Source organism: Pseudoduganella sp. GW821-FHT12E03 (genome assembly GCF_058807115.1).
In genome coordinates this window covers 1-57,671 of sequence record NZ_JBXAQJ010000012.1, presented here as the reverse complement: position 1 = coordinate 57,671, position 57,671 = coordinate 1, and the positions used below count along the sequence as shown (strand labels likewise).

Here is a 57,671-nt window from a genome sequence, read left to right as displayed (position 1 = left end):
ACGGGCGCAGGCCGTCTTCGTTGAATTCGGAACGGCGCACCACCTGCGCTGCGGCCGGGCTTGGGGTGCGCGGCGGCGCGGATTTGACTTCGGCGCCACGGTATGGCGCGTGGGCTGCCGCGTCGCGGTTAAAGCGCTCGGTACGGAATGGCGCATCGTCGCCGCTGCGCGGGCTACGCTCGGCGCTGAATGGCGGCTTGCCTGCCGCGTCGTCATTGCGGGGGCCACGCTCGCTGCGGAACGCCGGCTTGCCGCCGGCATCATCGCTGCGCGGACCACGTTCGCCACGGAAGGCTGGTTTGCCGCCCGCATCGTCGCTGCGGGGACCGCGCTCGCCACGGAAAGGCGCGCCACCGGCGGCATCGGCGCGGGCCGGACGCTCGGCACGATAGGGCGCCGGACGGTTGTCCTGGCTGCCGCGTTCCGCACGGAACGGGGCATCGCCCTGGCCATCGCGGCTGCGCGGTGGACGCTCCGGATTAAACGGCGCCCCGCCTGGCTGGCCTGGACGGCCCGCCCCGGCACGGAACGGTTTGCCGCCCTCACCACGCGGCGCGCCGGCGGCGCCTTCTTTCGGCTTGCCACCCTGGTATGGCGTCCCTTTGCCAGCCGGCGGACGGGCGCCTTTGGGCGGCGCCGGCGGCGTGGCTGGCTTGTTCAGTTTGAGGACAGGACGCTGTTTGTTCGACATATTGGAATTCCAGAGAGGGGCGGCGCCCGCCTCCGGTGCAGTCCGGTGCCGGGAACAGCCACATGCGGCTGCCGATCGCGCGTAATACTATATAAAGGCAGCATTGTAACCCGCCTTTGGCCCAATTCTTGCTGGGAACGCGGAATTTGGCGACACCGCTCCACTCCGCCACTCGTTTACACTGGTGGCAAAACAGTATAATGTCGGCTGTTTGACCCCGCGCAAAACCGGGTCACCGCTTAATCAGATTACTTACGCGGCCCCGCCGCCCCAACGAACATGCTCGCCCAACAAAAACAGGAAATCATCGCCCTCTTCAACGCCGCCCTGGCGCCCATCCTCGACGGCTCTGGCGTCAGCGCCAACGTCGTGCTGGAGCGCCCGCGCGATGCGGCGCACGGCGATGTCGCCTGCAATATCGCCATGCAACTGGCGAAGCAGCTGAAAATGAACCCGCGCGAACTGGCCACCAAAGTGGTTAGCGCGCTGCTGGACAACCCTGCCGGCAAAGCGCTGGTGGAGTCGGCCGACATCGCCGGTCCGGGCTTCATCAACCTGCGCGTCACCGCCGCGTCGAAACAGGCGGTCGTCAAGGCCGTGCTGGCGCAGGGCGCGCAGTACGGCAATGCCACGGCCGGCGCCGGCCAGCACGTGATCATTGAATTCGTGTCCGCCAACCCGACCGGTCCGCTGCACGTCGGCCACGGCCGCCAGGCCGCGCTGGGCGATGCGCTGTCGTCGCTGTTCGCGGCGCAAGGCTTTGACGTGACGCGCGAGTTCTATTACAACGACGCCGGCGTCCAGATCCAGACCCTGGCCACGTCAGTGCAGGCGCGCGCGCGCGGCTTCAAGCCGGGCGACGCCGAATGGCCGGAGTCAAGCTATAACGGCGACTATATCCAGGATATCGCCAACGACTTCCTGGCCAGGAAAACCGTCTCGGCTTCCGACGGCGCACCGGCCACGGCCTCGGGCGACGTGGAAGATTTCGAATCGATCCGCGCCTTTGCCGTGACGTACCTGCGTAACGAGCAGGACATCGACTTGCAGGCGTTCGGCGTCAAGTTCGACAACTATTACCTGGAATCGTCGCTGTACAAGGACGGCAAGGTGAACGCCACCGTCGATGCACTGATTGGCTCCGGCAAGACGTTCGAAGAAGAAGGCGCGCTGTGGCTGCGCACCACCGACTATGGCGACGACAAGGACCGCGTGATGCGCAAGTCCGACGGCACCTATACCTACTTCCTGCCGGACGTCGCTTACCACATCCAGAAATTCAAGCGCGGCTTCACCCAGGCCATCAACGTGCAGGGTTCCGACCACCACGGCACCATTGCCCGCGTGCGCGCCGGCCTGCAGGCGGTGGACATCGGCATCCCGCAAGGCTATCCGGACTACGTGCTGCACAAGATGGTCACCGTGATGAAAGATGGCGCCGAAGTGAAAATCTCCAAGCGCGCCGGTTCCTACGTGACGGTGCGCGACCTGATCGAATGGTCGGGCGGCGGCGACATCACCAAGGGCCGCGACGCCGTGCGCTTCTTCCTGATTTCCCGTAAAGCGGACACCGAGTTCGTGTTCGACGTCGACGTCGCACTGAAAACGTCGGATGAAAACCCGGTGTATTACGTGCAGTACGCGCACGCCCGTATCTGCCGCATGCTGGAACAGTGGACCGGCAACGAAGCGGACCTGGCCAGTGTCGACCTGTCGCCACTGACCGCGCCGACCGAAGCCACCCTGCTGGCCACTTTGGCCGCGTATCCGGAAGTGCTGGCGCGCGCGCAAGCGGAACTGGGCCCGCACCAGATCGCGTTCTACCTGCGCGACCTGGCCGCCGCGCTGCACAGCTTCTATTTCGCCGAGCGCGTGCTGGTGGACGATGAAGCCGTCAAGATGGCCCGTATCGCACTGATGGTGGCAACCCGCCAGGTGCTGCGCAACGGCCTGGCGCTGATCGGCGTTTCAGCGCCAAACAAGATGTAATCGAGGACTAATCGAGGAATTATCGTACCTATGCATTTCCGTTTCCGTCTGGCCCCGCAGCGCGCGCAGCAGGGCAACACCCTGGTTGGTATCGTCATCGGCCTGGTCATCGGCCTGGTGATCGCCGTCATCGTCGCGCTGGTGATCAGCAAGGGTTCATCGCCCTTCACCGACAAGTCGGGCAAGGTGGGGAAACCCGCCGAGCCGACCGCCGGCCAGATTTCGGATCCAAACAAGCCTATGTACGGCAACAAGGATGCCGTGCGCGAAGCTGCGCGCGAATTCTCCAAGGAAGCGGGCCAGCCTGCCGAAGGCGTACCGCCACCAGCGGCGCCGCCCGCGCATGCACCGGCGCAGCCGCCGAAGGATGAATTGCAGCAGGTGGTGGAGCGCATCGAGGCCGCCGCCAAGAACAAGCCTGCTGCGCCGGCCGCAGCCCCGGCCGCGCCGGCGGCCGCTCCTGCCACTGCGGCGGCGCCTGCCGCGGCCGCCGGCGACGACAAGTATGTGTATTACCTGCAGGCCGGCGCGTTCCGCGAAATGGCCGATGCGGAAAACCAGCGCGCCAAGCTGGCGCTGATGGGCTTTGAAGCCGCCATCTCGGACCGCAGCACGGACGCCGGCGTGCTGCACCGCGTGCGCACGGGCCCCTACACGCAAGTGGAAGCCATGAACAAGGCGCGCAGCAAGCTGTCTGAAAACGGCGTCGACGTATCCGTCGTACGCAACCAACGCTGATTTTGTCCTGATCGGGAGCGAGCATGCGGTTCTTCAAGCAATTGCGGAGTGTGGCTGCATTGGCCGTGTTATCCGTGGCGGCGTTCGGCGCCGCCGCATCGCCACAGAGTCCGGCCAGCGGTATGGAATATGCGGTCCTGCCCGTGGCGCAGCCGGTCGCCGCCGGCAAGAAAATCGAAGTGCTGGAATTCTTCGCATACTGGTGCCCGCACTGCAATGCGTTTGAACCATTGCTGGCCGACTGGGTGAAAAAACAGGGCGACAACATCGTCCTCAAACGCATCCACGTGCCCAAGGGCGACCTCACCTTGCCGCAGCAAAAACTGTACTTCACGCTGGAAGTCATGGGCTTGGCCGAACAACACCAGGCCAAGGTGTTTCACGCCATGCACGTGCAGCGCGAAAAATTCACCAAGGACGAGCAGGTGTTCGACTGGGTGGCAAAGAATGGTTTCGACCGCAAGAAATTCATCGACACCTACCGCTCGCTGCCGGTGCAAAACCGCGTCAAGCAGGCCGACAAGGCGATGGCCGAGTACGGCATCGATTCCTGGCCTGCCATCGTCATCAACGGCCACTACCGGACCTCGCCACAGCAGGCCGGCGCGTCGCTGCCGGCTTCCGAACCTGAAATCGAATACTACAAGGCCGCGTTGACGGTGACGGAGCACCTGGTGGCCAAGGCCAGGGCGGAAAAGAAATAGGCATGGCGGAAACACCTGCGCTGCGGCGCGTCTTTATCACGGGTGCGTCGAGCGGCCTGGGCGCCGCGCTGGCGCTGCGCTATGCGCAACTGGGCGCCACCCTTGGCTTGCTGGCGCGCCGTGGCGATGCGCTGCAAGCGCTGATCGCCACCCTGCCCCATCCTGAAAAACACCGCGCCTATGCGGTCGACGTCAACGACCATGAAGGCATTCGCAATGCCGCCCTCGATTACATCGAACATGCGGGCGGCATCGATGTCGTGATCGCCAGCGCCGGCATTTCGCACGGCACGCTGACGGAATACGGGCAGGAAGATTTGCCGGTGTTCGCGTCACTCCTGGCCACCAACGTCACCGCCACCTTTGCCACCTTCGCGCCGTTTATCGGCCCGATGAAAGCGCAGCGCACGCCGGCGCGGCTGGTCGGCATCGGCAGCGTGGCCGGCATCCGCGGCTTGCCGGGCGGCGGGGGCTACAGCGCGTCGAAGTCGGCCGTGATTACCTATTGCGAATCGCTGCGCGTGGAAATGGCGCCGCACGGCATCGATGTCGTCACCATTTGCCCCGGCTACATCGACACCCCGATGACGCAACACAACGCGTATGCGATGCCGTTCTTGATGGCGCCGGACAAGTTCGCGGCGGCGGCCGTGCGCGCCATTGAACGCGGCGCCAGCTATACCGTGATTCCGTGGCAAATGGGCGTGGTGGCCAAGCTGCTGCGCGCACTCCCCAACCCGGTCTATGACTGGGCCTTTTCGAAAGCGCCGCACAAGGCGCGCCAATGACCAGCATGGATTTAAACGCGGCCGCCATCGCCAAGCATTGCGCCGAATGCGCGTCGCACGTGGCGGTGTCCGTGGTACGGGAAACCGGCTCCACCAATGCCGACTTGCTGGCGCAAGTCCACGATGGACGCCTGGCTGGCCCGGCGCTGCTGGTGGCGCACAGCCAGACGGCGGGACGCGGCCGCGCGGGACGCAGCTGGCTGTCCGCCCCTGGCGCGACCTTGATGTTTTCGCTGGCGTGGCGCTTTAAGGCGCCGCTGCAACACCTGGTTGGCTTGCCGCTGGCAGCCGGCGTGGCGCTGGCCGAAGCGATCGGGGCGCTGGGCGTGCCGGTGCAATTGAAGTGGCCTAATGACTTATTGAAAGATGGCGCAAAGCTGGCCGGCATCCTGGTGGAAACCCAGACCGGCCCGGATGGCGCGGTGTGGGCCGTGGTGGGCGCGGGCATCAACTTGCTGATGCCCGATGAACTGGAAGCCGATATCGGCCGCGACGTGGCGTGCGCGCCATGGCTGGCCAACATGGACCGCAATGCGCTGATGGGCGCGTTGCTGAACCGCCTGGCGGCCACGCTGGCGGAATTCGATGACACCGGCTTTGCCGCCTTTACAGACCGCTGGAACCGGCTGCAGGCATGGCGCGGCGAAGCGGTGCGCATCCTGGACCAGGGCCGCGTGCTGCATGAGGGCCGCATGGCCGGTGTCGATGACAGCGGACGGCTGCTGTTGCAGACCGATGGCGGGCAAGTGCCCGTGATGTCGGGTGACGTATCGCTGAGGCGCGCACCATGAACACGTTTTTGATCGACGCGGGCAATACCCGCATTAAATGGGCGCTGGCCGCCAGCGATGCGCCATTGGGCGAATGGCTGGCGTATGGCGCCGTGATGCACGCGGAGGCGGCGCAATTGCCGCAAGCCTGGCGCGGCGCGCTGGCGGCGCATGGCGCGGTGGGTAAAGTCATTGCCGCCAATGTCGCGGGCGCCGCGATGCGCGCGTCGCTGGAAAGCATGCTGGCGGAAACCGGCGTGGCCGAACCTGGCGCCATCGACTGGTTCGCCTCGGTGGCGCAACGGGGGGGCGTGCGCAATGGCTACCGCACCCACGGCCAGTTGGGCTGCGACCGCTTTGCTGCCGCGATCGGCGCACATGCGTTAATGCCGGGCCAGGCGCTGATCGTCGCCAATTGCGGCACGGCCACCACCATCGATGCGGTGACGGCCGATGGCGCTTTCCTGGGTGGCATGATCTTGCCGGGACTGGGTTTGATGGCCACTTCGCTGGCGCGCAACACGGCGCAGTTGCCGCAGATAGCGCAAGGCGGTAAGCTGCCATCCGGATTTGCCGACAATACCGACGACGCCATCCTCAGCGGCCTGCTGGCCGCACAGGCGGGCGCCATCGAACGGGCTTGCGCGCTGCATGGCGCACAAGCCTGCCTGGTGTCAGGCGGCGCCGCACAATACATCGTTCCGGCGCTGGGTGTGCAAGTGCCCTATCGCCTGGTGGACAATATCGTACTGACGGGTTTACATGCTGCCGCGCGCAGCGAATAACGTGGATTGCCTGTGCTGAAATTTATCTTCTGGTCCCTGCTTGCCGCAAATGCCGGCCTGTATGCATACGGGCAGGGCTACCTCGGCCACTTCAGCGGCAGCGAACGCGAACCTGCGCGCCTGCAAAACCAGCTCAATGGCGACAAGCTGGCCGTGATTTCAGCATCGAAGGCCGAGGCGGCGGTGGCGGCGCTGAAAGCGCCCGCACCGGAGCCGGAAAGCGAAGCGGTCAAACCTGCAGCGGAAGATCCGGCGAAGAAAGCCCTGGAAAAGAAAGAAGAAAAAATCGCGTGCGTCGAAATCGGCAATTTCGTGCTGGCGGACGCGCGCCGCTTCGAGGAAAAACTCGCGCCATTGTCGCTGGGCGACCACCAGGCCCGCATCAATTTGCCGGGCACCGAAGTCTCGAGCTATATCGTCTTCATCCCGCCGCAGGGCAACAAGGAAGGCGCTGAAAAGAAAGCCGCGGAGTTGCGCGCGCTGGGCGTGACCAATTACTTCGTCATGTCGGACAGCCAGACCATGCGCTGGGCCATTTCGCTGGGCGTCTTCAAGAGCGAAGCGGGGGCGCAAACCCTGCTGGCCGAGCTGCAAAAACAGGGCGTGCACAGCGCCCGCGTCGCGCCGCGCATGAGCGCCAGCAAATTGCTGGCGTTCCAGTTCCGTGGCATCACGGCCGACACCAAATCCCGCCTGGACAAGTTGCGCGCAGGGTTCGCGGACAAGGAAAGCCGCAGCTGCAAGTAACCACGGTTTACCCGCAGCGGCATTGCAACCAAGAATTTTGGTGCCTGGCCCCTTTAGCACTATCGTTCGGCGCGGGTGCGATAGGGTTTAGCGCTGGATCACCAGCGGCTTCAGGCCCAGCGCCGCCGGCAGCGCCTGCATGGCCTGCTCGGCTTCCTGCCGCGTATTGAATGGGCCGCTGTACAGGCGCAGCACGCTGCCGGATGGCACCACTTCCAGGCCGGACAAGCCGCTTTCCATGGCAACCCTGGCGCGCGCCGCTTCCGCATTTTCCGGTTTCCCGTAAGCGCCCAGTTGCAGGTAGAAATTGACCTTGGCTGGCATGGCGGCGACTGCCGGCACGATCGCGCCGCCCGCCGGCGCATTGGCCCCACCAGCGAGCATCACGCCGCCAGCCGCAGGCAATGGCGCAGCCGCCGTTGCAGCGGTCTTTCCAGCCATGGCGGCAGGCATGGGCGTCGCTGACGCCGCACTGGTCGGCGCAGCCGCTGTAGCAGCCGAGATGGCAACCGGTGACAACGCCTGCGCAGCAACCGGCGGCATCGAGGCAGTCATCGCCGGCGTAGCCGGAGTTGCCTGTGCAGTATTTGCCTGCCCCGCATTTCCCCCCGGTGGCGGCGGATACAGCAGCGCCGCCGTCTGCGCCGGTTCGCGTTGCGGCATCGGCGCTTGAGGGCGCAGCACCGTGGCCGGCACCGGCTTGGCGCCGCCTTTGCCGGCAACCGCCAGCTTTTCCGCCTCGGCCGGCAAAATGCGCACCACTTCCAGCATGTGGCTGCCCTTGCCCAGCAAGCCCAGTTTCAGGGCCGCCGTGTACGACACATCGATAATCCGCGTCGAGTGGAACGGGCCCCGGTCGTTGATACGCACCACCACCTGGTTGCCGTTATCGAGATTGGTCACACGCGCATACGATGGAATCGGCAAGGTCGGGTGCGCGGCCGTCATCTTGTACATGTCGTACAGTTCACCCGACGACGTGCGCTGGCCGTGGAATTTCTTGCCGTACCACGTGCCCAGCCCCTTTTGCACAAAGGGCTGGTCCGAATCCGTGATCGGGCGGTAAGTCTTGCCGAACACGACATATTCCTTGTTCGCGCGTGGCAGCGGCGGATCGTTGCGCACTTCCGCATCCGGCGTCGCCATCAGGTTGGGCGGCGGATTGTCGCCCGGCCCGTCATCCTGGTAATAACCGCCCTTGCCGGAGCCGGCCGGCGGCAGCACCGGCACACCCGGTTCACGCGGCTGCGGCCTGGCCGCGGGCTTGGCCGGCACGGCAGCCGGTACGGCAGGCTCTTGCTGCGGCGCCGTGCCACACCCCACCAGCGCCAGGGCCGGCGCCAATGCGGCGGCCAGCGCCGCCAGCCGCATCGATGGCAAGCAGCGCGCCATCATGTCTGCACCAGCTTGCGGTGGCGCTGGATACTCATCAGGATGCCCGACGCCAGTCCCAGCGTCAGCAGCGCGGTGCCGCCATAGCTCATGAACGGCAGCGGCACGCCCACCACCGGCAAAATACCGCTCACCATGCCCATGTTAACGAAGGCGTAAGTGAAGAAAATCATGGTCACGGCGCCCGCCAGCAGGCGCGTAAAGAAATTCGGTGCGCCGGCGGCAATCATCAGGCCACGGCCAATTAACAGCAGGTACATAAACATCAGGAACAGGTTGCCCATGAGGCCAAATTCCTCAGAATACACGGCAAAGATAAAGTCTGTCGTACGTTCCGGAATGAATTCCAGGTGCGCCTGCGTGCCCTCTTTCCAGCCTTTGCCCATCAAGCCGCCGGAACCGACGGCAATGGTGGCCTGGATGATGTGGAAGCCTTTGCCCAGCGGGTCCGTGGTCGGATCGATCAGGGTCATGATGCGTTCGCGCTGGTAATCGTGCATCATCGACCAGGCCACCGGCATCGATGCGGCAGCCGCCACCACCAGTCCGGCAATGGCTTTCCACGGCAGGCCGGCCAGGAAGATCACGCAAAAACCCGCCATCACCACCAGCAGCGCCGTCCCCAGGTCAGGCTGGCGCGCGATCAGGAACACCGGCACCAGCAGCAGCAAAGCGCCCACGGCATAGGAATCCCAGCGCAGCATGCCCTGGCGCTGCTGGAAGAACCAGGCCAGCATCAGCGGCACGGCAATCTTGGCAAATTCCGATGGCTGGATATCGACCACGCCGATGTGCAGCCAGCGCCGCGCGCCCAGCTTGATGGTGCCGACCAGCGCCACCGCGATCAGCAGCGACACCGTCACCACATAGGCCGGCAAGGCAATGCGCATCATGTTTTGCGGCGAGATGTTCGCCACGATCCACATCGTCAGGAACGACATCACGATATTGCGGACCTGGTCTTCGATCTTGCCGGGAATCCCCATGCTGGCCGATACCAAGGTCACCAGGCTGGTACTGAGCAGCACGACGACGATCGTCATCAGGGTTGGATCGAAGACAGCCAGGTAAGGCTTCACGCGGCGCCATAACGAGCGCCTTTCATTGATCGGCATGCAGCCTCCTCATTCTTTATTGCGCGCCGCCGGCGGCGTGGCTGGCGGCAAGCCCGGTGCGGGCTGTTGCGGCGCAGGCGCCGGCGCTTTCGCCACCGGCTGCGCCGCAGGTTTCGCGCCCTGCCCCGCTGGCGCCGCCTGTTGTGGTGCAACGGCGGCAGGCTTGGCACTCTGCCCCGCTGGCGCGGCCGGTTGTGGTGCAACGGCGGCAGGCCTGGCGCTCTGCCCGGCTGGCGCCGCCTGCTGCGGTGTGGCGGCGGGTTTCGCGCCCTGGCCTGCCTGACCATGCTGGTGCGGCGGCGCCGCCCCCGGTTTCACGCCGGGGCGCTGGGCCGGCGGCTGGATCAGCGGCGGCTGTTCCAGTTTGGCCGGCGCGCCCGGTTTCGCCGTGGCTGGCGCAGTCCGCTGTTCATTGGCAATCGCCGCCGCTTCCTCATCGGCCGGCTCTTCCACCGGCACGAATTCCGCCGCATCTTCCTTCGGCACCGGCGTCGTATCCTTCTCGGTCGGGCGTTTGCCCAGCAGGTAGTAGTCGAGCACCTTGCGCGTGATCGGCGCCGCCACCTGGCCGCCGAAACCGGCGTTTTCCACGATCATGGCAATCACGATGCGCGGCTTGTCGGCCGGAGCAAAGGCGGTGAACCATGCATTGTCGCGCAAGCGTTCATCGAGCTTGGCGGCGTTGTACTTTTCATTGGCCTTGATCGCGATCACCTGCGCGGTGCCGGTCTTGCCGCCCACCGTATAACCGGCATTGGTGAACGCGCGGTACGCGGTGCCGCCCGGTTCGGACGTCACGCCCACCATCGCTTCCTTGATGAAGTCGACGTTTTGCTGCTTCAGCGGAATGCGGTAGCTTTCCTTCGGCACGGTCAAGGTGCGCGCCTTGCTGACGCCGTCTTCCACGCTCTTGACCAGGTGCGGCTTCATCACCACGCCGTTGTTGGCCAAAATCGATACCGCGTGCGCCACCTGCAGCGGCGTGTACGAGTTATAGCCGGAACCGTTGGAGACGGAAATCGTGTCGCCGCCCACCCACTTGCCGGCCTGCGGATTTTTCTTGTAGCGCGCGCGCTTCCATTCCTGCGACGGCAGGATGCCGCTCTTTTCATTGTCGAGGTCAATTCCGGTCGGCTGGCCGAAACCAAACGGCTTCATGAACTTGTAGATTTCATCGATCCCCATGTCGCGGCCCAGCACGTAGTAATACGTGTTGCACGACACGACAATCGACTTGCGCATGTCCACCGAGCCATGGCCGCCCACCACGTCATCGCGGAATTTGTGGGTGCCCAGGTAGAAGTAGCCGGGGTCGCCGATCGCCTGGCTGGTGGTGCGCTTGCCGGTTTCCAGCGCGGCCAGCGCCATGAAGGGCTTGAAGGTGGAACCGGGCGCATAGGTGCCGGACAGCGGACGGTTCACCATCGGCTTGTCCAGCGAGGTATTCAATTCATTCCAGCTTTGCGTGTCGATCCCGTCCACGAACAGGTTGGGGTCATAGCCGGGCCGCGACACATAGGCCAGGATGTCGCCAGTCGACGGTTCGATCGCCACCAGCGCGCCGCGCCATTCGCCAAACGCTTCCTCGGCCACTTTTTGCAGCTCGATATCGATCGACAGCACCAGATTGTTGCCCGGTGTGGCGGGTGTGCGCGACAAGGTGCGCACCGCGCGCCCGCCCGCCGACACTTCCACTTCCTCGTAGCCGGTCACCCCGTGCAACTGCTTTTCGTAACTCTTTTCCAGGCCTTCCTTGCCGATGTGTTCGGTGCCCTTGTAATTGCGCGCATCGTCGCCGGCTTCGATGACTTTCGCTTCACTCTGGCTGATGCGGCCGATAAAGCCGATCACGTGCGACGCGGTTTCACCGAGCGGATACTGGCGGAACAAACGGGCCTGGATTTCCACGCCGGGGAAACGGAAACGCTGCGCGGTAAAGCGCGCCACTTCCTCGTCGGTCAAGCGGGTGCGCAGCGGCACGCCTTCGAAGCCCTTGGTTTCTTCCAGCAGACGCTTGAAGCGCTTGCGGTCTTTCGCTTCCACCGACACCAGCTTGGCCAGTTCATCGATGATGCTGTCGAGCGGCGCCCGCAATTTCGACGGCGTGATTTCCAGCGTATAGGCGGAATAATTCCGCGCCAGCACCACGCCGTTGCGGTCAACGATCAGGCCACGGTTCGGCACCACCGGCACAAACGCAATGCGGTTTTCTTCCGCCTGCGTCATGTACTTGTCGTGATGGACCACCTGCAGCCACACAAAGCGCGCCAGCAACAGCGCAAAGCAGACAAACACCAGCAAGCCCAGCACCGACAGGCGCAGGCGGAACAAGTGCAGTTCGCGTTCGGTATTCTTGAACTCGGTCATCGGGACAGCTTGGTGAGCAGCTTAAGTTGACAGCTTAGATTGGACGCGTGTGGTCTTTATCGATGGCGCGGCGCTGCGGCGCCAGCAAGATCATCGTGATGAACGGCCACAGTGCCACGGCGACCACGCTTTCGATGAAATACCACCAGCCGGGGAATTTGCCCGACACGATAAAACGCACCATCAATTGCACCGATTGCGCCATCAGCAACAGCGGGAACACGTGCATGGCCTGGGTCAGCAGCGGGAACCATAACACCCGGCGGTGGATCATGATGGCGCAGTACGACAGCAAGGTATAGGCCAACGCATTTTCACCGAGCAGGGTCGCATCATGCACGTCCATCAGCAAGCCCAGGAAAAACGCGGTGCCGATGCCGACTTTGCGGGGCTGGTGCACGCCCCAGAAAACCAGGGTCAGCGCCACGAAATCCGGCGCGCCGATAAACTGGCCCCACGGCAACAGGTTCAGCAGGAACGCACAAAACAGGCTGAACGCAATGAACACCGGACTCACCGGCAGCAAGATGTAATGTGGACGATTCATGGCAAGGCTTTCAACGCGACTGCGTATCGGTGGCGGCGCCCGGGCGGGCTGCGGCCGGACCGGCCGGCGCTGCCGCACGCTGCTGCGGCGCGGCCGGGACTGCCGCCGGTGGTGCCGGGGATGGCGCGGCGCCGGACGTTGCGGCCGCAGGTGTTCCATGGGCGGCTTGCCGCGCCGGTGCGGCAAGCGCCGCCCCCCCGGCAGCGCCAGGCTGCGCGGCGGCGGTGGCGGCGGCCTCCTTCGCCAGGTCTTTGGCTTTCTTCTTGCCAGGCTTGAACGGTTCTTCTTCGGGCGGACGGGCCGGCAATTCCGGCGGCGACATCAGGATCAGCAACTGGCTGTGGCTCTGGATGCCCGACAGCGGCTGGCATACCACGCGGCCAAACACGCCGTTGGCATTGTTTTCCACTTGCGTGACGCGCGCCACGGCCAAGCCGGCCGGATACACGCCGTCAATCCCGGAGGTGATCAAGATATCGCCGACCACCACGTTGTCGGTCTGCTGCGCCGCGACAAAGCGCAATTCCAGCTGGCCCGACTGGCCACGGCCATACGCCACGCTGCGCAAGCCACTGCGCAGCACTTGCACGGGAATCGCCTGTTCCTTGTCCGTCAACAGCGTGACTTCGGCCGTAAACGGGAAGACGCGCGTGACCTGTCCCACCACGCCCTGGTTGTCAATCACGGGCAAGCCCAGTTGAACGCCCTGCTGGACACCGCGGTCCAGCACGATCTTGCGGCTGGAACTGTCGCGGGCGTCATACAGGATTTCCGCCAGCAGCGATTTGCCGGGCACCCGTTCGCGGGCGTCCAGCAACTTGCGCAACTGCGCATTTTCCGCGTTATACAGTTGGGCTTGCTGCAAGGCCTGGGCCGAGGCGATTTGTTGCTGTTTCAAATCGCGCACCTGCTTTTCCAGCGCGGACAGCGATGAAAAATAATCGCCGACACCGAATATGGCGTCGCGCGGCAGCAACGCCGCCATTTGCAGGGGGTAAAGGACGGTGCCGACCACCTGGCGCACGGTCTTGAGCGCGTTCATGCGCGCATCGGCCAGTAGCAAGGCAATGGAAATGCACGCAAACAGCGTCATCTTGACGCGGGCAGGCGCGCCTTGTTTGAAGAGTGGCGGAGGACTGTATTCCATGGCTTCCGAAATTCCGGCGCTCGCGCGCCACCGATAGGCCTGCGCACCCAGCCAGTATAAGCCGGTCTGAGTGCAGCGTCAGCCTGTACGCATGCCACTGCGGGGAACGCGCCACGGCATTCCCCACAAAAATTGCATCACTCGTACGAGAAGATCGAGCCCAGCTGATCCATGCGCTCCAGCGCCATGCCGGAACCACGCACCACGCACGTCAGCGGATCTTCCGCGACCAGCACCGGCAAGCCGGTCTCTTCCATCAGCAGACGGTCCAGGTCGCGCAGCAGTGCGCCGCCGCCGGTCAGCATCATGCCTTTTTCAGCGATGTCCGCGCCCAGTTCCGGCGGGGTTTGTTCCAGCGCGTTTTTCACGGCGGAGACGATATTGTTCAGCGGGTCGGTCAGCGCTTCCAGGATTTCGTTGGACGAAATCGTGAACGAGCGCGGGATACCTTCCGACAGGTTGCGGCCCTTGACTTCCATTTCCTTGACTTCGGAGCCAGGGAAGGCGGAGCCGATGGCTTTCTTGATGGCTTCCGCCGTCTGTTCGCCGATCAGCATGCCGTAGTTGCGGCGGATGTAATTGACGATGGCTTCATCGAACTTGTCGCCACCGACGCGCACGGAACCTTTGTAGACCATGCCGCCCAGCGAAATGATGCCCACTTCCGTGGTGCCGCCGCCGATATCGACCACCATCGAACCGGTCGCGTCGGACACTGGCAGGCCGGCGCCGATCGCCGCCGCCATCGGCTCTTCGATCAGGTACACCTGCGATGCGCCGGCGCCCAGCGCCGATTCACGGATCGCGCGGCGTTCCACCTGGGTCGAGCCGCAAGGCACGCAAATGATGATGCGCGGCGATGGACGGAAGAATTTGGAATCGTGCACCATGCGGATGAATTGCTTCAGCATTTGCTCGGTGACGGTAAAGTCGGCGATCACGCCGTCTTTCATCGGGCGGATCGCCTCGATGTTGCCAGGTACTTTACCCAGCATCTGTTTTGCTTCCTTGCCGACGGCCTGGATCGTTTTCTTGCCGTTCGGGCCGCCTTCCTGGCGGATCGCAACGACAGACGGCTCGTCCAGCACAATGCCGGAACCGCGTACATAAATCAGCGTGTTGGCAGTGCCCAAGTCAATTGCCAAATCGGAGGAAATATACCTGCGTAAAAAACCAAACATGAGTATCCTGTGGCGCGGCGCATGCGCGTATAAACAGTTATAGGGAGTATCCGTGGATGCGGCGGCCGCCGGTCGTCGGCGCCAGCCACGCATCAACCCGGCATTCTACCTTATAATCCAGATGTTATTTACCAAAAATCCATTCTAATGTGCACCCACCCCAACGGTGAATTGCACAACAATTACTGGATTTTCCCTGCCAGATAGCAGGAATTGTAAGTTCTTTATCAATATCACAATGGCGCGCCCCAACGCGCATTCCCGCATATGTCCCTGACACTATCCGACGTAAAACGTATTGCCAACCTGGCGCAACTGGAAATGAGCGACAACCACGCTGCCACCGCCCTGGAAGAGCTGAACGGCATCTTCGCGCTGGCCGAGCAGATGCAGGCTGTGGACACCAGTGGCGTAGCCCCTTTGAGCCATCCGCTGGCCGCGCACATGCAAGTCGCGCTGCGCTTGCGTGACGATGCCGCAACGGAGCCGAATTTGCGCGAAGACTATCAAAAAGTCGCGCCAAAAACCGAAGACGGCCTGTATCTGGTGCCTAAAGTAATCGACTAAGGTAATCGACTAAGGTAATCGACTAAGTTGATCACTTGGCGCCCCGCTCGCTGACGGCATCCGTACTGAACATCCTGATTAAATCCCATGCATAACAAAACCATTAAAGAGCTGTCGCAGCTCCTGCAGAAGAAAGAAGTGAGCGCCGTACAACTGGCGACGCATTTCCTGGACCGTATCGAACAAAGCGATCTGAATGCCTTCCTGCACGTCGACCGCGCCCTGACCCTGGCGGAAGCGGCCGAAGCCGATGCGCGCATCGCCGCCGGCACCGCCACGCCGCTGACCGGTGTGCCGATTGCCCATAAAGATATTTTCGTGACGAAGAACTGGCGCTCGACGGCCGGGTCGAAAATGCTGGCCAATTACGTCAGCCCGTTCGACGCGACGGTCGTGGCGAAATTCAAGGCGGCCGGCATGGTCTCGCTGGGCAAACTCAATTGCGATGAATTCGCGATGGGTTCCGCCAATGAAAACTCGGCCTTTGGCGCGGTGAAAAACCCATGGGACCACAAGGCCGTTCCCGGCGGTTCGTCGGGTGGTTCCGCCGCCGCCGTGGCGGCGCGTCTGGCGCCCGGCGTCACCGGCACCGATACCGGCGGTTCGATCCGCCAGCCGGCCTCGTTCTGCGGCATCACCGGTATCAAGCCAACCTATGGCCGCGTGTCCCGCTTCGGCATGATCGCGTTTGCCTCGTCGCTGGACCAGGGCGGTCCGATGGCGCAAACGGCGGAAGATTGCGCCCTGCTGCTGTCGGCCATGACTGGTTTCGACGAGCGTGATTCCACCAGCCTGACGCCGGAACAGGGCGGCGTGGACGAGGATTTCACCCGCGACCTGGATAAGCCGCTGACCGGCCTGCGCATTGGCGTGCCAAAAGAATACTTCGGTGAAGGCCTGGCGGCCGACGTCGAAGCCGCGGTGCGCGGCGCCCTGGCGCAATACGAGACACTGGGCGCGACCCTGGTTGATATCTCGCTGCCAAACACCAAGCTGTCGATCCCGGCCTACTACATGATCGCCCCGGCGGAAGCTTCGTCGAACCTGTCGCGCTTTGACGGCGTCCGCTTCGGCCACCGCGCCGACGGCTATAAAGACTTGCAGGACATGTACAAAAAGACCCGCGCCGAAGGTTTTGGCCCGGAAGTCCAGCGCCGCATCATGGTCGGCACCTATGTGTTGTGCCACGGCTACTACGACGCGTATTACCTGAAGGCGCAGCGCATCCGCCGCCTGATCCAGCAAGATTTCGAAACCGTGCTGAGCGGCCCGAACGCCGTGTGCGACGTGATCATGGGCCCGGTGGCCCCGACCGTGGCCTGGGACCTGGGGTCCAAGTCCGATCCGGTCGCCAACTACCTGGCCGACATTTACACGCTGTCGACCAGCCTGGCCGGTTTGCCGGGCATGTCGGTGCCGTGCGGCTTTGGCAATAACAACCGTCCAGTTGGGCTGCAAATCATCGGCAATTACTTTGCCGAAGCCAAGCTGCTGAACGTTGCCCACCAGTACCAGCTGGCCACGGAATGGCACAAGCAATCCCCTGCCGGTGTGGGCGCGTAAACCTTAATAGCGAGAAACAAATATGGAATGGGAAGTCGTCATCGGTATTGAGAACCACGTTCAGCTCACTACCGAATCCAAAATTTTCAGCGGTTCGCCAACCGCTTTCGGCGCCGAAGCCAACACGCAAGCGAGCCCGGTTGACTTGGCGCTGCCGGGCGTGTTGCCGGTCATGAACAGGAAAGCCGTGGACCGCGCGATCCGCTTCGGCCTGGCGGTCGGCGCAAAAATCGCCCCGCAATCGATCTTTGCACGCAAGAACTACTTCTACCCGGATTTGCCAAAAGGCTATCAGATCAGCCAGTTTGAAGACCCGGTGGTGCAAGGCGGCACGCTGACGTTTGGCTATGAAAAGGATGGCAAGTTCGTTACCAAGACCGTCAACCTGACCCGCGCGCATTTGGAAGAGGATGCCGGTAAATCGCTGCACGAGGATTATCACGGCATGTCCGGCATTGATTTGAATCGTGCCGGTACGCCATTGCTGGAAATCGTTTCCGAGCCGGAAATGAGCAGCGCGGCGGAAGCTGTCGCTTATTGCAAGGCATTGCACGGCCTCGTTATGTGGCTGGGTATTTGCGATGGCAATATGCAGGAAGGTTCGTTCCGCTGCGATATTAACGTTTCCGTGCGTCCGAAAGGCCAAAAGGAATTCGGCACCCGCTGCGAGATCAAAAACCTGAACTCGTTCCGGTTTATTGAAGAAGCCGTCCATGTCGAAGTGCGCCGCCAGATTGAATTGATTGAAGATGGCGGCCAGGTGGTGCAGGCGACCCGTCTGTATGACCCGGATAAAAAAGAAACGCGTCAAATGCGCTCGAAGGAAGATGCGCAGGATTACCGCTATTTCCCGGATCCGGATTTGCCGCCACTGATGGTTTCCGATCAATGGATTGCCGACGTCAAAGCCGATATGCCGGAATTGCCGGCCGTGATGCGCGACCGCTTTATCAATGAATATGCATTGCCGGAATATGATGCGCTGATCCTGACGTCGTCGAAAGGCATGGCCTTGTATTTCGAAGCCGTGGTAGCGAAAGCCGGCAAGGAAAATGCCAAGGCTGGCGCCAACTGGCTGATGGGTGATGTGTCGTCCACCTTGAACCGCGAAAATACGGAAATTGGTTCGTCGCCGGTGAAACCGGGTCAGTTGGCCAATATGCTGAAGCGTATTGCCGATGGCACGATTTCCAACAAGATTGCCAAGGAAATCTTCGGCGATATGTGGGCGGAAAACTCGGACGATGAAAACCTGGTCGACGTGATTATCGACAAGAAGGGTTTGAAGCAAATCTCCGATACCGGCGCACTGGAAGCCATCGTCATGGAAGTGCTGGCGAATAACGCGAAATCCGTTGAGCAATACCGTGCCGGCAAGGAAGCCGCCATTAATGCATTGATTGGCCAGGCCATGAAAGCATCGAAAGGCAAAGCCAATCCAGCCCAATTGACGGAACTGCTGAAACAGAAATTGGCCGAAGGCTGATTTTCAATTTCCGGTTGCAAATGAACGGCGCCTGCGGGCGCCGTTTTTTTTCGCGGTTTGCATCAAGAACTGGCGTGATCGCGCCAATTATTAGCATAAAACCCGCAAAATTCGGCTCTTTATGGCCCATGCATGCGTTTCGGCGAAATAAAAAAGGCGGCTTTGTAAAAGCCGCCCTACGCGTTTGAATGAAGGTTTTTTAAGCTGCGATGCGGGGTTGCATCCAGCCGAGGATATCGCCAAAGATATCCGCACGATTGGTTTCGTTGAAATTCTCGTGGTAATTCTTCGCTTCGAACCGATAGTGCAACAAATCGCCGCCTATCGTCTTCAGCATGGTTTCCGCAGCGGCGCTATCGGCCAGTTTATCGTCACCCGCCACCACCGCATATAACGGCATGCGCCATGTTGGAATTTGCGACGCCAGGCCTTTTTGCGCCTCGCTGAGCGCATGGCCAAAGCGGACTGTTAATTCCGATGCCCGAACTGCATCTTGTTCATCGACATGGTGACGCGCGGTAATCGCCGCATCATGCGTCAACACATCGGTAAATGAGGCCACCGGTACTTTCATGGTCGGCACCAGCTTTGCCAGCACACCCGACATTTTCTGCAATACCGGCGAAATCTTCACGGCATTCACATAATATGGCGACGACAAGATAAAACCTTTAACGTCATCCTCGCTGCGTTTTAATCGCTCGAGACCGAATTTGGTGGCAATCAAGCCACCCATCGAATGCCCCATGATAAAGATAGGCAAACCGGGGTAATTCTTTTTTACCCATTGCAGGAATAATTCCGCATCATCCAGGAAGATATCGAAGTCGGGAATATCCGCACGGCGTTTACCATCATGACCGCACTGGTCATAACCAACCACCGCAATATCATGACCACGGAAATATAAACCCGCCATCACATAATCGCCGGCATGGGCCAGGGCGCCATGAAACGCCATAATGACCGCGCGGGGTTGGGAAGGTTCCCAAATGTGTATTGTGCGCTCGGCGCCATCGCGCCCTTTAAAGCGGGCCAGCCTGTCTTCGGAAAATCGCATACTGCTCATGATGTAATACTGAGGGTAATCCCCATTTCAATCAGCAGATTCAATTCAGCCAAAGAAAAGTCAAGGGAAGGAATGCCGGCGGCGGCTGCGCCAGCGGTGTAGGCAATACGCAATTCAGCGGCAATCGGGGCGGCATTGAAATCAATCCCGCGCGCCTGGCATTCCGTCAAAAAGCCATGGACTTGATTGACCATGACGGCCGGGTCGGATTCCGCCGCCAGGTTGACATAAAAACCGGAATCAATACGGACGCGGCCATCAGGCCGGACATCGCCTTTTTTCCAGTCACTGTCCGGCTCGACCGGTAAGCCGTCCCGGACATCGGCCAGCGCATCATCGTCACCATACACTTTAAGCGTTGCAATGTTCATTGTTGCTCCAATTCCAATATTTCAGAAAAGCAAAACAAGTCTACACCAGCCGGCCGCCAGCGGCGCGCCTCCGAGGTGACCCGGGAGCGCACCGTGGGATTTACGCTACGCCATACTGACTACGGTAAGCCGCGACCTTTTCTTTATATTCTTGCAAAGAAGGATCGGCGGCGGCGCCCGACAGGTACGTAAACAAGTCGTCCAGGTTACCGATGGAAATCACGGGAATGCCGTAATTTTTCGTGACTTCCTGCACGGCCGACAATGCCGACATGACGCCATCCTTGGCGCCGCGCTCCTTGCGGTCCAGCGCGATCAGCACGGCGCACGGTTCGGCGCCGGCGGCGCGGATCATTTCCACCGATTCACGTACCGAGGTGCCGGCGGAAATCACGTCATCAATGATGACAACCTTGCCCTGCAGCTTGGCGCCCACGATGGTGCCGCCTTCGCCGTGGTCTTTGGCTTCCTTGCGGTTGAACGCAAACGACGTGTTGCGGCCTTTGCCGGACAGCGCCACGGCTGTGGCGGATGCCAGGGTGATGCCTTTGTAGGCCGGTCCGAACAGCATGTCGAACTCGATGCCGGAATCAAGCAGCGTCTGGGCATAGAACTGCGCCAGCTGCGCCAGGGTGGCGCCGTCATGGAACAGGCCCGCATTGAAGAAGTACGGGGATGGGCGGCCCGCCTTGGTGGTGAATTCACCGAAACGCAACACTCCCGTCGCCACTGAAAACGCGATAAACTCTTGCCGTAAATTTTTCACAGTTGCCTCTTAATATGTAAGTGCCTGTATTTTAATCCGCAGGCGCGGCCTGTGTCCCCTTCCCTTTTTGAATCTTCACCATGCCAAAAATCATTTCCGCCAACTTGAACGGGATCCGTTCCGCATCCAAAAAAGGCTTTTTCACGTGGATGGCGGCCCAGGACGCCGACTTTGTCTGTGTACAGGAACTCAAGGCGCAAGCCGATGACATGACGGAAGAATTCCGCAACCCGGGCGGCTACCATGGTCACTTCCACTATGCGGAAAAGAAGGGCTATTCGGGCACGGGCGTCTACAGCAAGATCGCGCCCGATGCCGTGATGATCGGCTTTGGCAATGAGGAATTCGATGCGGAAGGCCGCTATGTGCGCTGCGACTTCGGCCCCTTGACGATTATTTCCGTGTATTGCCCGTCCGGCTCGTCCGGCCCCGAGCGCCAGGAAGCCAAATTCCGCTTTATGGCGGCGTTCATCGTGCATTTGCAGCAATTGCACGCCGAAGGCCGTGAAGTCGTGATTTGCGGCGACTGGAACATTGCCCACAAGGAAATCGACCTGAAGAACTGGAAGGGCAACAAAAAGAATTCCGGTTTCCTGCCGGAAGAGCGCGAATGGCTGACGCGCGTGTTCGATGAAGTCGGCTTTGTCGACGTGCACCGCGGCCTCGACCCGCGCGAAGAACAATATACGTGGTGGAGCAACCGTGGCCAGGCTTATGCCAAGAACGTGGGCTGGCGTATCGATTACCACGTTGCCACCCCGGGCATCGCCGGCAAGGCGCACCAGGTCGCCATTTATAAAGAGGAACGCTTTTCCGACCATGCGCCCCTGATCATTGAGTATCACCCCTTGATTGCCGCATAAAACGCATTGCCTTGCCGCCCCTTTTGGGGCGGTATTTGTTTGCGCATGTTTGCCAGTAGTTAAGAAATTGAAATATTGGTTTCCCTTACGCAAACATTCGCGCTTCTTTGATACTATACGGTACCGCTTTTGTCCCTTCCGAGTTGACCATGCCCGCATCGACCGCGCTGTCCCCGATTTCCGCCACGCATTTGAACAGTTCCAGCTCGGCCAGCGCCCAGCTTGTCCTCACCTTCAATGGCAACATCCTGGCCGGCACCGGCTCGATTACGATTAGTGATGGTTCGACACAAACCTATATCGGCAAGGATGGGACCCTACGCACCCGCCTGATCGGCGCGACCGATACGCGCACCATCGATATCACGGATACGTCAAAAGTCTCGATTTCCGGCGACACGATCACGATCAGCCTGGATTCGAACTTATCCACCGGTAAAAACTACAGTGTGCAGATGGCCAAGGGCGTGCTGTTCGATGAGAGCGGCAGTGCCTTTGCGGGCCTGTCCGACACGTCGAAGCTGCAATTCACGACGTCCACCGTCCCGGCGCCAGCCGCCACGGTCGACAGCGGCTATGCGTTCAAATATGACACCGGCAGCAGCGCCAACGATTTCATCACCAAGACCGCGCTGCAAGGCGTCGGCGGCACATACACCGGCGTCCTGGCGGCGGGCGACTTCATTGAAGTCTCGCTGGACAATGGCGGCACCTGGCTGTTGGCCACGGTGGCCAACGACACCTGGAGCGTGGAAGGCACGCTGACCGGCAGCAGCACCATCATTGCCCGCGTCAGCAATGCGGCCGGCGGCCATTCCAGCGCGGTACGCCAGGCGTACGTCTTCGACAACGAAGCCGCCACCGTGGAATCGATCGTCCTGTCGGACGCCGACCTGGTCGCCGGCGAAACCGCTGTCGTCACCGTCACGTTCAATGAAGCCGTCACGGGACTCGACACCAGCGACTTCGCTGTGACCGGCGGCGTCCTGTCGAACCTGGCCACCAACGACAATGGCAAAACCTGGACTGCCACCCTGACGCCGACCATCAATGTTCCCGACGGTGTTGGCCAGATCTCGCTGCTTGCCGGCGGGGTGAGCGACGTGGCAGGCAACAGTGGTCCGGCCAGCGCGATCCACGCGTCATTCGACTACAGCACGGTGCCGAATCAGCCGGCCGCCATCGTGACCTCCGCCAGCATGACCGATACCGGCTCCAGCAGCAGCGATTTCCTGACCAATTCCACCGCGCAAACGGTGACGGGCAAGTATTCCGGCACCTTGGCCTCCGATGAATATATCGAAGTGTCGCTGGACGGCGGGACCACGTATACCAAGGCCACGGCGACTGCCGGCAACTGGTCCATCCCTGCCACCACGATCAGCGCCGGCGGTACGCTGAAAGCGCGCGTGACCAACGGCTATACGTACAGCAACCCGCTGGTCGAAGAATACACGCTGGACCAGGCCGCGCCCACCGTGGGCGTGACGCTGGCCGACAGCACGGTCGGCATCGGTGAAACGTCGCTGGTGACGTTCACGTTCAACGAAGCGGTGGTGAATTTTTCCAACGACGACATCACCGTGTCCGGCGGCAACTTGTCCGCCGTCAGCTCGGCCGATGGCGGCATCACGTGGAGCGCCACCTTCACGCCAACCGCTTCGACGCTGGCCTTATCCAACGCGATTACCGTCAACAAAGCCGGGCTGACGGATCTTGCCGGCAATGCCGGCGCCGGCAGCACCAGCTCGGCTAATTATGCGGTCGATACCGTGCGCCCCACCGTCAACAGCATCAGTGTGGCGGACGCCACGCTGACCGCCGGCGAATCCACCACCGTGACGTTCACGTTCAGCGAAGTGGTAACGGGTTTGGGCATCGCCGACATCACAGTCGCCAATGGCACCTTGTCGGGCCTCACGCCGTCCGATGCCGGCCTGACCTGGACCGCGACGCTGACACCAACGGCTTCCATCGATGACAGCACCAACGTCATCACGCTGGACAACAGCGGCATCGCCGATACCGCCGGCAACGCCGGCAGCGGCGCCACGTCGTCCGGCAATTACACGGTCGCCACCGTGCGCCCGACCGCGACCGTCAGCGTGGCCGACGCCAAGCTGACAGCCGGTGAAACCACCACCGTGACCATCACGTTCAGCGAAGCGGTGACCGGCCTGACCAGCGCCGACTTCACGGTCGGCAACGGCACGCTGTCGGAACTCACGACGTCCGACAACGGCCTGACCTGGACGGCGACCCTGACGCCGTCGGCGTCCGTCGATGCCTCGTCCAACGTCATCGTCTTGAACAATACCGGCGTCACGGATGCATCGGGCAATACCGGCACCGGCACCAGCTCGACCGGCAATTACGCTGTCGCCACCAAGCGTCCAGAAGTCGACGCCATTAGCGTATCGAAAACCGTCCTGAAAGTGGGCGACACGGCCACCGTCACCATTACGTTCAAGGAAGCGGTGACGGACCTGGATGCGGCAGATTTTGCCGTCGATAACGGCACCCTGTCGGAACCAGTATCGACCGACAACGGCCTGACCTGGACCGCCACGCTGACGCCGACGTCCGCCATCGACGACACGACCAACACCATCAAGCTCACCAATACGGGCTTTAAAGACAGCGATGAAAATACCGGCAGCGGCACCACCAGCTCCGGCAACTACACGGTTGACACCAACGTGCCAACCGCCACCATTACACTGTCCGACAGTACGCTGAGCGCTGATCAAACCAGCACGGTGACGTTCGCCTTCAGCGAAGCGGTTACCGGCTTGACGGCAGCCGACATCACGGTTGCCAACGGCACATTGTCGACGCCGGCAACATCCGACGGCGGCCTGACTTGGACCGCGACGCTGACACCAACGGCTTCCATCGATGACAGCACCAACGTCATCACGCTGGACAACACCGGCATCGCCGATACCGCCGGCAACGCCGGCAGCGGCGCCACGTCGTCCGGCAATTACACGGTCGCCACCGTGCGCCCGACCGCGACCGTCAGCGTGGCCGACGCCAAGCTGACAGCCGGTGAAACCACCACCGTGACCATCACGTTCAGCGAAGCGGTGACCGGCCTGACCAGCGCCGACTTCACGGTCGGCAACGGCACGCTGTCGGAACTTACGACGTCCGACAACGGCTTGACCTGGACGGCGACCCTGACGCCCTCGGCGTCCGTCGATGCCTCGTCCAACGTCATCGTCTTGAACAATACCGGCGTCACGGATGCATCGGGCAATACCGGCACCGGCACCAGCTCGACCGGCAATTACACGGTCGCCACCTTGCGCCCGACCGCCTCCATCGCAGTCTCCGATACCGCGCTGAAGGCAGGCGAAACCGCCACCGTCACCATCGCGTTCCAGGAAGCGGTCAGCGGCCTCACGGCGGCCGATTTCACCATCGGCAACGGTGCCTTGTCCGAACCCGTCACCACCGACAATGGCCTGACCTGGACCGCCACGCTGACGCCGACGTCCACCATCGAAGACGCGACCAACAGCATTACGCTCGATAACGCGGGCGTCACCGACAACGACGGCAATACCGGTTCCGGCAACACCAGCTCCGCCAACTACACGGTCGACACCAAGGCGCCCACCGCAGAAATCACGTTGTCCAATGACGACCTGGGCACGGGTCAGACGGCCACCGTCACCATCACATTCAACGAAGCCGTCAGTGACTTTTCCAACGCCGACCTGACCGTCACCGGGGGCACGCTCGGTACGCTGACCACTTCCGACAGCATCACCTGGACCGCCACCCTGACGCCGCTGACCACCGGCAGCGGCAGCGGCGCCATCGCACTGGCAACGTCCAGCGTGATCGATGCCGCCGGCAACAGCGGTCCGGCGTCGGCATCGAGCGCCAGCTTTGAATACGCCGTGCCGCCAACCGTGACCATTGCCAGTGTCGCCCTGTCGGCCGATACCGGCACCAGCGGCGACTTCATTACCAATACCGCGTCGCAAACGATCAGCGGCACGATTTCCGCCGCGCTCTCCGCCAGTGAATTTGTCGAAGTATCGCTCGATGGCGGTGACAGCTGGACCGCGCTGCCGTCCTTCACCGGCACCAGCTGGGCCCTGTCCGGCCAGACCCTCGGTGGCAGCGATACGCTGATGGCACGCGTGTCGAACAGCGGCGCAACCGGCGCCGAATTCAGCCAGGCATACCAGCTCGACCAGAGCGCGCCCACGGCCACAATTACGCTCAGCGAGTCGGCTCTGCTGACGGGCGAGACGGCCACCGTCACCATCACGTTCAGCGAAGCGGTGACCGGCCTGACCTTGGCGGACTTTAAATACAGCGGCACGATGAGCGGCCTCACCAGCAACAGCGATGGCACCGTGTGGACCGCCACGCTGAGCGCCACCAGCAGCGGCGAAGTCCGGCTCGATCCGTCCTCCGTGACAGACATCGCCGGCAATAGCGGCCCCGCCACATCGGTCTCCGCCAACTTCACGTATAACGCCGCGCCGACCGCCACCATTGCCACGGTCAGCATGACGGACCCTTATAACAGCGGCGACTTCATCACCAGCTCCACGTCGCAGGTCATCAGTGGCACCTTGTCGGCGGCCCTGGGCCGTGGTCAATATGTCGAAGTATCGCTGAACAATGGCACTACCTGGACCCAGGCCAGCACGACCGGCACCAGCTGGGAACTGGCCGGCCAGACCATCAGCGCCAGCAACACGCTGAAAGTGCGCACGTCGAATGGCACGGCAACCGGCGCCGAATATAGCCACGAATACGTGCTGGACCAGGCCGCACCGGCCCTGACGTCCATCAGCCTTGACAAGTCTTCGCTGCTGAGCGGCCAGACCGCCACCGTCACGGTGGTCTTCAATGAAGCGGTGTCCGGCCTGATTGCCGAGGACTTTGCCATCAGCGGCGCCAGCCTGGGCTCGTTCAGCACTTCCGACAACCGCACCTGGACCGCCACCCTGACGCCGACCGCATCGGGCAGCGTTTCCCTGTCGTCGTCCACCGTGAACGATACGGCAGGCAATTCCGGCCCTGTGGCCAATTCGGAAACCAAGAGCTTTACGTTCACGGTCGATAACACGGCCCCGTCCGCGACGCTGACCCTGAGCGACATCACGCTGGTCAAGAGCCAGACCGCGACCCTGACGGTGACGTTCACCGAAGCCGTGACGGACACGCCGACCGCCTCGGACTTCACGGTCTCGGGCGGCTCGCTGGGCACGTTCACCAGCGCCGATGACGGCACCACGTGGACCACCACCCTGACGCCAACCGAAGGCGCCTGTGGCCAGGGCCACGTGGCCCTGAACACCGGGACGATCACGGATCCATCCAACAATGCCGGTCCATCGTCGGAAGTGTCGCTGCCATTCAACTACGACACGCAAACCTTGACCCTGTCGTCCACCATCGCTTTTTCAACGGACATTGGCAGCTCCACCAGCGACCTGATCACCAATACGGGAACGCAAACCATTTCCGGCTCGTTCAGCGGCGGCGCCATCTACGCCCTCATGGGCGCGAAGATCCAAGTGTCCACCGATAACGGCGAAACGTGGAACGACGCCACCATCGACAATGACGCGCATACGTGGTCCATCAGTGCAACCCTGTCCGGCAACAATTACGTCAAGGTCAAGCTGACCGACGGATCGGGCGTCACGGGCACCCCAGAAGTTCACGCCTACACGATCGACACCACCGCCCCCGGCTCGCTGTCCAGCAAGACACCTGACCTGGCGTACGACAGCGACTCATCCAACTCGGATGCGGGCGGCTCCCGCTACGACAACATCACCAACGATGACACGCCGACCATCCAGTTCAACTTGTCCGGCACCAGCCTGACGGTGGGCGATTATGTCGAAGTGCTGGATACGTCCAACAACAATGACGTCGTGGCCACCTATACTGTCCAGAGTTCGGACCTGGGTGCCTATGGTGGCACCATCAGTGTGACGCTCGATGACGAAAATGTATTGAGCGAAGGAACGCATACGCTGGTGCTGCGCGCGCGCGATACCGCCGGCAACACGGGAACGCAAAGTTCGGCGCTGTCCATCACCATCGATAAGACCGTTGCGTCGATGGCGGACAAAACCCTGGACCTGGATGCGGCCAGCGACAGCGGCAGCAGCAGCACCGACAACATCACCAGCGACAATACGCCGGACGTCACCTTCAACATCGCCAATACCAGCGGCCTGGCGGCGGGCGACAAACTGGAAATCATCGACACCGCCAACGGCAATGACGTGGTGTATACCTACACGGTACAGGCGGCCGACTTCAGTTCGTCCGGCGCCAACATTTCCGTCACCTTGAATCAATTGTCGGACGGCGTCCACACGCTGGCATTACGGGCGCAGGACAAGGCCGACAACACCGACGCCAACAGCACCACGACCCTGGACATCACTGTCGATACGGCGGCGCCGACGCTGGCGTCGAGCACACCATCGTCCAACGCCAGCAGCGTCGATATCGGCACCAGTACCATTTCGCTGGTATTCGATGAAGCGCTGGTCGCCGGCGCTTCAACCGGCTTCAGTATCAGCAACAGCGGCAATGTGTCGGATATCCGTACAATCGTGTTTGAAGCACTCAGCGGCAATACCGGCAGCTATAACAGCACCACGCATACGGTGACCTTGTCGCTGTCGGGCGCCCTGCAATACGGTGACAGTTACGGCGTTGCCGTGTACAACGCGCCGCTGATGGACCTGGCCGGCAACAGCGTCTCGATTGGCACCTCGCTGCTGACCTTTGCCACGGGAACCCCGGCCGTGCCGTCGGCAGTGACCCTGTCGTTGACGGAATCGACCTACGCCAGCCACAGCGGCACTGACAACGACCACATCACGAACAACCAGACACTGACGATTTCCGGCATCACGGCGCCATACCTGCAATACCGGCTGAGCACCACCGGCGACTGGACCACCGTGGAAACCAACGACTCCACCCACGAGATCACATTGGACGACGGCGACTATGCCGCCGGCGACATCCAGGTCCGGCAATACACGGTGGCGGGTTATGCAAGTACGTCCGCGGTACTGGCCGATGACTGGACCATCGATACCGAAGTCCCGATCGGCTACGTGGACCTGGACGAATTCCCGTTCTTCTTCGGCCTGGGCCTCGGCACCCTGATCACCTCCATCGTCGGTGACCTGGAGGGCGAATTCAACGCGGATGAAGAATTCATTGAATACACCACGAACGGCACCACGTGGAAAAAAGCGGATAGCACCACGGCCGGCTCGTGGGAAATCAACAGCGTCGCCCTTGCCGAGGGCGGCGAGATCGGCTTGCGCGCCTCGGATTATGCCGGCAACCTCGGTTCCCGTGACGACGAGCCAGCCTATACGGTCTACCTGGGCGACGGCTATGGCGGTAACCACACGGCCACCGGCAGCAAGCTGCTGTACACGCTGTATGGCAATGACACGATCGACATCAGCGGCACGGACAACAAGGTGTATGCCGGTGACGGCAACGACGCGGTCAACATCCAGAGCGGTAGCACGGGCAACGACGTGTATGGCGGCGACGGCAGCGACACCATCAACGTCAACGGCGCCAGCAACCTGGTCAATGCAGGCAGTTACGACGACATCATCACGATTTCCGGCGCCCACAATACCGTGTCCGGCAGCTATGGCGCCGACATCATCACCATCACCGGCTCCGTCAACGACGTCGATGGCGGCAGCGGCGGCAACGACATCACGATCGATGGCGACAGCAATGAAGTGACTGCCGGCGAGGATGCCGACACAATTGAAGTTAACGGCGACGCCAATGACATCGACATGGGCGACGGCAACGATATCGTGACCATTACCGGCACGGACAATGACGTGGAAATCGGCTCAGGCTCCAACACCGTGACGATTACCGGCACCAATAACACCGTGACGTCTGGCGGCGATGGCAACACCATTACGATCAGCGCCGCGGGCAGTGCCGTCTATTCCGGCGGCGGCGCCGACACCATCACGATCAGCGTCAGCAGCGCCAATGTGTGGGGCGAGGACGGCAGCGACGAATTCAGGATCGGCACGCTGGGCAGCACGATCTCCGGCGGCAATGGCAGCGACACCTTCGAGTTCAATACCAGCCTGGCCGGCACCTTGAGCGGCACGTACGACGGCGGCACGGATGGCACCGACGAGGTGGTCTTCAATGTGTCCGGCCAGACGCTGATCCTGGCAAACCTGACGTCGAACCTGACCCACATGGAAAGAATCGACCTCGGCGCCAACAATAAACTGACCATCACCAGCGCGGCGATCCAGACCATGTCGGACACGGATTCGATCCGCTTCGAAGGCAACAGCTCCGACACGATCTATGCGGATGCTTCGCTATGGGAATCGGCGACGTGGCTGCAAATCCTGGGCTACAACAAGTACCAGCTGAAGTCCGACCACAGTGTCACGTTTATTGTCGACTCCGACATCGTGATCGACTGGAGCAACTTGTCCAGCTAAGTGCATTACAAGGTACGGCGGCTTTCAAAGCGCCGTATCTCGTCCGTCAGCGGGTCGGCGAAACTGATGGCGCGCGCCAGCAGTTTTAGCGGCGACGAGACGTCATCCTGCTTGCATGGCAGGGCGACCGGATAAAACGCATCATTGACGATGGGGATGCCCAGCGACGCCAGGTGCAGCCGCAACTGGTGCTGGCGTCCCGTGTGCGGCCACAGGCGGTACAGCGTATGGCCATCGGGCCGGTGTTCAATCACGTCGATGACGGTTTCCGAATTCGGCTCGCCCGGCGCTTCCTTCATGACAAAGAATTTGTCGCCATCGACCATCCGGCTGCGATAGGTGAACGGGAATTCGACACCGTGCAACCGGGGCGCCAGCGCTTCATATTCCTTTTGCACCACGCGTTGCTGGAACATCGACTGGTAGCGCCCCCGGCTGGCGATATTCGACGAGAAAATCACCACGCCGGCGGTTTCCCGGTCGAGCCGGTGGATCGGCGTCAAGTCGTCGATGCCCAGCTTTTTGCGCAACCGCACCAGCAAGGTTTCGTGCAAAAAACGCCCGGACGGGATCGTGGGCAGGAAGTGGGGTTTGTCGACCACCACCAGGTGCTCATCCTGGAACAGGATTTCTTCCTCGAACGGGATCGGCGTTTCCGCTTGTTCCAGTTCGCGGTAATAAAAGATGCGCATGCCGCGCCGGTAGCGCGACTGCGGCGTCAACGGCGCGCCGTCGCTGTCGACCACTTCGCCCTTGGCCATGCGCTCGCGCCACGCGGCTTCCGAGACGGCCGGATAATACGCGACCAGGAAGGCCAGCATGTCCGGCCACTGCCCTTCCGGCAGCCACAGGTAGCTGGGAGCAACGCCGTCGCGGATCGGCAGCGGCGTCTGTTCCCGCGCGCGCGGGCGGGGCATGTTATTTGACAGCTTGGTTTGCGCCCGGCACCGGCAACGTACGGTATGCCGGCAACTGGCTTTCCGCCACGCCCTTGGTGCGGGCAAACACCGGCAACACCAGCGGCAGCGCCTTTTCCATGCGCTCGATACGCTCCTTGCCGGCCGGGTGGGTCGACAGGAAGGCCGGTGGCGCGCCCTTGCTTTGCGTGCCCATCTTTTCCCACAGCACGCGGCCGGCGCGCGGATCGTAGCCGGCGCGGGCGGCGATATCCATGCCCACCAGGTCGGCGTCGCGCTCATCGTCGCGCGAGAATTTCAGCGAGGCGGCTTTCGTGGCGAGATTGCCACCCAGCTCCCCCAGGCGGGGATCAACGCCGAAATAGGCGGCGGCGCCAGCGCCGACCAGGCGTCCAAAGATGCCGGTGGCCGTGGTTTTACCCGCCTGTTCGCGCGCATGCTCTCGCAGCGCATGGGCGATTTCATGGCCCATCACCATCGCCACTTCATCGTCCGTCAAATTCAGCTTGGACAGGATGCCCGAATAAAACGCGATGCGGCCGCCCGGCATGCAAAACGCATTGACAGTGGGCGCATTGAGCAAATTGACTTGCCAGTTCCATTTGGCCGCTTCCGGGTTCCAGCGCGGGGCAAACGGCACGATGCGGCGCGCGATATTGCGCAGGCGCTGCACTTGCGGATCGGAATCCGGCATCAGCGCGCCTTTTTGCTGCGCTTCGCTCATCAACTGCAAATACTGCTGCTTCGATTGCGCGTCAAAGGCGGCGGCGTCGCCGGCAATGCCGCGGAATTTCGACAGGCTATCGACAGGGATGCCATCCGGTTCGCCATTTTGAGGCGAGGCAACGGTGGTGGCGCTGACCGCCAGCGCCAGTGCGGCCAGGGTCAGTTTCAGCGGTTTCATTTGTTTGAATTCCATGGTGCAATTTTGGGCAACATCATCATGGCGGGGAATGCCAGGATGAAGCAAATAATAAAGAAGTTAAACCAGCCGGTTTCCGTCACGATATAGCCGACTGACGCATTGATGAACGTGCGCGGCACGGCGGCCAGGCTGGAAAACAGCGCGAACTGGGTGGCAGTGTAACGCGGGTCGGTGCAGCGCGATATAAACGCCACCAGTGCGGCGGTGCCCAGGCCGGTGCTGGTGAACGCTTCGAAGCCGTAGACGGCGGCTAGCAGCACCGGATCATGGCCGGCCCTTGCCAGCCACGCAAAGCCCAGGATGGCCAGCGCCTGCAGCACACCAAACACCCATAATGCACGGTTAATGCCGAGTTTGACCATCCACACGCCGCCCACAATCCCGCCGACGATGCTGGCCCACAGCACGGTGGCGTTGGCCGCCAAGCCGATCTCGGTCGTCGTGAAACCCAGGTCGAGGAAGAACTTGGTGGCCAGCGCCGTGGCCATCGAATCGCCAATCTTGTACAGCAGGATGAAGGCCACGATCCATAGCGCCTTGCGCCAGCCATCGCGCTCGATGAATTCGCGGAATGGCATAATGATGGCTTGTTGCAGGTTTTTCGGCGGGTCGCCATAGACTTTCGGCTCCTTGACCAGCAAGGTGCACACCAGTCCCGGCAACATAAACGCCGCCACGATCCAGAACACGGTGGCCCATGGATAAGTGTCCGCCAATATCAAGCCTAACGAACCAGGTATCAACTGGGCGACTTTGTACGCACTGACGTGAGCGGCGGCGCCCAGTCCTTGCTGGTTATCTTCCAGTACTTCACGGCGATAAGCGTCGATCACCACGTCCTGACTGGCCGAGACGAAGGCCACCACTGCCACGCACGCAGCGACCAAGCCCACCTGTCCGACTGGATCCAGGAAACCCATTACGCCCATCAGCAGGAACAGCAGCAACTGCGTCAGCGCCATCCAGCCACGCCGGCGGCCCAGTGGCAACGCATAGCGGTCCATCAGCGGCGACCACAGGAATTTGAACGTATAAGAGAACATGACGACCGAGAATAACCCCAAGGTCTTCAAGTTCATGCCGGACTTGGACAGCCAGGCTTGTGTCAGTGATAGCAGTGTGTACAGCGGCAGGCCGGAACTGAAGCCAAAAAACAGAATGGCCAACATGCGGCCATTCACGAATTGGCTAATTGACGCGCGCCCGCCCTCCGCCATATTAATTCACCGCTTTCTTGCGCAGCCTGAACACGGCCAGTTCGCCGCGCAGGTTCGGCAACAGTTCAACGATCTTGCCTTCGGCCAGCGCCACGCACTCCACCACGTCCAGCCCCACTTCTTCCGCCAGTTCGCGGAAATCGTTGATGGTGGCGCAGCGCACGTTCGGCGTGTCATACCACTGGTATGGCAGCGTCTTCGAGACCGGCATGCGGCCCTTGAGCAAGGCCATGCGGTGCGGCCAGTAAGCGAAGTTCGGGAACGATACGATGACTTCCTTGCCAACGCGGACGATGTCGCGCAACAGTTCTTCAACCTGCTTCATCATCTGCAGCGACGACAGGCACAGCACCGTATCGAACGAGTTGTCGCGGAACAGGCCCAGGCCGTTTTCCATATCTTGCTGGATCACGCGCACCCCGCGCTGGGTGCTGGCCAGCACCTTGTCGTCGGCAATTTCAATGCCGTAGCCGGTGCACTGCTTGCCCGCCTGCAGGTATTCCATCATGACGCCATCGCCACAGCCGACGTCCAGCACATGGGAGCCCGGTTTGACCCAGTGCGCGATAAACGCCAGGTCCGGGCGCGCGCTGCTCAAATCTTCAAATGTCAGCGTCATTCAGATCCCCTTCCAAACGCGGTTGTAATACGCGCGCACCATGTTCATGTAGCGCGCATCTTCCAGCAGGAAGGCATCGTGGCCGTGCGGCGCATCGATTTCCGCGTACGTGACCTGGCGGCGGTTGGCGATCAGCGCATCGACGATTTCACGCGAACGCTCCGGCGAGAAACGCCAGTCGGTGGTGAACGACGCCAGGAAGAATTCCGCCTTGGTACCGGCCAGCGCCTTGGCCAGGTCGCCGCCGTGGTGGCGCGCCGGGTCGAAGTAGTCGAGCGCCTTGGTGATCAGCAAATACGTGTTGGCGTCGAAGTACGACGAGAATTTGTCGCCCTGGTAGCGCAGATACGATTCGATTTCAAAGTCCACGCCGAAGCCGAATTTATAGGCGCCGTCCGCCTCCGCATCGCGCAGCTTGCGGCCGAATTTCTCGCCCATCGAATCATCCGACAGGTACGTGATGTGGCCGATCATGCGCGCGACTTTCAAGCCGTTTTTCGGCACCACGCCATGTTCGTAAAAGTCGCCGCCGTGGTAATCCGGGTCAGTCAGGATCGACTGCCGCGCCACGTCGTTGAACGCGATATTTTGCGTCGACAGTTTCGGCGTCGAGGCAATCACCAGGCAGTGCCGCAAGCGGTCCGGGAACATGATGGACCAGGCCAGCGCCTGCATGCCGCCCAGCGAACCGCCCATGACGGCGGCAAATTGGGCAATGCCCAGCTGGTCAGCCAGGCGCGCCTGGGCATTGACCCAGTCTTCCACCGTCACCACGGGGAAGGCGGCGCCATACGGTTTGCCGGTGTCGGGATTGGTGTGCATCGGGCCGGTGGAGCCGAAGCACGAACCGGGATTGTTGATCCCGATAACGAAGAACTTGTCGGTGTCGAGCGGCTTGCCCGGTCCCACCATATTGTCCCACCAGCCCACGTTGTTCGGCTGGTCGGCATAGACGCCGGCCACGTGGTGGGACGCGTTCAGGGCATGGCACACCAGCACGGCATTGGATTTGTCCGCGTTCAAGGTGCCATAGGTTTCATACATCAGCATATAGTCGCGCAACTGCGCACCGCTCTGCAGTTGCAGCGGCTCCGAAAAATGCATGGTTTTCGGCGATACGATTCCTATCGAAGGCATGGGATTTCAGAAAATTACTGCGTGGCCCCACGGGCCATTGAATCAATGCGGGCCCTTAATGATAGGTCCCGCACAATTTGTGAACAATCTCTTATAGAGCTTGCAATGCCTGTACGGCATCCGCGATGGCGTTCGGCTCCACCGCGCGCAGGATCTTGCGCGTCTGCGGCATGATGAGGCCGAGGTCGCTGTTCAGGATTTCCTGCTTGACCGCCAGGAGCTGCGCCGGATGCATGGAAAATTCGCGCAGTCCCATGCCCAGCAGCAGGCGCGTCAGCTTGACGTCGCCTGCCATTTCACCGCAGACAGCCACGTCGATGCCGGCTTTGTGGCCGGCAGCGATGGTCATGGCGATGAGCTGGAGCACGGCGGGATGGAGGGGATTGTAAAGGTGCGCCACTTCATAATCAACCCGGTCGATTGCTAGCGTATATTGGATCAGGTCGTTAGTGCCGATCGACAGGAAGTCCATGCGCTTGACGAACATCGGCAGCGACAGGGCCGCGGCCGGGATTTCAATCATGGCGCCCACTTCCACCGACGCATCGTACGGGATGCCGGCGTCGCGCAATTGCCCCTTGGCCTGTTCGATCATGGCCAACGCCTGGTCGATCTCGAACGCATGGGCCAGCATCGGGATCAGGATGCGCACCTTGCCATAGTGCGATGCGCGCAGGATCGCGCGCAGTTGCGACAGGAACAGTTGCGGCTCGGCCAGGCAATAGCGGATCGCCCGCAAGCCCAGCGCCGGGTTCAGCGCCGTGTGGTCGGCCTGGTCCAGCGGCTTGTCCGCCCCCAAGTCCAGGGTGCGGATGGTGACCACCCGGCCCTTCATCATTTCAACGGCTTTGCGATATTGCTCGAATTGCTCGTCTTCCGACGGAATCGCGGCGGCGCGGCCCATGAACAGGAATTCGGAACGGAACAGGCCGACGCCATGGGCGCCCGCATCCATCGCCGCTTCGCAATCTTCCGGCAATTCGATGTTGGCCAGCAGCGTAATGGCGGTGCCGTCCTTGGTGACGGAAGCCGTCTTCTTCAGCTTTTGCAGTTTTTTGCGGGCGCGCTGCTGCTGCAACTGGCGCTCGCGGTATTGTTCCAGCACCAGCGCGCTGGGGTTGGCAATCACGACACCCGTGTCGCCATCGATGATGATCCAGTCATCCTGCTCGATCAGGGTCGAGGCTTGCGACATGCCGACCGCGGCCGGAATATCGAGGCTGCGCGCCACGATGGCCGTGTGCGAGTTCTGGCCGCCCACATCGGTAATGAAGCCAATGAAGGAACGGTCGCGGAACTTCAGCATGTCGGCCGGCGAAATATCGTGCGCCACCACGACCATTTGCGCCTGGAAGCCATCCGGATCGTCGCCGGGCTTCACCGGCAGCGGTTCGCTGCCCATCAATACTTTCAATACCCGCTCGGCCACCTGCTGGATGTCGGCCTTGCGTTCGCGCAGGTACGGGTCTTCAATCTCGTCGAATTGCGCCGACAGTTCATCGATCTGTGTCAGCAGCGCCCATTCCGCGTTGTAGTGACGGGTGCGGATGATATCGAGCGGCGCTTCCGAAATCATCGGGTCCGACAGGATCAGTGCATGCACGTCGATGAATGCGCCTAACTCGGTCGGGGCATCCTTCGGCAAGTCATTCCACAAGGTTTGCAGTTCGCGGTGCACGGTGGCCAGCGCTTCGCGCAGGCGCGTGACTTCCGCTTCCAGGTGCTCTTCCTGCACCAGGTAATGTTTGACGTCCAGTGCGGCCGGTGCCAGCAAATGGGCGCGGCCGATCGCGATGCCGCGTGAAACCGGGATACCGTGGAGGGAGAACGACGCCATGTTTTTCAGTATTTTGTGTGGGCGGCGGTCATCCGGCATTACTCGCCTTCACCGAACTTGTCATTGACCAGCGCCGTCAGCGCGGTGATGCAATCCTGCTCATCGGGGCCATCCGCTTCCAGCACCACTTTGGCGCCTTTGCCGGCCGCCAGCATCATCACGCCCATGATCGACTTGGCGTTGATGCGGCGCGCATTGCGGGTCAGGAAAACGTCGCTTTTGTACTTGGCCGCCAGCTGGGTGAACTTGGCGGAGGCCCGTGCATGCAGGCCCAGCTTGTTAATGATTTCGAGTTCTTGCTGGATCATATGGGTTCTCGGTTTATTTACACCACGCGGATACGGTTATCGACCCGCACCGCGCCGTTTTGCGCGCCAGCCAAGGCCATTTCAACCACCACATCCAGCGTGTCGCGGCGGTACGTGATCGCACGCAACAGCATTGGCAGGCTGATACCGGCAATCACTTCCACGCGGCCGGCATCGGCCAGCTTGTTGCAGCAATTGGCGGGGGTGCCGCCTTTGATATCGGTGATCACCAGCACACCGTCGCCACTGTCGAGACGCTTGATGGCAGCCTGCGCCAGCGCCTGTACTTCATTCAAATCCTGGTCCGCAATCACGTCGATGGCTTCCAGCGCGTCGGTCTCGGCGCGGAACACGTGGTTGCACGCCGTGATAAAAGCCTGGCCCAATGGCGCATGCGTCATTAACAAGATGCCAACCATGCTTACACCCTGGCTTCCGCCGCCCGTGCTTCGACCGCATCGATAAACATGGCCGCCACCTGGAAGCCGGTTTGCTGCGTAATTTCCTGGAAGCAGGTCGGGCTGGTGACATTCACTTCTGTCAAGTTTTCACCAATGACATCCAATCCTACCAGCAACAAACCACGGGCCGCCAGTACCGGGCCCAGGCTTTCGGCAATTTCGCGGTCACGGGGCGACAGTGGCTGTGCCACGCCGGTGCCGCCGGCCGCCAGGTTGCCCCGCACTTCGCCGGCCTGCGGAATGCGCGCGAGGGCAAACGGTACCGGTTTGCCATCGATCAGCAAGATGCGTTTGTCGCCTTTGACGATGTCCGGGATATAGCGCTGCGCCATAATGGTGCGCACGCCATTGCCGGTCAGCGTTTCAATAATCGAGCCCAGGTTCAGGCCATCGTCCTTGACGCGGAAAATGCCGGCGCCGCCCATGCCGTCCAGCGGCTTGAAAATCACATCCTGGTGCTGGCGGTGGAACTCCCGCAACCGCTGTTCCGACGAACTGACCAGGGTCGGCGCGGTGTATTGCGAGAATTGCGCAATCGACAATTTTTCGTTGTGATCACGGATCGCGGACGGTTTGTTGAACACGCGCGCGCCCTGCTGCTCCGCCAATTGCAGCAGATACGTGCCGTACACGTATTCCATGTCGAACGGCGGGTCTTTGCGCTGGATGACGGCGTCGAACGCGTCGAGGCGCGACTCGTGCACGTCGGTGGCGCGGTACCAGTCATCGCCATCGCCGGTCAGGGTGATTTTGGCCACGCGGGCCGTGACCACGCCTTCCTGCAACGCCATGTCGTGCTGCTCGAACGCATAGATTTCATGGCCGCGCCGCGCCGCCTCCGCCATCATGGCGTAGGTCGAATCCTTGTAGGTTTTAAAACTGGTCAGCGGATCGGCAAGGAAAGCTATTTTCATGGTGGCGTTCTAGAGAGGGAATGGTTCGATTTTAGCCGACTTCGCCTGATCGCATCGGACGTGCCCGGCACCCATTCTAAAATGTGGATGCCCGGCCTGAAGGCCCGGCACCCAGTTTTTAATATACTTCCGGATTCGGGTCGGTCCGCTCCATTTCCAGCGACGCCGCCAGCAAGGCCAGGCGCGCCACCACGCCATAGACATAAAAGCGGTTCGGCGCCGCCGTGCCCGGCTTGGCTTTCACGTCCGGCACCGCGTGCTGCTGCGCGAACGCCAGCGGCATGTATTGCGAACCGGGCGCATTCAAATTCTGCTCGACGCCGCGCTCGGCGTGCACCCGGTAGAAGCCGCCCACCACGTAGCGGTCAATCATGTACACCACCGGCTCCGCCACGGAATCCTTCATGCTTTCAAAGGTCGGCACGCCTTCCTGCACGTTCAGGTCCGACACCACTTTGCCATCCTTGATGATCGACATGCGCTCACGCTGCGCGGCCGTCAATTCCTTCAACTCCGCCGCATCGCGCACGGAAATGATGCCTTTGCCATAGGTGCCGGCATCGGGCTTGATGATGACAAACGGCTTCTGGTCCTTGATGCCGTATTCCTTGTACTTCTTGCGGATTTTCGCCAGCAGCGCATCGACATTGGTGGCCAGGCAATCGAGGCCGTCGCCGCTGTGCACATCCACTTCGCCGCATTTGGCGTGGAACGGGTTCAGCATCCATGGATCGACACCGATCATCTTGCCGAATTTCTTCACCACTTCGTCATACGCGGTCAGGTGGTTGCTCTTGCGGCGCAGCGCCCAGCCCGCGTGCAGCGGCGGCAATAAACTCTGTTCGTGGATGTTTTGCAGGATATCGGGGATCCCGGCCGACAAATCATTGTTGATCAGGATGGTGCACGGATCGAAATCTTTCAGGCCCAGGCGGCGGCCATTGGGCGAACGCACCAGCGGCTCGATCACCAGCATATTGCCGTCTTGCAGCGCCAGCGGCGTGGGTTGGGTAATTTCCGGCGACAGCGAGCCCAGGCGCACATGCAGCCCGGTCTGGCGGAAGATTTGCATCAGGCGCGCGATATTTTCCAGGTAGCGCGGGTGGCGGTCCTTGACCTCGGGGATCAACAGCAGATTGCGCGCGTCCGGGCAATATTTGTCGATGGCCGCCATCGCGGCTTGCACCGACAGCGGCAGCATTTCCGTCGCCAGGTAGTTAAACCCGGCCGGGAACAGGTTGGTATCGACCGGCGCCAGCTTGTAGCCGGCATTGCGCAAATCAACGGAACAATAGAACGGCGGCGTATGTTCCTGCCATTCCAGGCGGAACCAGCGTTCGATGGCCGGCGTGGCGGCGATGATCTTTTCTTCGAGGTCGAGCAGCGGCCCAGTCAGGGCCGTGACGAGGTGGGGGACCATGGTTGCTTCCTTAACAACTGTAGAAAAACAGTCTTATATTACCGTGCAAACTCACCAAATCGGGGCAAAAGTGGCAATTTAAAGGCTTGAAATGCAAAAAGGCGCCCTCTCGGGCGCCCTCTTACTAAAACCGCAAGAATCAGGAATGGTATGCCTGCTCACCATGGCTGGTGATATCGAGGCCTTCGCGCTCTTCTTCTTCCGGTACACGCAGGCCGATCACGATGTCCACCAGTTTGTAGGCGATCACGGAAACCACAGCCGACCACAGGATGGTGATGCCAACGGCGGTAGCCTGGGTCATCACTTGCGAGCTGATCGAGTATGCATCGGCCGACATCTTGTTGGTCACGTAGTCGAAGATGCCCTGGCCGCCCAGCGATGGCGAAGCAAACACGCCGGTCAGCAACGCACCCAGGATACCGCCCACGCCATGCACGCCGAACACGTCCAGCGAATCATCCGCGCCGATCAGGCGTTTCAGGCCGTTCACGCCCCACAGGCAGATCACGCCAGCCAGCAGGCCCATGGCCAGGCCGCCCATCGGGCCGACATAACCGGCTGCCGGGGTGATGGCCACCAGACCGGCCACCGCGCCGGACGCGCCGCCCAGCATCGAAGGCTTGCCTTTCATGATCCACTCGCCCACCACCCACGACACGGTCGCGGCAGCGGTTGCCAGCAGGGTGTTGACGAAGGCCAGTGCGGCCACGTCGCCAGCTTCCAGCGCCGAACCGGCATTGAAACCAAACCAGCCCACCCACAGCAGCGACGCGCCCACCATGGTCATCGTCAGCGAGTGCGGCGCCATCGATTCGCGGCCATAACCAACACGTTTGCCAATCATGATCGCGCCGACCAGGCCGGCCACGGCGGCGTTAATGTGCACCACGGTGCCGCCGGCGAAGTCCAGCGCGCCTTTTTGCCAGATGAAGCCGGCTTTGGCCGATTCGGTGGCCAGGGTTGCCGCATCCTTGATCGCGTCAGGACCGGTCCAGAACCAGACCATGTGGGCGATCGGCAGGTAAGCAAAGGTGAACCACACCACGATGAAGGCCACCACGGCGGAGAATTTCGCACGCTCGGCGAAGGCGCCGACGATCAGGCCGCAGGTAATGGCGGCAAAGGTGCCCTGGAACGCGACGAAGATAAATTCAGGAATCACCACGCCTTTGCTGAAGGTGGCGGCAACGCTGAAGGTGGCTTTGACCGGATCCCAGATGCCGTTCAGGAACAGGCGGTCGAATTTGCCGTAGAACGCGCCGCCTTCGGTGAAGGCCAGCGAGTAGCCGTACAGGCACCACAGCGTAATGATCAGGGCAAAGATGAAGAACACTTGCAGCAGCACCGACAGCATGTTCTTGGCGCGCACCAGACCGCCGTAGAACAGGGCCAGGCCAGGGATCGTCATCAGGATCACCAGCAGGGTCGCGACAAACATCCACGCGGTGTCGCCCTTGTTGGCGACCGGCGCCGGTGCGGCAGGGGCTTCGGCAGGTGCTGCTGCTGCGGCGGCGGCAGGCGCCGGTGCTGCCGCTTCAGGGGCAGGCGCCGCGCTTGGCGCGGCGGCGGCGGCGGAAGCCACCGCGGTTTCAGCAGGTTTGGCATCCTGCGCGTGCACCGGTAGCGCAGCGCCGAAGGCGAACAGCATCGCCGCCCCGGCCAGCATTTTCGTTATGGTTTTTTTCATGGCTATCATCCCCAATTTAATTGCATCAGAGTGCGTCGTTGCCGGTCTCGCCGGTACGAATACGGACCACCTGTTCCAGGTTGTACACGAAGATCTTGCCGTCACCGATCTTGCCGGTGCGTGCGGCTTTTTCAATGGCTTCGATGGCTTGCTCGACCACGGCGTCATCCACCGCCGCTTCGATTTTGGTTTTTGGCAGGAAGTCCACCACGTACTCGGCGCCACGGTACAGTTCAGTGTGGCCCTTCTGACGGCCGAAGCCCTTCACTTCGGTCACGGTGATACCCTGGACATTGATGGCCGACAGGGCTTCGCGGACTTCGTCCAGCTTGAAGGGTTTAATAATTGCGGTAATCAGTTTCATGGAATGCCTCGCTATCAGAAGACTTTGGAAACAGTCAGCACGGCGCCGGTTTTCGCCAGGTCCTTGCCGCCCGCGCCCACGTATGCATCGGTATTCGCCTTGACCACGGCCAGCGACACGCTGGCAACGCCAAAGTCCTTGGTCACGCCGATTTTGTAGTCGGTGTAGCTGGCGGCGCTGTTATGGCTGACTTTCTGGTGACCCACGTGCAAGTTCAGCACGAGGCCTGCCGCGATTTCCTGGTTGACCTGCGCATCCAGGTAACCGGAGTGCTTGCTGTTGGCAAAGCCGAACAGGTTGGTGGTCGACGACGAATACTTCAGCGTGGCAGGGCCGTAGCCGATCTGGCCATACAGTTCAAACGTGTTGGCGCTTGGCTTCAGGCCGTTGGATGGGTAGAAGTAGTACAGGCCGCCGACGTCGTAGCTGACGCCCGGGGCGATTTCACCGCGTTTGCCGCCGTAGATATCCCATTCGAGATTGGTGTCGCCGCCGCCGTCCTTGATCCACTTGATGGACGAGGCCCACGTCCCCACATACAGGCCAGTCGGGTTGTTCACGTAATCAGCGCCCGCCTGCAGGGCAGGCTTCAGGCGCGTTTGGGAAATGCCGCGATAGCGGTAGTCGGTGGTGACCGCTGCATTGTAGGACACCTCGTGATCCGGCTTGGCTTCTTCTGCATGCGCCAGTCCTGCACCCATTGCGGCAACCGCCAGGGCAACTGCGGCTGCTACAGACGAGGGCTTGGTCATGTATTTCATAGCGATATCCTTTAGATTGAACTTGATGAGCTATTGCGGTTTAAAATCCAGGCTGAGCCTAAACGTTCACTACCTCTTTAGCAGAATGCGTGCCAGCGCACCGGACAGGCACCGTGATGAAGCGGCTACCGTATAGTCACTAGTGTTCGACCTATATAGTTGGTGCGTTTGCACCATGCCGTTGCACCATGTCGTTGCATAGTAAGGTTGTAACGCACCACGTTGGTGCGTTTTTAGAGACATTTCAAAAAGATCAAGGAACCACCCATGGACATGAACAGCTTTTTCAATGACATGCAAAGCAAGATCAACCAGGCAATTGAAAATTCGCCTGCCAAGGACATCGAAAAGAATGTCAAAGCCATGATGACCCAGGGCCTTGCCAAGCTGGACCTGGTGACGCGGGAAGAATTTGATGTACAGGCGCAAGTCTTGGCCAAGACCCGCGCCAAGCTGGAAGCGCTGGAAACGCGGCTGGCGGAGCTGGAAGCGAAGTTTGCGGCGGATAAGGACTGAAATAGCGGCACGGGTCCGCTTGGCGGCTTTGTAAAAGCCGCCCTACAAGTTTGCAGCCCCGGGCCCCTGAGATGCACACCGGCTTGGCTGCGTAGGGCGGGTTTTATAAACCCGCCATGCCCGCGTCACGACGGCGCTTGCAACGGATCCCAGCCATAGATCGCCACCGCGCTGTGCCCTTTCAGCGCATGTTCGCCCTGCGGTAATAAAAATTCCGGCAACCCCACCCGCTGCGCCACTTCCCCCGAACACACCACGGGAAAGCCGAACTGCTTGCACATGCCTTCCAGCCGTGACGCCACATTGACGGTGTCGCCAATCGCCGTGTATTCATGGCGGTCGCTGGAACCGATATAGCCGATCACGGCCGGCCCGCTGTGCAAGCCAATGCCCATTGCCAGTGGCGGCCAGCCCTCTTCCTCGAGCTCCCGGTTCAGCGCCGCCAACTCCGCCAGCATGTCGCGCGCCGCTTCCAGGCCCGCTTTCTCCGGGCTGGGCAAGACATTCGGTGCACCAAAAAAGGCCATCATGCCGTCGCCGATGAATTTATCGACGGTGCCGCCATGCCGGTGCACCATTGCGGTGATCCGCGCAAAATAACGGTTCAATAAGGACACCACCTGTTCCGCTTCCATGCGTTCGCTCATGGCGGTGAAATTGCGGATATCGGAAAACAGCACACAGACTTCGGTCTTCACGCCGCGCCGGCCCGCATCGAGGTCGCCGCTCATGATTTGCTGCATTACGTGGGGACTGACATACCCGGAGAAACTGCGGCGCAGCCGCTGCTTTTCACGGAAATTGCGCCACGCCTGCCACGCGGAACGCGCCAGCGCGGCAAACCACATGGCCAGCAGCGCCGCGCCGGGCGTAGCCCACCAGCCCGACCGCAGCCACACGGCGCTGGCCGCCAGCAAGCCGGCCGACACGATCGCCGCCAAAATCAGCTTGCGCGCCACCGCCGGATGGAACCAGAACAGCGCGCCAATCAGCGCCATCAATCCCTGCAGCCCGGGCGACACCGGTTGCACCATGCCCTGGTTCAGCATGCTGCGCACGGCTTGCGCATGGGCCAGCACACCGGGCTGGCGTGTGACGCCGGGCCGCCACCCCGCCAGCGCCACCGGCAAGTTGACGAGGTCGGTGTCGTCCTGCACGGTTCCCATCAGCACGGCGCGCTTGTCGAAGATGGCGCGCAAGCGCTCGGTATTGCCGTCGCGCGCCAGCTGCAGTACTTCGCCCAGCGGCAGGTAATGGAATTCCGCGCCGATCTGGTAATTGATCAGCCCCCGCCATTCGCCCCGCACGCCCATCGCGGCGGCCATTTCACTGGACAGCGTGTGGGGACTGCGATCAGGCAGGCAATTCCAGCCCGGGTCGGGATAGCGCCGCACCCGCGCATCGTCGTCGCTGCAAAACAGCGCCGACGCCAGGGCTTGCGGCTCTTGCTGCGACGACAGCACGGCCGCGTAATCGATGTGGATATCGCGGTAATGGCCGCGCTGGAAATCCCACACCTTGGCCAGCACCAGCTTGGTGTTGGGCAGGGTGCGCAATAGGCCCGCTAACAAGGTGCGGTGGAAATCCATGTCCGGATTGCGCACCGAGACCAGCGTATCAAAACGCTTTTCCGGCAACACCAGGTCCAGCCCGATCACGGTGGCGCCCGCGTCACTGGCCGCCCCCAGGAATTCCGCCAGGTAGCGGTGGCTCAGGGTCAGCGGTTCTTCCACGGTATCGAGGAACGCTTCATCGATACCGACCAGCACCACATCATTGGCGACCGGTTGCGGGAAATAGCGGCGGTTGAATTCGAACTGGGTGTCGAGCAGGCGGGTGTCCACCAGCGGCGCGGCCAGCATCGACAGCGCCGCTATCGCGGCGGCCACCAGCAATCCCAGCACCGCGCCGGTCTTGCGCATGCCGCTGCCGACACTGCTGCCCGTGAATTCCATCCGTCCGCCCCCTCGCCCGTGTGTCAGCGCGCCAGCGGATTGGCGCTGCTTAAATCCGGACGCTGGCTGGCAACGATGCGCCACACATCGCGCGCCTCGTCCACCATGCCGCGGTCACGCAGGATCACCACATACAGCACCCATTCCTCGACCGCCGCGCTGGCGGGCGGGCGCAAGCCCAGCACACTGTCCGCTTCGGCCTGGGTCGCGATGGAGAAATCCGCCGACGCGCTGCGCGGCTGCCCATCCGGCGCCGTGCCACTGACACTCCAGCGGTAATCCTTGCCCTGCACCAGTTTGACGCCAGCGGGCAATTCCCACGCCATGCCATCCACGGTGGCGCGCTGCACCACGGTATCGGGCAATTCCGTCACCGTGACCTGGAAGCTGCCCGGTTCCGGCGCGCCCCACTGGAAGCGGGGACGGGACGATACCTGCTTGCTGCGGTTCGATGGCGACAGCATGGCGATATCCTGGCCCAGCGCCCGCATCTTGAACGCGGCCGCGCCCAGGTTCGGATTGACCGCCGCCTGCACGATTTTTTCCGCCAGCGAGCGGGTGACGGGCGCCTTGCCGCTGATGATTTTCAAGCCATCGCCGCTGACTTCCGCCATGACCGGCCCGGTCATTTGATAAATCAGTTTCGCGCCATAGTGCGACACGGACGCCTTGCTGGCGGCATCGAGTTTGATTTTCGCGCCCGCCTTGACGTAACCGAGCAATTGCAACTTGCTGACCACGTCCTTGTTGTCACGGTCCTTTTGCAAGACCTCGCCCGCGCCCTGCACATCGAGCACCATGCCGACCACGTCATTGGCGCCGGCCGCACGGGCCGGCAGCGCCGCCCAGGTACAGGCCAGCAATAACCCCGTTAGTATCCACCGCCATGCTTTGTTCATCGTTCTTCCCTCCTTGTCATGGATGTCTTTATTGAGGCAACGCCGAAAGTGCGCGCTCTATTTCTGCCACGGCGGCGGCTTTGCCGGCCGCCTGCGCCACCGCCAGCGCGCGCCGCCAATAACGCCGCTGCGCCGCCGGGTCCGCGCCGGCATGGCCCAGCAACTGCAAATCCTGTAAAACCTTGTCGGGCAATCCGCCATCCTTGTCCAGCGCCAGCGCCTGCAACAGCACCGCTTCCGCCGCCGGCTTTTGCCCCAGCGCCAGTTGCGCCGCCCCCTGCAGGCGCAAGGCGTTGGCTTTTTCCACGGCATCGTCGCCACTCTTTGCCAGCGCCTCCCCCGCCGCCTTCAACGCGTCGATCGCATCGCCCCGCTGCAGCGCCAGGCGCGCGCCCAGGCCGCGTAATTTACCCGCCACCGCGCAGTCGCCGCAAATCGCCACGCCTTCGCGCTGCCAGCGCTCGGCCGCCGCCATGTCCTGGCGCTGGAAAGACAGCAACGCGTGCTGCAAGGCCGCTTCCGCACGGTGCTGCGGGCTGAAGGCCACCGCGCCGCCATCGAGCAACTGGTCCAGCATGGCCGCCGCCAGTTCCGGCTTGCCCAGCCGCTGGTGGCACTGTGCCAGATTCAACAGGTTAAGGGCGATGCCCTCTTCATTTTCCACCGCCCGCTCCAGCCGCAGCGCCACTTCAAAGGCATGCTGCGCACGCACCCAATCGCCGCCGGCAAAACTGTCCATGCCCTGCCGGTTCAGCGCCACGGCTTGCGCCTGGCTGGGAGACAATGCTTTGGGCGTGGCGCAACCGGCCAGGGTGGCCAGCAAGGCGGCCAACGCCAGCATGGCCAGCGGCGTCTTGAGCGCCGCCAACGCCGGGCGGCAGTGCCAGTGCCAGTGCCGCTGCAACTGCCACTGCCGCAGCCATTGCCGCAGCCAATCCGGCGGCACACCCTGCGGCCACCTGTGCCGCAGGCTCCAGCGCCATGCAACAGCGGCGCCGCCGGCTGGCGGCTGGCAAGGCTGCCGTGCGCCGGTCATTTCCGCTCCTTCACAGGCGGCTGTGGCGATGCCTGTGGCACCGCCGATCCCGGCGCCGGCGCGACCGGCGGCAGCGGCAAATCCTGCTGGCTGTCGATCGCCACGCCGCGCGGCTGCGGCGGCGGCAGCCACAGGCGCATCGGCCAGCTTTTCGTCGCGCCCTGCATCAGGCGCGTGCCATCCGCGCCAATTTGCTGCGCATCCTGCAGCAGGCCGGGCGCGGCCTGTTCGGTGTCGCCCGTAATGCGCTTGACGCTAGCGCCGGCCGCCTGCAAGTCCGCCACCGTCTTGTCGGCCTTGTCCAGCAAGCCCGGCAACTTGCTGTTGACAGCATCGAGTGCGCGGTCGGTCTTGTCCATGCTGCGCTCGGCGCGCACCTCCAGCTTGTGAATGTCGTCACCGGCGCGGCGCGCGGTTTCTTCCAGCCGGTCGGCCGTGGCGGGCAAGCGCTCCATCGCATTGGTCGCGGCGGAAATCGCGCCCTGGAATTTGCCTTTCGGGTCATTCAGGTTGGCCCCCAAGGTGGTCGCATGCTCGATCACGGGCGCCAGCTTTTCCTGGAAGTGGGTGGCGATTTCCGCCAGGCCCGGTGTGCGTTCATACGCCAGCACATCGCCCGCGCTGACCGGGCGGGCGTCATAGCGCTGGGGGTGCAATTCAATCACGTTCGGCCCCAGCATGCCTTCCTGCGTCAGCCTGGCGATCGTGGTGCGCGGCACATAGCTCATGTAATTGCGGTAAATGCCGAGCTCCACCCGTACCCGCAAATTCGATTGCACCGTCGGCGGCAGCAAGGCGATCCGTTCCACCGCGCCGACGATAAAACCATTGAGCTTGACCGGCATGCCGGGCGTCATGCCGGCCGCTGTCGGCGCCAGGAAGTGAATGCGCTCCTTGCTGCTCAACATGCCCTGCTGCGACGCGGTGTACAAAAACCAGGCCGCCAGCGCCAGCAGCGCCGGCATGGCCAGCAGCCACGCCCTGCGCGCCAGCGGCGGCGCCGCGCCGGCAAATGGCAGGTGCCGGCTCATAAATGCACCACGTCGGTGACACCGAGGCCGGCCGGCAGTGCGCCGCGCTGCAAATAGCAGACGGCGCGCAGCGGATAGCGGCGGCGGAACAGCTGCGGCAAGTGCAGCAGGTTATCGGCATCGTCGTGCTCATACACGCGGTCGAACAGCATGCATTCCGGATGGCGCAGCCACATTTGCAGGAAATTGATTTCCACCTGCATGTGCCAGGGCAGGCCGGACACGATATAGCCGGGATCCACGCCGGCCAGCAAGCCAGTATCGTCCAGCGCCTGGTCCACCGCGCGCCAGAAGCGCTTGCGCGCCAGGCCGGCCGGTTCCAGCAGCGCGATATTGTCGCGTACACTGAGCTGGCCCAGCACCGTGGCCTTGCGCGACACCAGGCCGATCTGGTGCACCGCGACCTTGCGCCGCACGCGGTGTTTGCCAACGTGGAATTCACTGTCCTCGTCATGCTCGGGCAACAGCAACTGGTCAACGAACGCGCCGCAATCGGTGCGGCGTGCGCAGGCAATGGCGCTGATGCGGCCCTGCATCACGGCATGCTCGCTGCCATCGTCGCCGGTGAATTCAATCAGCGGGTACATCACGCCCCCGCCGCCAGCGGGCCATACAACAGCACGGCCGCGACGATATTGAGCAGCAGCAGGCCAAACACGCTCTGCATGACGGCGCGCCCGACGGTATCGGGCAGGCTGGTATGGTCGCTGCGGCCCAGGCCATGCCACGCCGCCACGCTGGCAATGACCAGGCCAAAGCCCATGCTTTTCACCGCCACGTACGCGACATCGCGCGGCGACAATACCAGCGCCAGGTGGGTGAACAATTCACGGGCCGGCAACTCCAGCAGCACCGCAGCAATCACAATGCCGCCGGCCACGGCGGCCGCTTCGACATACACGGTCAGCAGCACGCAGGCGCAAATACAGGCCAGTACCATCGGCACCGCCAGGTAGTCTCGGGTCGACAGTCCCAGCAGGCGCAGGCTGCGCGCTTCGCCATCGTGCTGCATGCTGCCCAGCCGCGCGGTCATCATGGTGCCGGTGCGCAGCAACACGGGAATCGCGACCAGCATCGGCCCCGCTTCGCGCACCAGCAGCACGGCCAGCAGCCGCACCGCCAGTTCCGGACTGGCGGTTATGGTGCGCACCAGCAGCGCAATCAGCAAGGTGCCGGCGATCGCGGCGGCCAGGCTGGTGCTGGCAAGGCCGCGCGCCCCCATGTCCAGCAGCAGGCGCAAGAACCGGCTGCGGTGCGGCGGACGGCCCAGCACGTGGATGTGGCGCAACGCATAGCCGGCCATCGCCAGCGCGCCGGCGGCATCGGACCACAGCGGACGGGCCGGATGCGACATCAGGCCCCCTGCCCGGTCAGGTAAAACGCGGCCCAGTAGCGCGGCTCGGGGAATTTCTTCCACAGTGCCTGCTGCGCTTCCTGCAGCGCCTGCGCCTTGCTTTGCCCGGCGCGCAGCTTTTCATAAAACATCACCATCAGTTCCGCGGTCGCCTCATCGTCCACTTCCCACAGGCTGGCGATGATGTTGCTGCTGCCGGCATACAGGAAACCGCGCGTCATGCCGATCAGGTCATCCCCGCTCATGGCGCGGTTCAAGCCGGTTTCGCAGGCGGACAACGTCACCAGGTCGGCATCGAGCTGCAAGCCATAGATTTCCGACACCGTCAGTGAACCGTCATTGCGCTTGTCGGACGCCAGCGCCAGCCGCGATTGCAGCGGCACATCGGCGCGGAACTGGCCGTGCGCCGCCACGTGCAGGAAACGGAATTGCGGCGCGACTTCCTTGAATGCGGATTCCGTCGCCACGCCACGGGTCAGCAACCGGCTGCCCGGCAGCATGCCGGAAATCTTGCGCGCCTCTTCCTCCGCCGCAGGCAAGTCCAGTTGCGGATTGCCCAAGTCCGGGTTGCCGAACACCAGCATGCTGTCCATTTGCGCGGCGCGCGGCGGCCGCAGGTATTGCTGCACACTGGCGCTGGGCAGGAAGCGCAACTGGTGGCCGGCGGGCAGATAATCCTTGCCGTCGTGCAGCGCGGCAAACGGCAAGTAGTGCAGCGCGCCATGCGGCACGATCACCAGGTGGCGGTTGGCAAGCAGGCCGGCGACCGGCGCCAGCAATTTCGTGTACAGCGCCTGCCCCATCGCCAGCGCGCCGGGCTGCTGCTGTTCGATATGGGCGCGGAAGGCGCGCACGTCGCGCTCCAGGTTGACGCCGTCGATGACCGCCGATTGCACCTGATCCGCACTGACCGCCACCACCGCCAACTGGCCGCCGTGCTGATGGTACTCGACCAGCACTTCATTGGGGCGCAGGTAGCGCCGCACGTCCGCCAGCGACAGCGCCCCCACGCTGACCAGCGACGCCAAAGCCGGATCGGCCGCTTTCAGTTGCAGTACTTGCTGGCGCGCGGCGCTGCGCGACTCCGCGCCACCGGCGCGCGCCATGTCCAGCGGCAGCTGCGCCGCCGCCTGTTCGGCCGCCTGCTGGTACGCCTTCAACAGGCGCGCGCTGTCGGCGCTGCGGCCCGCCAAGTTGGCGCCGCCGCTGCGCGCCGCCAGCAAATCCACCAGCGCGCGGGACTTGCCCCGCTCCATCAATTCATAGGCACTGTCGGCCTGCTTCAGCGCCAGCGCCAATGCAATGGCGCGCGCATAGATCGCCTGCTTGTCGCCGACAAAACCGATCTTGCTGGTTTCCGTATTGATGCTGGCGCGCTGGTCTTCCACCACATCGATCGCCTGTTTCAGCCATGCCAGCGCGGCCGCCTTATCCCCCGTCTGCTCCGCGATGCGGGCCCGTTCGGACAACAGCATCCAGTAAATCTCTCCGTTTTCCTTCACTTGCGGCAGCGCCAGCACGCGGTCGAATCCGGCCCTGGCCTGTTCCAGCCGCCCGGTTTCCAGCAAGGCCTTGTTCAGCATGAAGGCGCGCGGCAATTCCACCCACACCCAGTTGTTCACGCCGGTCAGGAACCCGCCGCTGAACAACTTGTCGAGGAAGATATTGACTGAAAACAGCTTGTCGCTGTCGAGCGCGTCGAGCACGCCCTGCCAGTCGCCCAGCGCCATGCGGGCCCGCGCAATGGCCAGCGCCTTGGCGCTGCTGTAGGCGGAAAACATGCTGCCCTGGGCCTTGACCATGCGGTCGACAATGGCATGTCCCTTGGCCTTTTCGCCATTCAAGGCGTGGCCGATCGCCACTGCCGCCATGCTGTTGTAGACCATGTCGAGGTCGTCGCTCTGGTCTTCTTCCAGCCACGCGACGTTGGCGCGCGCGATCTTGATGGCGGCGTCATATTGCCCGAGGTCGAGCAGCGCTTCGGCCCGCATCTGGCCCAGCGCCGGCGTGGCATCTTCCAGCGCGAACAGCCGGGTGCTTTTATCGCCGCTCTTTTGCAGCAGGATGGCCAGCTGGTCGAGGCACGCCATCAATTGCGTATAGCGTTTGGTTTTGGAATAGGCGTAGCACAGCGCATGGCGGTCGCGCGTGTCGAGCGGCCCCCGCGCCGCCTGTTCTTCCAGGACTTTTTCCAGCTGGTCGAAGCGGCCACTGGCCGCCATGGCCACCTGGTCGGTGGTACGGTCGGCCCACGCCGGCGCCGACAGCACCAGCGTCAGCGTCAGCGCAGGCAATAGCGCGATGTTCTTGACTATGAAGGCCATGGATTTGCGGGCCGGCCTCCCCGGCCCGTCGTATCGATCAGAACCAGTAACCGATATTAACGGTCACACCCTTGGTTGCCTTGCCACGGATAAACGACAGGCCGCCACGCAGGAAGCTGCGCGCATTGGCGGCGTTGCGGTTGGTGCCGACCGTGACGCCGAATTCCTGGGTATTGTCGACGAATGGCTTGTCGCCCAGGTAACGGGTATCGATCAGCGAGAATTCCGCCGCCATTTTGCCACCCATCATGGTGGTCGGCATCGAATACATGACGCCATTGCGCGCCATGGTCAGCGCGATATCCGGGTCGAACGAAAAGTCGCGGCTGGAGAATTTACCGGTCTTGTAGTAGCCCAGCATATTGCCGACGGCGATCGCCTGGTTGCCGCCCAGCGCAAATACATAAGTGCTCATCAGGCTGGCCGAGGCGATGGTCGAGACCGTGGCGCGATCTTTCGAGGCAACCACGGAATATTTGCCACCTGGCGTCAGGGTCCAGCGGTCGCTCATCGGGTAACGGTATGACACACCGAAACCGCCGTGATAGGTATCGGCTTCACCAACCTTGACCAGCGCCAGCGGTACCGCAAACACCAGCTGGCGGCGCGGGTCGATGTCATTGCGGATGGTGTACGACAGCGGCAAGGTGGTGGCACGCACGCGGTCGGCGCTGCCATCGATATTGAAGCTGGAATAACCGAGGCCCACGCCGATCAGGTTATTGCTGCCGGTATCCATGCCGGTCGGACCGGACACGATCTGGCTCATCGGATCGAAACTGGCCGCGAAATCGGCCTGGCCCGCCATGGGAATCGCCCCGCCCATGCCGGTGATCGCACTGGTGGCGGAATGCATGGCCTGGTAGTTCATGATCTTGCCGATCAGGTCGGACTTTTTCACGAAGTCGATGAATTGTTCTTCGCTGTCATCGCGGTTGCTGCCGGTGAACTGGCCGGAGATACGCAACTCCGGGAAGTTATACGTCAGCGTGCGCGAATTGCTCGCATAGTTGATGAACACGCCCACGTCGTTGAAACGACCCTGCACATTGGCGGGCGAGGTTTGCGTGTAGCCGAGGTTACTCAGCGTGAAATTGCGCACGGCGTCGATAAAGACGTCAGAGTTGGATGCGCACAACTGCTGACCGACGTTGGTGCCGACATCGGCACGGAATGCATACGAGCGGTCGCAACCGTTAACGGTGGAGTACTGGGCCATTGCCGGCGCCATGCAGCCGCCGGCAAGCGCCAGCGCAAAGACGTTGCTGAATCTCATGCGGATACCCTTTCGAACATGATGGAAAACAGAGTGAAAGGCCAGCAGACAGCGTATGCCGGTCAACATTTACTTGCAATCAATTTTCCCCGCCTGTTGTATTCGAGTTCAGGGCTGGACAAATGATGCGGGATTTAATAATGATTACTTCGTGTTAATATTTATTTTTTAACTTTTCGAAAGATTGCATGGGTACGGCTCACGACAAGCGGGCGACCGCAGGCGCAGCCAGCTGGATCAACGCTGCGCTGCTGGGCAGCGTAACGGTCGGCAGTCCCAGCGCACCGGTAACGCAACTCGTGCTGGAGCGGCCCGAAGGCTTGCGCCACTGCCTGCTGGGGATTCCCACCACCACCCGGGCGGGAAAGCGGCCGCTGGTCATCGTCCTGCATGGCGCCGGCGCATCGGCGGAACAGGTGCTCGGCATGGCATTCCCGCCGTCGCCGTTGTCGCTCTGGCTGGAAATCGCGGAACGTGAGCAGGTCATTGTTGCCGCGCCGGACGCCGGCAAAGGCGGCTGGAATGAATGCTTTGCCAGTGCGGCGCGCGTGGCGCGGAAAAACGACGTGGCATTGATCGAAGCCGTCATCGATCATGCGCTCGACGCGCTTGGCGCGGATGCAGAGCGCGTGTACGTGATCGGCGTATCGCGCGGCGGCTGGATGGCGTACCGCACCGCGATGGAAATCCCGCACCGGCTGGCCGCGTTTTCCGCCGTATTGGCGAGCATGCCGCCGCGCAGCCATGCGATGCAACCGCGGGTGGCGTTACCGGCGCTGATCGTGGGCGGAACCGCCGATCCGCTGATGCCCTATGGCGGCGGCAAGTACTGGTACACGCTGGGGTTCTCGCAACCCGTCAACAGCTTTGAAGACAGTGCGCAAGTGTGGCGCGAACTGGCGGGATTGCCGGATACGCCCGACGTGACCGACATTCCCGGACGCAACGCCTGGGACAACACCCGCAGCACCTTCACGCTTTGGGGTGACGCGCCGGATGACCTGCAGGTCGGCCTGATCCGCATCGAGCGTGGCGGCCATGCGGAACCCAGTATCAGCCGCCGCTATCCGGGACTCATCGGCAAACTGATGGGCGCCCAAAGCGCGGATTTCGAGATCGCGGAAAGCGCATGGGACTTTTTCCGCGACAAGCGCCTGGCGCGGCCTGCCGAACAGGACTTGCAGCGCGCGTAACCCGCATCCGGCTGTGCCGGCGCAACAGGTACGCGGGGTCCCGGCGGGACAATGGCGGTTCCCTGTCACTGCAAGGAACTGCCATGAGCCTGGCCATCCTGAAAAGCCGCGCATTGGCGGGCATGGAAGCCCCGGAAGTGAATGTGGAAGTTCATCTTGCCAATGGACTCCCGGCATTCGCCATCGTCGGCTTGCCCGACACCGAAGTCAAGGAAGCCCGCCACCGCGTGCAAGCCGCCATCATGTCGTGCGGCTATGAAATGCCCCACCAGCGCATCACCGTCAACCTGGCGCCGGCTGATTTGCCGAAAGAATCAGGGCGCTTCGATTTGCCGATCGCGCTCGGCATCCTGGCCGCTTCAGGCCAGATTCCCACCTCGCCGCTCGACGATTATGAATTCGCCGGCGAGCTGTCGCTGACCGGCGAATTGCGCGCGATTCCCGGGACGCTGGCCATGGCATTTGCGATGCGGCGCAACGCCATCACGGGCTGCAAGCGGCGCGCTTTTATCCTGCCGCTGGCCAACGCAGCGGAAGCGGCACTGGTCGAGGGGGCGTCGATTTATCCCGCCGCCTCGCTGGTGCAGGTGTGCGGGCACTTCGCCTGCACTGACGGCAGCGGCGCCTTGCCGCGCCATCTGGCGGCACAGGATCAGGCCGTCGATCATTACCCTGACCTGTCCGACGTCAAGGGACAGGCGGAGGCCAAGCGGGTACTGGAAATTGCCGCGGCGGGCCGCCACAACCTGTTGCTGGTCGGGCCGCCGGGTGCAGGCAAGAGCATGCTGGCGCTACGGCTGGGCGGACTATTGCCCCCGATGACGGATGATGAAGCGCTGGAGTCGGCCGCCGTGCAATCGCTGGCGGGCTGCTTTGATGCGGCGCGGTGGATGCGGCGCCCTTTCCGCGCCCCGCATCACACGGCATCCGGACCGGCGTTGGTGGGTGGCGGCAGTACGCCCAAGCCGGGAGAAATTTCGCTGGCGCATGGCGGCGTCTTGTTCCTGGACGAATTGGCGGAATTCGACCGCCGCGTGCTGGACGTGCTGCGCCAGCCGATGGAAACCGGCACGGTCACGGTATCGCGCGCTTCGCACCATGCGGACTTTCCCGCGCGCTTCCAACTGGTGGCGGCCATGAACCCATGTCCGTGCGGCTACAACGGCCACGCCAGCGGTAAATGCAAATGCGCCAACGACACCATCTCCCGTTACCAGGGCCGCATTTCCGGTCCCCTGCTGGACCGCATGGATTTACTGATCCATGTCAATCCATTGACGACCGAGGAATTGGAAGCGCCCCCCTGCGCCGATGCCACGCCGATGGTGGCGCAACGGGTGGCGCAAGCCTTCAATCGCCAGCTGGAGCGGCAAGGCAAGTGCAATCAGTTATTGGGGACACGCGAAGTGGAACGGCTGTGCAAGCTGGACCCGCCCAGCCAGGCCAGGCTGCGCGAAGTCATGAAGCAGTTCCAGTGGTCGGCGCGCGCCTATCACCGCGTGCAGCGGGTGGCGCGCACCATCGCCGACCTCGATGGCGCCAAAGCCATCACCTTGAAGCACTTGAATGAAGCGGTTCAATACCGGCGCGCGCTGTCGTTTACCACGTGAAATCGTCGGGGATCTTGAAGTCCGCGTACGGATCGTCTTCCGCCGGCGTGGCCACGGTTTTGGCCCGGACCACGCGCGCCGCTTCACGCTCGGCGATTTTGTCGGCAATCACGCGCGGCACCAGTTCAAAATTGTCGCCCATGCCAACAATCGCCAGGCGGCCTGCCACCAGGTGTTCCTGCACGGCGGCGGACACGTAAATCCGTTCGATTTTGGCGCCATAGGTGAAGTTGTACGCGATATCGCCCTTGCCTTTTTGCTGGCGATTTTTCTGCACCAGTTGCGCGATTTGCGCCTGGACGGCTTTTTCATTGGCGGCCGCATCGCGCTGCGCATTGAATTCCCGCGCACGCTCGGCATTCTTGCGCTGCAGCTCGGCTGCCGCCAGCTTTGCTTCGTCAACGCTTTGCTGGCCGGTGCGGCGTTCTTCCTTCTTTTGCTTGGTCTTGTCCTGGTTGACCTTTTGAACCTTCTTTTTATCGACCAGACCGGCCTTCATTAATTGTTCTTGCAGCGAAACCATGCTGGTTACTCCATCACTCATACAAAGGCGTCAGCATAGCAGATGGGGACAGCGTGCTAACATCGCTGGATGAAAATCCGATCCCTTACCCATGCCGTGCCGGCTGCGTTGGCAGCGGCCATTTTGTTGAGTGCGTGCAGCCCGAAATTCGACTGGCGCGATTACCGCAACCTTGGCATTCCCTATACGGTGCTGTTTCCTGGCAAGCCTGCTACGCAGAGCCGCAACATCCATCTAGGCGAGGACAAGGTCAGCATGCACATGGCCGCAGCGGAAATCGATGGCGTGACGTTTGCTGTCGGCAGTGCGGAATTGCCCGATGCGGCACGCGCCCAAGCAGCCATTACCGTCATGAAAACCGCGATGGCAAAGAACTTGAACGCCACCATCACATCGGAAAAACAGGACAGCGCGGCGGCCGGCGGCGCGCAGCGCAGCACTATCAGCATCGAAGCAAAAGGGACGCGCAATGGCGAAACCATGGTGCTGTTCGGGCGCTTTGTTGCCAAGGATAAGCACGTCTATCAAGCCATCGTGGCGGGCAAGGAAAAGCAGGTGGACAAGGAAGCGGTCGATACCTTCCTGACGTCCTTTAAAGCCGAGTAAACAGACTGTTAGTGTGCAAGTCCTTAAGTCGTGCTATCGTTGAACCACGGACAACAACAGGACGGGACAACGCCATGATCACGTTTAAATCCAAATCCTCTCCGGCAGTCATGATGTACCAGGAGCACGCGGAACGCATACTTGAAGTGTTGAATAAGCGTCCCGAGCGGGGCGTGATCACCGCAGCCGAAGCGCCCAATGTGCTGGCGCTGCTGGAAAAAGAAGTCCAGCTCAGCAAACAGCATATCGAAGACCTGGATATCGAACACCACAAGGACACCACGCATAACGTGGATGCGCTTGATGGCGACGGCAACGATTTGCCGGAAAAACAGCATGTCGGCTTTGGCCAGCGGGTCTATCCGCTGCTGCAAATGCTGCGCGCGGCTTCGACGGAAGGCCACGACATCCTCTGGGGCGTGTAATTTAACCGCATCCGGTGACAATCCTGGCGACGCTTGACGTGGCCAGGTTTCACACGTCCTGACGGCAGAATGCAAAAAACCCCGCCAAGAGCTAACTTGACGGGGGTTTTCTAAATAACTAGCCTGACGATAACCTACTTTCACACTGGTTGCAGCACTATCATCGGCGCAAAGTCGTTTCACGGTCCTGT

At 62.1% G+C, this 57,671-nt stretch carries 49 protein-coding genes (1 of these 49 running past the window's edge); 17 read left to right on the top strand and 32 right to left on the bottom strand.

Annotated elements, in window-relative coordinates; translation table 11 throughout:
• Positions 1-10 carry the 5' end (the start) of a 16S rRNA (cytosine(967)-C(5))-methyltransferase RsmB gene (gene rsmB / locus AC1RRC_RS26650; protein WP_493058800.1) on the bottom strand. It extends 1,340 nt beyond the left edge of the window, so only the first 10 of its 1,350 coding nucleotides appear in the window; the start codon lies at positions 8-10; its stop codon lies off the left edge, out of view.
• Between the two features lie 960 nt (positions 11-970).
• Between rsmB and argS the strand changes: the two genes are divergently transcribed.
• Genes argS through AC1RRC_RS26615 form a run of 7 tightly spaced genes read left to right on the top strand, consistent with a single transcriptional unit; the run spans position 971 to position 7,212 of the window.
• Positions 971-2,680: an arginine--tRNA ligase gene (gene argS / locus AC1RRC_RS26645; protein ID WP_493058632.1), complete on the top strand. Its 1,710-nt coding sequence runs from the start codon at positions 971-973 to the stop codon at positions 2,678-2,680.
• A 30-nt stretch (positions 2,681-2,710) separates the two neighbouring features.
• A complete protein-coding gene (locus tag AC1RRC_RS26640; protein WP_493058631.1) occupies positions 2,711-3,418 on the top strand; it encodes an SPOR domain-containing protein in 708 nt (235 codons plus the stop codon).
• Positions 3,419-3,441: 23 nt separating this feature from the next.
• Positions 3,442-4,122: a thiol:disulfide interchange protein DsbA/DsbL gene (locus AC1RRC_RS26635; RefSeq protein ID WP_493058630.1), complete on the top strand. Its 681-nt coding sequence runs from the start codon at positions 3,442-3,444 to the stop codon at positions 4,120-4,122.
• A gap of 2 nt (positions 4,123-4,124) precedes the next feature.
• Positions 4,125-4,910 (top strand): SDR family oxidoreductase, encoded by a 786-nt coding sequence (locus AC1RRC_RS26630; protein ID WP_493058629.1) that lies wholly within the window; start codon positions 4,125-4,127, stop codon positions 4,908-4,910.
• Positions 4,907-5,701 carry a biotin--[acetyl-CoA-carboxylase] ligase gene (locus AC1RRC_RS26625; protein WP_493058628.1) on the top strand — a complete coding sequence of 265 codons (795 nt, stop codon included), beginning with the start codon at positions 4,907-4,909 and terminating at the stop codon, positions 5,699-5,701. The genes AC1RRC_RS26630 and AC1RRC_RS26625 overlap by 4 nt, the downstream gene beginning before the upstream one ends.
• Entirely contained in the window at positions 5,698-6,465 is a 768-nt protein-coding gene (locus AC1RRC_RS26620; protein ID WP_493058627.1) for a type III pantothenate kinase, read from the top strand. The genes AC1RRC_RS26625 and AC1RRC_RS26620 overlap by 4 nt, the downstream gene beginning before the upstream one ends.
• A 12-nt stretch (positions 6,466-6,477) precedes the next feature.
• A complete protein-coding gene (locus AC1RRC_RS26615) occupies positions 6,478-7,212 on the top strand; it encodes an SPOR domain-containing protein (protein ID WP_493058626.1) in 735 nt (244 codons plus the stop codon).
• A gap of 87 nt (positions 7,213-7,299) precedes the next feature.
• On the opposite strand, the gene AC1RRC_RS26610 is transcribed toward AC1RRC_RS26615, so the two are convergent.
• From AC1RRC_RS26610 to AC1RRC_RS26585, 6 genes are all read right to left on the bottom strand, one after another.
• A complete protein-coding gene (locus AC1RRC_RS26610) occupies positions 7,300-8,607 on the bottom strand; it encodes a septal ring lytic transglycosylase RlpA family protein (RefSeq protein WP_493058625.1) in 1,308 nt (435 codons plus the stop codon).
• Positions 8,604-9,719, bottom strand: a complete 1,116-nt coding sequence (gene rodA, locus AC1RRC_RS26605) for a rod shape-determining protein RodA (protein ID WP_493058624.1) — start codon at positions 9,717-9,719, stop codon at positions 8,604-8,606. The genes AC1RRC_RS26610 and rodA overlap by 4 nt, the downstream gene beginning before the upstream one ends.
• Positions 9,720-9,728: 9 nt before the next feature.
• A complete protein-coding gene (gene mrdA / locus AC1RRC_RS26600) occupies positions 9,729-12,086 on the bottom strand; it encodes a penicillin-binding protein 2 (protein WP_493058623.1) in 2,358 nt (785 codons plus the stop codon).
• A 34-nt stretch (positions 12,087-12,120) separates the two neighbouring features.
• Entirely contained in the window at positions 12,121-12,633 is a 513-nt protein-coding gene (gene mreD, locus AC1RRC_RS26595; RefSeq protein ID WP_493058622.1) for a rod shape-determining protein MreD, read from the bottom strand.
• Positions 12,634-12,643: 10 nt separating this feature from the next.
• A complete protein-coding gene (gene mreC, locus AC1RRC_RS26590; RefSeq protein WP_493058621.1) occupies positions 12,644-13,780 on the bottom strand; it encodes a rod shape-determining protein MreC in 1,137 nt (378 codons plus the stop codon).
• 137 nt (positions 13,781-13,917) lie between these two features.
• Positions 13,918-14,961 carry a rod shape-determining protein gene (locus AC1RRC_RS26585; protein ID WP_050409489.1) on the bottom strand — a complete coding sequence of 348 codons (1,044 nt, stop codon included), beginning with the start codon at positions 14,959-14,961 and terminating at the stop codon, positions 13,918-13,920.
• 267 nt (positions 14,962-15,228) lie between these two features.
• On the opposite strand from AC1RRC_RS26585, the gene gatC reads away from it, so the two are divergent.
• The 3 genes from gatC (at position 15,229) to gatB (ending at position 18,577) form a co-directional block, all read left to right on the top strand.
• Positions 15,229-15,528 (top strand): Asp-tRNA(Asn)/Glu-tRNA(Gln) amidotransferase subunit GatC, encoded by a 300-nt coding sequence (gene gatC / locus AC1RRC_RS26580; RefSeq protein WP_493058620.1) that lies wholly within the window; start codon positions 15,229-15,231, stop codon positions 15,526-15,528.
• 87 nt (positions 15,529-15,615) lie between these two features.
• Complete coding sequence (gene gatA / locus AC1RRC_RS26575; protein WP_493058619.1) at positions 15,616-17,091, top strand: Asp-tRNA(Asn)/Glu-tRNA(Gln) amidotransferase subunit GatA; 1,476 nt, start codon at positions 15,616-15,618, stop codon at positions 17,089-17,091.
• Between the two features lie 22 nt (positions 17,092-17,113).
• Positions 17,114-18,577, top strand: coding sequence for an Asp-tRNA(Asn)/Glu-tRNA(Gln) amidotransferase subunit GatB (gatB, locus tag AC1RRC_RS26570; protein ID WP_493058618.1), 1,464 nt, complete (start codon positions 17,114-17,116; stop codon positions 18,575-18,577).
• A 199-nt stretch (positions 18,578-18,776) separates the two neighbouring features.
• On the opposite strand, the gene AC1RRC_RS26565 is transcribed toward gatB, so the two are convergent.
• The 3 genes from AC1RRC_RS26565 to pyrE form a co-directional block, all read right to left on the bottom strand.
• On the bottom strand, positions 18,777-19,646 hold the full coding sequence (locus tag AC1RRC_RS26565; RefSeq protein ID WP_493058617.1) for an alpha/beta fold hydrolase: 870 nt from the start codon (positions 19,644-19,646) through the stop codon (positions 18,777-18,779).
• A complete protein-coding gene (locus AC1RRC_RS26560; RefSeq protein WP_493058616.1) occupies positions 19,643-20,017 on the bottom strand; it encodes a hypothetical protein in 375 nt (124 codons plus the stop codon). The genes AC1RRC_RS26565 and AC1RRC_RS26560 overlap by 4 nt, the downstream gene beginning before the upstream one ends.
• Positions 20,018-20,117: 100 nt before the next feature.
• Positions 20,118-20,783 carry an orotate phosphoribosyltransferase gene (gene pyrE / locus AC1RRC_RS26555; RefSeq protein ID WP_493058615.1) on the bottom strand — a complete coding sequence of 222 codons (666 nt, stop codon included), beginning with the start codon at positions 20,781-20,783 and terminating at the stop codon, positions 20,118-20,120.
• A gap of 80 nt (positions 20,784-20,863) precedes the next feature.
• Between pyrE and AC1RRC_RS26550 the strand changes: the two genes are divergently transcribed.
• Both AC1RRC_RS26550 and AC1RRC_RS26545 read left to right on the top strand, forming a co-directional pair.
• Complete coding sequence (locus tag AC1RRC_RS26550; protein ID WP_493058614.1) at positions 20,864-21,646, top strand: exodeoxyribonuclease III; 783 nt, start codon at positions 20,864-20,866, stop codon at positions 21,644-21,646.
• A gap of 149 nt (positions 21,647-21,795) precedes the next feature.
• Positions 21,796-30,162 (top strand): Ig-like domain-containing protein, encoded by an 8,367-nt coding sequence (locus tag AC1RRC_RS26545; protein ID WP_493058613.1) that lies wholly within the window; start codon positions 21,796-21,798, stop codon positions 30,160-30,162.
• 5 nt (positions 30,163-30,167) lie between these two features.
• On the opposite strand, the gene AC1RRC_RS26540 is transcribed toward AC1RRC_RS26545, so the two are convergent.
• The 13 genes from AC1RRC_RS26540 to AC1RRC_RS26480 all read right to left on the bottom strand — a co-directional run bounded on the left by AC1RRC_RS26540 (position 30,168) and on the right by AC1RRC_RS26480 (position 42,732).
• Positions 30,168-31,079: a pseudouridine synthase gene (locus tag AC1RRC_RS26540; protein WP_493058612.1), complete on the bottom strand. Its 912-nt coding sequence runs from the start codon at positions 31,077-31,079 to the stop codon at positions 30,168-30,170.
• Between the two features lies 1 nt (position 31,080).
• A complete protein-coding gene (locus tag AC1RRC_RS26535) occupies positions 31,081-31,983 on the bottom strand; it encodes a M48 family metallopeptidase (RefSeq protein WP_493058611.1) in 903 nt (300 codons plus the stop codon).
• A complete protein-coding gene (locus AC1RRC_RS26530) occupies positions 31,980-33,173 on the bottom strand; it encodes an AmpG family muropeptide MFS transporter (protein WP_493058610.1) in 1,194 nt (397 codons plus the stop codon). The genes AC1RRC_RS26535 and AC1RRC_RS26530 overlap by 4 nt, the downstream gene beginning before the upstream one ends.
• Positions 33,174-33,222: 49 nt before the next feature.
• Complete coding sequence (gene metW, locus AC1RRC_RS26525; RefSeq protein ID WP_493058799.1) at positions 33,223-33,834, bottom strand: methionine biosynthesis protein MetW; 612 nt, start codon at positions 33,832-33,834, stop codon at positions 33,223-33,225.
• A gap of 6 nt (positions 33,835-33,840) precedes the next feature.
• Positions 33,841-34,977 (bottom strand): homoserine O-succinyltransferase MetX, encoded by a 1,137-nt coding sequence (metX, locus tag AC1RRC_RS26520; protein ID WP_493058609.1) that lies wholly within the window; start codon positions 34,975-34,977, stop codon positions 33,841-33,843.
• 91 nt (positions 34,978-35,068) lie between these two features.
• On the bottom strand, positions 35,069-36,814 hold the full coding sequence (ptsP, locus tag AC1RRC_RS26515) for a phosphoenolpyruvate--protein phosphotransferase (RefSeq protein WP_493058608.1): 1,746 nt from the start codon (positions 36,812-36,814) through the stop codon (positions 35,069-35,071).
• A 38-nt stretch (positions 36,815-36,852) separates the two neighbouring features.
• Positions 36,853-37,122: an HPr family phosphocarrier protein gene (locus tag AC1RRC_RS26510; RefSeq protein WP_154375684.1), complete on the bottom strand. Its 270-nt coding sequence runs from the start codon at positions 37,120-37,122 to the stop codon at positions 36,853-36,855.
• 17 nt (positions 37,123-37,139) lie between these two features.
• A complete protein-coding gene (locus tag AC1RRC_RS26505) occupies positions 37,140-37,541 on the bottom strand; it encodes a PTS sugar transporter subunit IIA (RefSeq protein ID WP_493058607.1) in 402 nt (133 codons plus the stop codon).
• Between the two features lie 2 nt (positions 37,542-37,543).
• Entirely contained in the window at positions 37,544-38,497 is a 954-nt protein-coding gene (gene gshB / locus AC1RRC_RS26500; protein ID WP_493058606.1) for a glutathione synthase, read from the bottom strand.
• Positions 38,498-38,615: 118 nt separating this feature from the next.
• Positions 38,616-39,917 (bottom strand): glutamate--cysteine ligase, encoded by a 1,302-nt coding sequence (gene gshA, locus AC1RRC_RS26495; protein WP_493058605.1) that lies wholly within the window; start codon positions 39,915-39,917, stop codon positions 38,616-38,618.
• 139 nt (positions 39,918-40,056) lie between these two features.
• Complete coding sequence (locus AC1RRC_RS26490) at positions 40,057-41,607, bottom strand: ammonium transporter (RefSeq protein WP_493058604.1); 1,551 nt, start codon at positions 41,605-41,607, stop codon at positions 40,057-40,059.
• A 25-nt stretch (positions 41,608-41,632) separates the two neighbouring features.
• Complete coding sequence (locus tag AC1RRC_RS26485; protein ID WP_155442327.1) at positions 41,633-41,971, bottom strand: P-II family nitrogen regulator; 339 nt, start codon at positions 41,969-41,971, stop codon at positions 41,633-41,635.
• 14 nt (positions 41,972-41,985) lie between these two features.
• A complete protein-coding gene (locus AC1RRC_RS26480) occupies positions 41,986-42,732 on the bottom strand; it encodes a TorF family putative porin (protein WP_493058603.1) in 747 nt (248 codons plus the stop codon).
• Positions 42,733-42,999: 267 nt separating this feature from the next.
• Between AC1RRC_RS26480 and AC1RRC_RS26475 the strand changes: the two genes are divergently transcribed.
• Entirely contained in the window at positions 43,000-43,248 is a 249-nt protein-coding gene (locus AC1RRC_RS26475; protein ID WP_493058602.1) for an accessory factor UbiK family protein, read from the top strand.
• Positions 43,249-43,373: 125 nt separating this feature from the next.
• Here AC1RRC_RS26475 and AC1RRC_RS26470 read toward each other — a convergent pair whose 3' ends face one another.
• From AC1RRC_RS26470 to AC1RRC_RS26435, 8 genes are read right to left on the bottom strand one after another with little or no spacing between them, the layout of a single operon-like run.
• The gene (locus AC1RRC_RS26470; RefSeq protein ID WP_493058601.1) at positions 43,374-45,203 is read right to left on the bottom strand and encodes an adenylate/guanylate cyclase domain-containing protein; all 1,830 of its coding nucleotides are present in this window, start codon (positions 45,201-45,203) and stop codon (positions 43,374-43,376) included.
• Positions 45,204-45,226: 23 nt separating this feature from the next.
• Positions 45,227-46,102, bottom strand: a complete 876-nt coding sequence (locus AC1RRC_RS26465; protein ID WP_493058600.1) for a hypothetical protein — start codon at positions 46,100-46,102, stop codon at positions 45,227-45,229.
• Positions 46,103-46,130: 28 nt separating this feature from the next.
• Positions 46,131-47,138 (bottom strand): tetratricopeptide repeat protein, encoded by a 1,008-nt coding sequence (locus AC1RRC_RS26460; RefSeq protein WP_493058599.1) that lies wholly within the window; start codon positions 47,136-47,138, stop codon positions 46,131-46,133.
• Entirely contained in the window at positions 47,135-48,169 is a 1,035-nt protein-coding gene (locus AC1RRC_RS26455; protein ID WP_493058598.1) for an MlaD family protein, read from the bottom strand. The genes AC1RRC_RS26460 and AC1RRC_RS26455 overlap by 4 nt, the downstream gene beginning before the upstream one ends.
• A complete protein-coding gene (locus tag AC1RRC_RS26450; RefSeq protein ID WP_493058597.1) occupies positions 48,166-48,756 on the bottom strand; it encodes a hypothetical protein in 591 nt (196 codons plus the stop codon). The genes AC1RRC_RS26455 and AC1RRC_RS26450 overlap by 4 nt, the downstream gene beginning before the upstream one ends.
• Complete coding sequence (locus AC1RRC_RS26445) at positions 48,756-49,523, bottom strand: ABC transporter permease (protein ID WP_493058596.1); 768 nt, start codon at positions 49,521-49,523, stop codon at positions 48,756-48,758. The genes AC1RRC_RS26450 and AC1RRC_RS26445 overlap by 1 nt, the downstream gene beginning before the upstream one ends.
• Complete coding sequence (locus AC1RRC_RS26440; RefSeq protein ID WP_493058595.1) at positions 49,523-51,847, bottom strand: CHAT domain-containing protein; 2,325 nt, start codon at positions 51,845-51,847, stop codon at positions 49,523-49,525. Before AC1RRC_RS26440 ends, AC1RRC_RS26445 begins: the two co-directional genes overlap by 1 nt.
• Before the next feature lie 37 nt (positions 51,848-51,884).
• Complete coding sequence (locus tag AC1RRC_RS26435; RefSeq protein ID WP_493058594.1) at positions 51,885-53,123, bottom strand: hypothetical protein; 1,239 nt, start codon at positions 53,121-53,123, stop codon at positions 51,885-51,887.
• A gap of 188 nt (positions 53,124-53,311) precedes the next feature.
• Here AC1RRC_RS26435 and AC1RRC_RS26430 point away from each other — a divergent pair, with 188 nt between their 5' ends.
• Together AC1RRC_RS26430 and AC1RRC_RS26425 are read left to right on the top strand one after the other, a co-directional pair.
• Entirely contained in the window at positions 53,312-54,316 is a 1,005-nt protein-coding gene (locus AC1RRC_RS26430; protein WP_493058593.1) for a CE1 family esterase, read from the top strand.
• An 83-nt stretch (positions 54,317-54,399) separates the two neighbouring features.
• Positions 54,400-55,926: a YifB family Mg chelatase-like AAA ATPase gene (locus tag AC1RRC_RS26425; RefSeq protein ID WP_493058592.1), complete on the top strand. Its 1,527-nt coding sequence runs from the start codon at positions 54,400-54,402 to the stop codon at positions 55,924-55,926.
• On the opposite strand, the gene AC1RRC_RS26420 is transcribed toward AC1RRC_RS26425, so the two are convergent.
• Positions 55,916-56,449, bottom strand: a complete 534-nt coding sequence (locus tag AC1RRC_RS26420) for a DUF2058 domain-containing protein (protein WP_493058591.1) — start codon at positions 56,447-56,449, stop codon at positions 55,916-55,918. The genes AC1RRC_RS26425 and AC1RRC_RS26420 overlap by 11 nt on opposite strands.
• A gap of 126 nt (positions 56,450-56,575) precedes the next feature.
• Between AC1RRC_RS26420 and AC1RRC_RS26415 the strand changes: the two genes are divergently transcribed.
• Together AC1RRC_RS26415 and AC1RRC_RS26410 are read left to right on the top strand one after the other, a co-directional pair.
• Entirely contained in the window at positions 56,576-57,055 is a 480-nt protein-coding gene (locus AC1RRC_RS26415; RefSeq protein WP_493058590.1) for a hypothetical protein, read from the top strand.
• Between the two features lie 74 nt (positions 57,056-57,129).
• Positions 57,130-57,480 carry a DUF1840 domain-containing protein gene (locus tag AC1RRC_RS26410; RefSeq protein ID WP_493058589.1) on the top strand — a complete coding sequence of 117 codons (351 nt, stop codon included), beginning with the start codon at positions 57,130-57,132 and terminating at the stop codon, positions 57,478-57,480.
• The last annotated feature ends 191 nt before the right edge of the window (positions 57,481-57,671 follow it).

Coding starts and splice junctions, on each gene's coding strand:
- argS (WP_493058632.1), top strand. CDS start 971: ATGCTCGCCCAACAAAAACAGGAAATCATCGCCCTCTTCAACGCCGCC.
- AC1RRC_RS26640 (WP_493058631.1), top strand. CDS start 2,711: ATGCATTTCCGTTTCCGTCTGGCCCCGCAGCGCGCGCAGCAGGGCAAC.
- AC1RRC_RS26635 (WP_493058630.1), top strand. CDS start 3,442: ATGCGGTTCTTCAAGCAATTGCGGAGTGTGGCTGCATTGGCCGTGTTA.
- AC1RRC_RS26630 (WP_493058629.1), top strand. CDS start 4,125: ATGGCGGAAACACCTGCGCTGCGGCGCGTCTTTATCACGGGTGCGTCG.
- AC1RRC_RS26625 (WP_493058628.1), top strand. CDS start 4,907: ATGACCAGCATGGATTTAAACGCGGCCGCCATCGCCAAGCATTGCGCC.
- AC1RRC_RS26620 (WP_493058627.1), top strand. CDS start 5,698: ATGAACACGTTTTTGATCGACGCGGGCAATACCCGCATTAAATGGGCG.
- AC1RRC_RS26610 (WP_493058625.1), bottom strand. CDS start 8,607: ATGATGGCGCGCTGCTTGCCATCGATGCGGCTGGCGGCGCTGGCCGCC.
- rodA (WP_493058624.1), bottom strand. CDS start 9,719: ATGCCGATCAATGAAAGGCGCTCGTTATGGCGCCGCGTGAAGCCTTAC.
- mrdA (WP_493058623.1), bottom strand. CDS start 12,086: ATGACCGAGTTCAAGAATACCGAACGCGAACTGCACTTGTTCCGCCTG.
- mreD (WP_493058622.1), bottom strand. CDS start 12,633: ATGAATCGTCCACATTACATCTTGCTGCCGGTGAGTCCGGTGTTCATT.
- mreC (WP_493058621.1), bottom strand. CDS start 13,780: ATGGAATACAGTCCTCCGCCACTCTTCAAACAAGGCGCGCCTGCCCGC.
- AC1RRC_RS26585 (WP_050409489.1), bottom strand. CDS start 14,961: ATGTTTGGTTTTTTACGCAGGTATATTTCCTCCGATTTGGCAATTGAC.
- gatC (WP_493058620.1), top strand. CDS start 15,229: ATGTCCCTGACACTATCCGACGTAAAACGTATTGCCAACCTGGCGCAA.
- gatA (WP_493058619.1), top strand. CDS start 15,616: ATGCATAACAAAACCATTAAAGAGCTGTCGCAGCTCCTGCAGAAGAAA.
- gatB (WP_493058618.1), top strand. CDS start 17,114: ATGGAATGGGAAGTCGTCATCGGTATTGAGAACCACGTTCAGCTCACT.
- AC1RRC_RS26565 (WP_493058617.1), bottom strand. CDS start 19,646: ATGAGCAGTATGCGATTTTCCGAAGACAGGCTGGCCCGCTTTAAAGGG.
- AC1RRC_RS26560 (WP_493058616.1), bottom strand. CDS start 20,017: ATGAACATTGCAACGCTTAAAGTGTATGGTGACGATGATGCGCTGGCC.
- AC1RRC_RS26550 (WP_493058614.1), top strand. CDS start 20,864: ATGCCAAAAATCATTTCCGCCAACTTGAACGGGATCCGTTCCGCATCC.
- AC1RRC_RS26545 (WP_493058613.1), top strand. CDS start 21,796: ATGCCCGCATCGACCGCGCTGTCCCCGATTTCCGCCACGCATTTGAAC.
- AC1RRC_RS26540 (WP_493058612.1), bottom strand. CDS start 31,079: ATGCCCCGCCCGCGCGCGCGGGAACAGACGCCGCTGCCGATCCGCGAC.
- AC1RRC_RS26535 (WP_493058611.1), bottom strand. CDS start 31,983: ATGAAACCGCTGAAACTGACCCTGGCCGCACTGGCGCTGGCGGTCAGC.
- AC1RRC_RS26530 (WP_493058610.1), bottom strand. CDS start 33,173: ATGTTGGCCATTCTGTTTTTTGGCTTCAGTTCCGGCCTGCCGCTGTAC.
- metX (WP_493058609.1), bottom strand. CDS start 34,977: ATGCCTTCGATAGGAATCGTATCGCCGAAAACCATGCATTTTTCGGAG.
- ptsP (WP_493058608.1), bottom strand. CDS start 36,814: ATGGCGTCGTTCTCCCTCCACGGTATCCCGGTTTCACGCGGCATCGCG.
- AC1RRC_RS26510 (WP_154375684.1), bottom strand. CDS start 37,122: ATGATCCAGCAAGAACTCGAAATCATTAACAAGCTGGGCCTGCATGCA.
- AC1RRC_RS26505 (WP_493058607.1), bottom strand. CDS start 37,541: ATGGTTGGCATCTTGTTAATGACGCATGCGCCATTGGGCCAGGCTTTT.
- gshB (WP_493058606.1), bottom strand. CDS start 38,497: ATGAAAATAGCTTTCCTTGCCGATCCGCTGACCAGTTTTAAAACCTAC.
- gshA (WP_493058605.1), bottom strand. CDS start 39,917: ATGGTCCCCCACCTCGTCACGGCCCTGACTGGGCCGCTGCTCGACCTC.
- AC1RRC_RS26490 (WP_493058604.1), bottom strand. CDS start 41,607: ATGAAAAAAACCATAACGAAAATGCTGGCCGGGGCGGCGATGCTGTTC.
- AC1RRC_RS26485 (WP_155442327.1), bottom strand. CDS start 41,971: ATGAAACTGATTACCGCAATTATTAAACCCTTCAAGCTGGACGAAGTC.
- AC1RRC_RS26480 (WP_493058603.1), bottom strand. CDS start 42,732: ATGAAATACATGACCAAGCCCTCGTCTGTAGCAGCCGCAGTTGCCCTG.
- AC1RRC_RS26475 (WP_493058602.1), top strand. CDS start 43,000: ATGGACATGAACAGCTTTTTCAATGACATGCAAAGCAAGATCAACCAG.
- AC1RRC_RS26470 (WP_493058601.1), bottom strand. CDS start 45,203: ATGGAATTCACGGGCAGCAGTGTCGGCAGCGGCATGCGCAAGACCGGC.
- AC1RRC_RS26465 (WP_493058600.1), bottom strand. CDS start 46,102: ATGAACAAAGCATGGCGGTGGATACTAACGGGGTTATTGCTGGCCTGT.
- AC1RRC_RS26460 (WP_493058599.1), bottom strand. CDS start 47,138: ATGACCGGCGCACGGCAGCCTTGCCAGCCGCCAGCCGGCGGCGCCGCT.
- AC1RRC_RS26455 (WP_493058598.1), bottom strand. CDS start 48,169: ATGAGCCGGCACCTGCCATTTGCCGGCGCGGCGCCGCCGCTGGCGCGC.
- AC1RRC_RS26450 (WP_493058597.1), bottom strand. CDS start 48,756: ATGTACCCGCTGATTGAATTCACCGGCGACGATGGCAGCGAGCATGCC.
- AC1RRC_RS26445 (WP_493058596.1), bottom strand. CDS start 49,523: ATGTCGCATCCGGCCCGTCCGCTGTGGTCCGATGCCGCCGGCGCGCTG.
- AC1RRC_RS26440 (WP_493058595.1), bottom strand. CDS start 51,847: ATGGCCTTCATAGTCAAGAACATCGCGCTATTGCCTGCGCTGACGCTG.
- AC1RRC_RS26435 (WP_493058594.1), bottom strand. CDS start 53,123: ATGAGATTCAGCAACGTCTTTGCGCTGGCGCTTGCCGGCGGCTGCATG.
- AC1RRC_RS26430 (WP_493058593.1), top strand. CDS start 53,312: ATGGGTACGGCTCACGACAAGCGGGCGACCGCAGGCGCAGCCAGCTGG.
- AC1RRC_RS26425 (WP_493058592.1), top strand. CDS start 54,400: ATGAGCCTGGCCATCCTGAAAAGCCGCGCATTGGCGGGCATGGAAGCC.
- AC1RRC_RS26420 (WP_493058591.1), bottom strand. CDS start 56,449: ATGGTTTCGCTGCAAGAACAATTAATGAAGGCCGGTCTGGTCGATAAA.
- AC1RRC_RS26410 (WP_493058589.1), top strand. CDS start 57,130: ATGATCACGTTTAAATCCAAATCCTCTCCGGCAGTCATGATGTACCAG.